The 57,671-nt window shown below is 69.5% G+C and carries 48 protein-coding genes, 1 tRNA gene and 1 pseudogene (1 of these 50 running past the window's edge); 24 read left to right on the forward strand and 26 right to left on the reverse strand.

From position 1 onward, the window contains the following. The first annotated feature begins 67 nt into the window (after nucleotides 1-67). Entirely contained in the window at nucleotides 68-877 is an 810-nt protein-coding gene (locus tag ACWDUD_RS04380; RefSeq protein WP_450108448.1) for an SDR family oxidoreductase, read from the forward strand. Here ACWDUD_RS04380 and ACWDUD_RS04385 read toward each other — a convergent pair. Genes ACWDUD_RS04385 through ACWDUD_RS04395 form a run of 3 tightly spaced genes read right to left on the reverse strand, consistent with a single transcriptional unit; the run spans nucleotide 870 to nucleotide 2,720 of the window. After that, nucleotides 870-1,406, reverse strand: a complete 537-nt coding sequence (locus ACWDUD_RS04385) for a hypothetical protein (RefSeq protein ID WP_450108449.1) — start codon at nucleotides 1,404-1,406, stop codon at nucleotides 870-872. The two genes, ACWDUD_RS04380 and ACWDUD_RS04385, sit on opposite strands and share 8 nt — an antisense overlap. Beyond that, nucleotides 1,403-1,984 (reverse strand): hypothetical protein, encoded by a 582-nt coding sequence (locus ACWDUD_RS04390; RefSeq protein WP_197252276.1) that lies wholly within the window; start codon nucleotides 1,982-1,984, stop codon nucleotides 1,403-1,405. Before ACWDUD_RS04390 ends, ACWDUD_RS04385 begins: the two co-directional genes overlap by 4 nt. 31 nt (nucleotides 1,985-2,015) lie before the next feature. Then, nucleotides 2,016-2,720 carry a TVP38/TMEM64 family protein gene (locus tag ACWDUD_RS04395; protein ID WP_248674845.1) on the reverse strand — a complete coding sequence of 235 codons (705 nt, stop codon included), beginning with the start codon at nucleotides 2,718-2,720 and terminating at the stop codon, nucleotides 2,016-2,018. A gap of 252 nt (nucleotides 2,721-2,972) precedes the next feature. Here ACWDUD_RS04395 and mutA point away from each other — a divergent pair, with 252 nt between their 5' ends. Genes mutA through ACWDUD_RS04415 form a run of 4 tightly spaced genes read left to right on the forward strand, consistent with a single transcriptional unit; the run spans nucleotide 2,973 to nucleotide 8,800 of the window. Next, entirely contained in the window at nucleotides 2,973-4,835 is a 1,863-nt protein-coding gene (gene mutA / locus ACWDUD_RS04400; protein WP_197252277.1) for a methylmalonyl-CoA mutase small subunit, read from the forward strand. Beyond that, nucleotides 4,836-7,082 (forward strand): methylmalonyl-CoA mutase, encoded by a 2,247-nt coding sequence (gene scpA / locus ACWDUD_RS04405; RefSeq protein ID WP_450108450.1) that lies wholly within the window; start codon nucleotides 4,836-4,838, stop codon nucleotides 7,080-7,082. A 6-nt stretch (nucleotides 7,083-7,088) separates the two neighbouring features. Then, entirely contained in the window at nucleotides 7,089-8,117 is a 1,029-nt protein-coding gene (meaB, locus tag ACWDUD_RS04410) for a methylmalonyl Co-A mutase-associated GTPase MeaB (protein WP_450108451.1), read from the forward strand. Further along, the gene (locus tag ACWDUD_RS04415) at nucleotides 8,114-8,800 is read left to right on the forward strand and encodes a lysoplasmalogenase family protein (protein ID WP_450108452.1); all 687 of its coding nucleotides are present in this window, start codon (nucleotides 8,114-8,116) and stop codon (nucleotides 8,798-8,800) included. The genes meaB and ACWDUD_RS04415 overlap by 4 nt, the downstream gene beginning before the upstream one ends. 29 nt (nucleotides 8,801-8,829) lie before the next feature. Here the strand turns inward: ACWDUD_RS04415 and ACWDUD_RS04420 are convergent, their stop codons facing one another. The 8 genes from ACWDUD_RS04420 to ACWDUD_RS04455 all read right to left on the reverse strand — a co-directional run bounded on the left by ACWDUD_RS04420 (nucleotide 8,830) and on the right by ACWDUD_RS04455 (nucleotide 17,173). Continuing rightward, nucleotides 8,830-9,411, reverse strand: coding sequence for a hypothetical protein (locus ACWDUD_RS04420; RefSeq protein ID WP_450108453.1), 582 nt, complete (start codon nucleotides 9,409-9,411; stop codon nucleotides 8,830-8,832). Nucleotides 9,412-9,487: 76 nt separating this feature from the next. Next, the gene (locus ACWDUD_RS04425; RefSeq protein ID WP_450108570.1) at nucleotides 9,488-10,852 is read right to left on the reverse strand and encodes a CoA transferase; all 1,365 of its coding nucleotides are present in this window, start codon (nucleotides 10,850-10,852) and stop codon (nucleotides 9,488-9,490) included. A 23-nt stretch (nucleotides 10,853-10,875) separates the two neighbouring features. Continuing rightward, nucleotides 10,876-12,189 carry a glutaminase gene (locus tag ACWDUD_RS04430; protein WP_450108454.1) on the reverse strand — a complete coding sequence of 438 codons (1,314 nt, stop codon included), beginning with the start codon at nucleotides 12,187-12,189 and terminating at the stop codon, nucleotides 10,876-10,878. An 89-nt stretch (nucleotides 12,190-12,278) separates the two neighbouring features. After that, nucleotides 12,279-13,211 carry a sulfite exporter TauE/SafE family protein gene (locus ACWDUD_RS04435; protein ID WP_197252283.1) on the reverse strand — a complete coding sequence of 311 codons (933 nt, stop codon included), beginning with the start codon at nucleotides 13,209-13,211 and terminating at the stop codon, nucleotides 12,279-12,281. A gap of 289 nt (nucleotides 13,212-13,500) precedes the next feature. Then, the gene (locus ACWDUD_RS04440; RefSeq protein WP_450108455.1) at nucleotides 13,501-14,748 is read right to left on the reverse strand and encodes a saccharopine dehydrogenase family protein; all 1,248 of its coding nucleotides are present in this window, start codon (nucleotides 14,746-14,748) and stop codon (nucleotides 13,501-13,503) included. Between the two features lie 25 nt (nucleotides 14,749-14,773). Further along, entirely contained in the window at nucleotides 14,774-15,145 is a 372-nt protein-coding gene (locus tag ACWDUD_RS04445; protein ID WP_248674842.1) for a DUF2784 domain-containing protein, read from the reverse strand. 18 nt (nucleotides 15,146-15,163) lie between these two features. Then, nucleotides 15,164-15,556, reverse strand: coding sequence for a universal stress protein (locus ACWDUD_RS04450; RefSeq protein ID WP_450108456.1), 393 nt, complete (start codon nucleotides 15,554-15,556; stop codon nucleotides 15,164-15,166). 129 nt (nucleotides 15,557-15,685) lie between these two features. Then, complete coding sequence (locus ACWDUD_RS04455) at nucleotides 15,686-17,173, reverse strand: SDR family NAD(P)-dependent oxidoreductase (RefSeq protein WP_450108457.1); 1,488 nt, start codon at nucleotides 17,171-17,173, stop codon at nucleotides 15,686-15,688. An 86-nt stretch (nucleotides 17,174-17,259) separates the two neighbouring features. On the opposite strand from ACWDUD_RS04455, the gene ACWDUD_RS04460 reads away from it, so the two are divergent. The 3 genes from ACWDUD_RS04460 to yidC all read left to right on the forward strand — a co-directional run bounded on the left by ACWDUD_RS04460 (nucleotide 17,260) and on the right by yidC (nucleotide 19,188). Then, nucleotides 17,260-17,481, forward strand: coding sequence for a hypothetical protein (locus tag ACWDUD_RS04460; protein ID WP_197252288.1), 222 nt, complete (start codon nucleotides 17,260-17,262; stop codon nucleotides 17,479-17,481). Nucleotides 17,482-17,739: 258 nt separating this feature from the next. After that, nucleotides 17,740-18,060 (forward strand): DUF6412 domain-containing protein, encoded by a 321-nt coding sequence (locus tag ACWDUD_RS04465; protein ID WP_197252289.1) that lies wholly within the window; start codon nucleotides 17,740-17,742, stop codon nucleotides 18,058-18,060. A gap of 114 nt (nucleotides 18,061-18,174) precedes the next feature. Then, nucleotides 18,175-19,188: a membrane protein insertase YidC gene (yidC, locus tag ACWDUD_RS04470; RefSeq protein ID WP_450108458.1), complete on the forward strand. Its 1,014-nt coding sequence runs from the start codon at nucleotides 18,175-18,177 to the stop codon at nucleotides 19,186-19,188. On the opposite strand, the gene ACWDUD_RS04475 is transcribed toward yidC, so the two are convergent. Together ACWDUD_RS04475 and ACWDUD_RS04480 are read right to left on the reverse strand one after the other, a co-directional pair. Beyond that, the gene (locus ACWDUD_RS04475) at nucleotides 19,176-19,358 is read right to left on the reverse strand and encodes a hypothetical protein (protein ID WP_450108459.1); all 183 of its coding nucleotides are present in this window, start codon (nucleotides 19,356-19,358) and stop codon (nucleotides 19,176-19,178) included. The genes yidC and ACWDUD_RS04475 overlap by 13 nt on opposite strands. A 164-nt stretch (nucleotides 19,359-19,522) precedes the next feature. Then, nucleotides 19,523-19,608: transfer RNA gene (locus tag ACWDUD_RS04480), tRNA-Leu, on the reverse strand. A 119-nt stretch (nucleotides 19,609-19,727) separates the two neighbouring features. Between ACWDUD_RS04480 and ACWDUD_RS04485 the strand changes: the two genes are divergently transcribed. After that, nucleotides 19,728-21,080: a M20/M25/M40 family metallo-hydrolase gene (locus tag ACWDUD_RS04485; RefSeq protein ID WP_197252291.1), complete on the forward strand. Its 1,353-nt coding sequence runs from the start codon at nucleotides 19,728-19,730 to the stop codon at nucleotides 21,078-21,080. A 31-nt stretch (nucleotides 21,081-21,111) separates the two neighbouring features. After that, a complete protein-coding gene (locus ACWDUD_RS04490; protein WP_248674837.1) occupies nucleotides 21,112-21,654 on the forward strand; it encodes a YbhB/YbcL family Raf kinase inhibitor-like protein in 543 nt (180 codons plus the stop codon). A 75-nt stretch (nucleotides 21,655-21,729) separates the two neighbouring features. Here ACWDUD_RS04490 and ACWDUD_RS04495 read toward each other — a convergent pair whose 3' ends face one another. The 9 genes from ACWDUD_RS04495 to ACWDUD_RS04535 all read right to left on the reverse strand — a co-directional run bounded on the left by ACWDUD_RS04495 (nucleotide 21,730) and on the right by ACWDUD_RS04535 (nucleotide 30,087). Beyond that, the gene (locus tag ACWDUD_RS04495; protein WP_450108460.1) at nucleotides 21,730-22,692 is read right to left on the reverse strand and encodes a DUF389 domain-containing protein; all 963 of its coding nucleotides are present in this window, start codon (nucleotides 22,690-22,692) and stop codon (nucleotides 21,730-21,732) included. A gap of 109 nt (nucleotides 22,693-22,801) precedes the next feature. After that, entirely contained in the window at nucleotides 22,802-23,866 is a 1,065-nt protein-coding gene (locus tag ACWDUD_RS04500) for a quinone-dependent dihydroorotate dehydrogenase (protein WP_450108461.1), read from the reverse strand. A 43-nt stretch (nucleotides 23,867-23,909) separates the two neighbouring features. Next, complete coding sequence (locus tag ACWDUD_RS04505) at nucleotides 23,910-24,155, reverse strand: DUF5703 family protein (protein ID WP_197255914.1); 246 nt, start codon at nucleotides 24,153-24,155, stop codon at nucleotides 23,910-23,912. Beyond that, nucleotides 24,155-25,165 carry an NHL repeat-containing protein gene (locus tag ACWDUD_RS04510; protein WP_197255916.1) on the reverse strand — a complete coding sequence of 337 codons (1,011 nt, stop codon included), beginning with the start codon at nucleotides 25,163-25,165 and terminating at the stop codon, nucleotides 24,155-24,157. The genes ACWDUD_RS04505 and ACWDUD_RS04510 overlap by 1 nt, the downstream gene beginning before the upstream one ends. A gap of 203 nt (nucleotides 25,166-25,368) precedes the next feature. Then, nucleotides 25,369-26,265: a heme ABC transporter ATP-binding protein gene (locus ACWDUD_RS04515; protein WP_450108462.1), complete on the reverse strand. Its 897-nt coding sequence runs from the start codon at nucleotides 26,263-26,265 to the stop codon at nucleotides 25,369-25,371. Next, entirely contained in the window at nucleotides 26,262-27,347 is a 1,086-nt protein-coding gene (locus tag ACWDUD_RS04520; RefSeq protein ID WP_450108463.1) for a FecCD family ABC transporter permease, read from the reverse strand. Before ACWDUD_RS04520 ends, ACWDUD_RS04515 begins: the two co-directional genes overlap by 4 nt. Beyond that, the gene (locus ACWDUD_RS04525) at nucleotides 27,344-28,363 is read right to left on the reverse strand and encodes a heme/hemin ABC transporter substrate-binding protein (protein ID WP_450108464.1); all 1,020 of its coding nucleotides are present in this window, start codon (nucleotides 28,361-28,363) and stop codon (nucleotides 27,344-27,346) included. Before ACWDUD_RS04525 ends, ACWDUD_RS04520 begins: the two co-directional genes overlap by 4 nt. Continuing rightward, nucleotides 28,360-29,034 carry a biliverdin-producing heme oxygenase gene (locus ACWDUD_RS04530; protein WP_197251050.1) on the reverse strand — a complete coding sequence of 225 codons (675 nt, stop codon included), beginning with the start codon at nucleotides 29,032-29,034 and terminating at the stop codon, nucleotides 28,360-28,362. Before ACWDUD_RS04530 ends, ACWDUD_RS04525 begins: the two co-directional genes overlap by 4 nt. Before the next feature lie 114 nt (nucleotides 29,035-29,148). Beyond that, entirely contained in the window at nucleotides 29,149-30,087 is a 939-nt protein-coding gene (locus tag ACWDUD_RS04535) for an aldo/keto reductase (RefSeq protein ID WP_450108465.1), read from the reverse strand. A 186-nt stretch (nucleotides 30,088-30,273) separates the two neighbouring features. Here ACWDUD_RS04535 and ACWDUD_RS04540 point away from each other — a divergent pair, with 186 nt between their 5' ends. The 5 genes from ACWDUD_RS04540 (at nucleotide 30,274) to mshC (ending at nucleotide 34,628) form a co-directional block, all read left to right on the forward strand. Beyond that, entirely contained in the window at nucleotides 30,274-31,119 is an 846-nt protein-coding gene (locus ACWDUD_RS04540; RefSeq protein WP_248674847.1) for an undecaprenyl-diphosphate phosphatase, read from the forward strand. Nucleotides 31,120-31,187: 68 nt separating this feature from the next. Continuing rightward, a complete protein-coding gene (locus tag ACWDUD_RS04545) occupies nucleotides 31,188-31,889 on the forward strand; it encodes a histidine phosphatase family protein (RefSeq protein WP_450108466.1) in 702 nt (233 codons plus the stop codon). A 45-nt stretch (nucleotides 31,890-31,934) separates the two neighbouring features. Beyond that, nucleotides 31,935-32,522, forward strand: coding sequence for a DUF3090 domain-containing protein (locus ACWDUD_RS04550; RefSeq protein ID WP_420751988.1), 588 nt, complete (start codon nucleotides 31,935-31,937; stop codon nucleotides 32,520-32,522). 4 nt (nucleotides 32,523-32,526) lie between these two features. Continuing rightward, a complete protein-coding gene (locus ACWDUD_RS04555; RefSeq protein WP_450108467.1) occupies nucleotides 32,527-33,333 on the forward strand; it encodes an SCO1664 family protein in 807 nt (268 codons plus the stop codon). Nucleotides 33,334-33,386: 53 nt separating this feature from the next. Beyond that, a complete protein-coding gene (gene mshC, locus ACWDUD_RS04560; RefSeq protein WP_450108468.1) occupies nucleotides 33,387-34,628 on the forward strand; it encodes a cysteine--1-D-myo-inosityl 2-amino-2-deoxy-alpha-D-glucopyranoside ligase in 1,242 nt (413 codons plus the stop codon). A gap of 54 nt (nucleotides 34,629-34,682) precedes the next feature. Here mshC and ACWDUD_RS04565 read toward each other — a convergent pair whose 3' ends face one another. The 3 genes from ACWDUD_RS04565 to ACWDUD_RS04575 form a co-directional block, all read right to left on the reverse strand. Beyond that, a complete protein-coding gene (locus ACWDUD_RS04565; RefSeq protein WP_450108469.1) occupies nucleotides 34,683-37,904 on the reverse strand; it encodes a DEAD/DEAH box helicase in 3,222 nt (1,073 codons plus the stop codon). A gap of 418 nt (nucleotides 37,905-38,322) precedes the next feature. Continuing rightward, nucleotides 38,323-38,658, reverse strand: a complete 336-nt coding sequence (locus ACWDUD_RS04570) for a type II toxin-antitoxin system HicB family antitoxin (protein WP_450108470.1) — start codon at nucleotides 38,656-38,658, stop codon at nucleotides 38,323-38,325. Next, the gene (locus tag ACWDUD_RS04575) at nucleotides 38,655-38,906 is read right to left on the reverse strand and encodes a toxin HicA (protein WP_450108471.1); all 252 of its coding nucleotides are present in this window, start codon (nucleotides 38,904-38,906) and stop codon (nucleotides 38,655-38,657) included. Before ACWDUD_RS04575 ends, ACWDUD_RS04570 begins: the two co-directional genes overlap by 4 nt. Nucleotides 38,907-39,019: 113 nt before the next feature. Here ACWDUD_RS04575 and ACWDUD_RS04580 point away from each other — a divergent pair. Beyond that, nucleotides 39,020-39,310: pseudogene (locus ACWDUD_RS04580) on the forward strand (DEAD/DEAH box helicase); the annotation flags it as partial. Between the two features lie 61 nt (nucleotides 39,311-39,371). Here the strand turns inward: ACWDUD_RS04580 and ACWDUD_RS04585 are convergent. After that, complete coding sequence (locus tag ACWDUD_RS04585; RefSeq protein WP_450108472.1) at nucleotides 39,372-39,767, reverse strand: VOC family protein; 396 nt, start codon at nucleotides 39,765-39,767, stop codon at nucleotides 39,372-39,374. A gap of 375 nt (nucleotides 39,768-40,142) precedes the next feature. On the opposite strand from ACWDUD_RS04585, the gene pglW reads away from it, so the two are divergent. From pglW to ACWDUD_RS04625, 8 genes are all read left to right on the forward strand, one after another. After that, entirely contained in the window at nucleotides 40,143-44,351 is a 4,209-nt protein-coding gene (pglW, locus tag ACWDUD_RS04590; RefSeq protein ID WP_450108473.1) for a BREX system serine/threonine kinase PglW, read from the forward strand. Continuing rightward, nucleotides 44,351-47,947 carry a BREX-2 system adenine-specific DNA-methyltransferase PglX gene (gene pglX / locus ACWDUD_RS04595; protein WP_450108474.1) on the forward strand — a complete coding sequence of 1,199 codons (3,597 nt, stop codon included), beginning with the start codon at nucleotides 44,351-44,353 and terminating at the stop codon, nucleotides 47,945-47,947. The genes pglW and pglX overlap by 1 nt, the downstream gene beginning before the upstream one ends. Nucleotides 47,948-48,869: 922 nt before the next feature. Further along, on the forward strand, nucleotides 48,870-49,346 hold the full coding sequence (locus ACWDUD_RS04600; protein ID WP_450108475.1) for a hypothetical protein: 477 nt from the start codon (nucleotides 48,870-48,872) through the stop codon (nucleotides 49,344-49,346). After that, nucleotides 49,343-49,705, forward strand: coding sequence for a hypothetical protein (locus ACWDUD_RS04605; protein WP_450108476.1), 363 nt, complete (start codon nucleotides 49,343-49,345; stop codon nucleotides 49,703-49,705). The genes ACWDUD_RS04600 and ACWDUD_RS04605 overlap by 4 nt, the downstream gene beginning before the upstream one ends. A 123-nt stretch (nucleotides 49,706-49,828) precedes the next feature. Then, the gene (locus ACWDUD_RS04610) at nucleotides 49,829-53,527 is read left to right on the forward strand and encodes a DUF6079 family protein (RefSeq protein ID WP_450108477.1); all 3,699 of its coding nucleotides are present in this window, start codon (nucleotides 49,829-49,831) and stop codon (nucleotides 53,525-53,527) included. Beyond that, nucleotides 53,524-56,181, forward strand: coding sequence for a BREX-2 system phosphatase PglZ (pglZ, locus tag ACWDUD_RS04615; protein ID WP_450108478.1), 2,658 nt, complete (start codon nucleotides 53,524-53,526; stop codon nucleotides 56,179-56,181). The genes ACWDUD_RS04610 and pglZ overlap by 4 nt, the downstream gene beginning before the upstream one ends. Then, entirely contained in the window at nucleotides 56,178-57,458 is a 1,281-nt protein-coding gene (brxD, locus tag ACWDUD_RS04620) for a BREX system ATP-binding protein BrxD (protein WP_450108479.1), read from the forward strand. The genes pglZ and brxD overlap by 4 nt, the downstream gene beginning before the upstream one ends. Before the next feature lie 191 nt (nucleotides 57,459-57,649). Continuing rightward, a protein-coding gene (locus ACWDUD_RS04625; protein WP_450108480.1) for a hypothetical protein crosses the window boundary here: on the forward strand, nucleotides 57,650-57,671 show its start. 614 nt of this gene lie beyond the right edge of the window; 22 of the gene's 636 nt are visible here — the first part of the coding sequence; its start codon is at nucleotides 57,650-57,652; its stop codon lies beyond the right edge, outside the window.

A 57,671-nucleotide genomic window follows, 5' to 3' on the forward strand; every position in this document is an offset into this window, starting at 1 on the left:
CGTGGTTTCGGTAGTCCCCACTACCGAAACCACGCACGGGGCGGCGAACGGACGAGAAAGGAAGCTGGTGGAGACGATCGAGTACCCGGACTGGCTGCGCGACGCAGGCGTTGTCGTGACCGGCGCCGGCAACGGGATCGGTCGCGCCCTCGCGCACCGACTGGCCGAGGCCGGCGCGCGGGTCGTCGTGAACGACCGCGACGCCGACGCCTGTGCCGCCGTGGCACGGGAGATCGGCGGCATCGCCGCCCCCGGTGATGCCGCCGGGGAAGCGGGCGTGGCCGCGCTCGTCGCGAGGGCTGTCGCCGAACTCGGGGAGGTCGACGCGTGGTTCGCGAACGCAGGCGTGGTCGCCGACGGCCCCGACGCCGAGGCCGCGTGGGAGATGTCCTGGAACGTCAACGTCATGGGGCACGTGCGCGCCGCGCGGGCGCTGCTCCCGGGCTGGCTCGACCGTGGCCGCGGCCGCTTCGTCGTCACCGCCTCGGCGGCGGGTCTGCTCACCATGCTGGGGTCGGCGCCGTACTCGGTGTCGAAGCACGCCGCGGTCGCCCACGCGGAGTGGCTCTCCGCGACCTACGGGGACAGGGGAGTGATCGTGCAGTGCCTGTGCCCCCAGGGGGTCGCGACGGACCTGCTGCCGACCGACGCCGCGGGACGGGTGGTCTTCGAAACCGGTGTGCTCACGCCAGGGCAGGTTGCCGATTCGGTGATGGCCGCCCTGTCCGGGGAGCGGTTCCTGATCCTCCCGCATCCCGAGGTCGCCGAGTACTACGCGGGACGCGCCGCCGACACCGACCGCTGGTTGCGCGGGATGCGCCGGATCCAGCGCCAGATCGACGACGCGGTGCGGGACGAGGCTGCGGCGCTCAGGTGATCAGCGCCCATCCGACCCCGCACACCGCGAGCGCCCACAGCACGCTGGTGCCGGTGCCGATGATGAACTGCTCGGAGGCCTGGGGTTCACGCAGCTCCGGATAGCGGGCCAGGCCCTTGACGGCCAGGACGATCGCCATGCCCTCGGGCCACCCGGCGAGCACCGCGCCCGCGACCGCGGCGCGTTCGAGGATGCCGATGACGCGACCGCCGCGCAGCGGGCCGGGGATCGGTGCGCCGTCGGGGGCGGGGGCGGCCGGTTCGGGGCCGGCGTCGGGCTGGCGGCGGGCGATGCGGAACGCGGCGAGGACGGCCGGGCCGCCGCCGGTGATCGCCGCGAGCATCGTCAGCACGAGGGTGGCGGCGTAGGCGAAGCCGTGGACCGCCGTCGTCGCCGACGCGGCCAGGGCCGCCCCGATCAACGCGGCCGTCGAGAGCGCCGGCGCGAGCCACGGCGGCAGGTTCGAGCGCAGGCTCAGAACCGGGGCGAGCGCGACGACGGCGAGTAACACCAGCGAGACGACGGTCAACGGTCGGCCCTTTCGAGGAGGCGGCGGGCGAGGGTTCGGCCAGCCTGTTCGGCCTGCCATCCGGCGGTGTGCAGGCGCTGCGACACCGCCTGCTTGCTGATGCCCAGGCGCTGTGCCACCTGGGCCTGGGGGAGTCCGGCGCGGGCGAGTTCGACCGCTTCCCGGCCCTGATCGGTGCGGCGCAGCACCAGCGTCGCGAGCAGGGTGAGGGCGGCGTCGGCGTCGGCCGCGGCGTCGGGATCGGTGCCGTCGACGGCGAGGTTGCCGGGTGCGTTCTTGGCGCGTTCGACGGCGGTCCGCGCGTGTTCGAAGGCGGGGCCGCGTCCGGCGCGGGTCTGCTCGGGCAGCGGCGTCTCCACCGCGCCGACGCCGATCCCGACACTCCAGTGGCCGCGCTGCACCAGGTCCAGGGCGAGATCCACGACGGTCTCGGCGTCGTCCGCGACCGCCTGCACCTCGTCGCCGGCGGTGCGCTCGAACGGGCGCAGCAGGTCGGCGTCGCGGAATTCCTCGAGCAGCGCCGCGACCCGGTCGATGTCACGTCGGCTGCCGCGTTGATCCACCGTCAACACGAACATTGGTCAAGAATGAAGCCTTGACTTCAGTAAATCAAGGTCTGAGACTTGTCGACTTCTCGTCGTCGGGATCGACGATCGCATCGAGCGCGGAACCGGCCGGCACCGGCAACCGCGCCTCGAGCCACAGTCCCACGACCCCGACGAGCAGGCACACCACCGTCACCACCATCAGGGCGGGGTTCGTGCGTCCGGTCAGCGCGTCGCCGAGCAGCACCACCCCGATCGTGCCCGGCAGGATGCCCACGATCGTGGCGAGCGTGTACGGCACGAGCCGTACCGACGAGATCGCACAGCAGTAGTTCACCACCGAGAACGGGGCCGCCGCGATCAGGCGCAGCGATCCGACCGCGAGCCAGCCGCGCCGCGCCAGCCGCAGATCCACGGCCTTGGCCGCGGGATGTGTCAGATACGACGAGACCGCCCCGCGGCCGATCCACCGCACCAACAGCAACGCGAGCACCGCGCTGACCGTGGTCGCAGCCACCGAGACGGCGATGCCGGTGGCGGCGCCGAACAACAGGCCGGCGCTGAGGGTGAACACGGTGCGCGGCACCGGGGCGATGGTCACGACGGTGTGAACCAGGAAGAAGACGAGGACGAACGACGGGCCCACGGTGTCCGCCCACCCGCGGATCTCCGCGACCGTGGGATGAGGGATCAGCATTGCCGCGGCGGCCAGCGCGACGAGAAGGGCAAGTATGCCGAGGATTCTGCGGTCGGTCAGGAGCCTCGTCACGACCGACCACGATACCCGGACCCGGCAATCGACCGGTGCCTGCGGGCGGCGCGGAGGCGGAAGGTAGATTTCCCTGCGCAAGTCCGTTAACGATCGCTAGGGAATCTGTGGTGATCCCCACAATAGCCGCGGCGTGTATGCGGCTAGCATCACACGAGAACCCACCTAAGGTATCCACGGCCCACCATGGCCCGAGAACCAGCATCACACCGAGCCTGCACCACATCCCGCAGCGTAGGAGAGGAACCGCACGTGTCATTAGCTGCAGAAGCCGAGGACGCCGCACGCGCGTATGCGCAGTGGCAGAACGCGGTGGCCGGCGTGCTCGCGAAGTCCCGCCGCGTCGAGCCCGCCGAACTCGGACCGGAGCCGCAGCGACTGCTCGAGACCACCACGTACGACGACATCACCGTCAACCCGCTCTACGGGGTCCGCGACGAGCGCCCCGAGGCGCCGCTGCCCGGTGAGTTCCCGTACGTGCGCGGAGCCTCGGCCACCCGCGACGTCAACGCCGGCTGGCTCGTGTCCGCACAGTTCGGCGGCAGCGACGCCGCCGCCGCCAACGAGCGGATCCTCGCGGCCCTCGAGAACGGCGTCAGCGCACTCTGGCTGCAGGTCGGCGCGGCGGGCCTGCCCGTCGACGCCCTGCCCGCGGTCCTGGACAAGGTGCTGCTCGACCTCGCGCCGGTCACCCTCGACGCCGGTGCCGACACCGCCGCGGCCGCCGAGGCGCTGTACGCGCTGCTCGACGCCCGCACCGACGTCGCCGACCGCGGCGCCGTGCGGATCGGCCTCGGCGCCGCGCCGCTGACCAGCGCATTCTCCGGCCGTGCCGACGTCACCGTCGCCGACGCGATCGCCCTGGCGACGGCCGCCGCCGATCGCGCCGAGACCGTCCGGGCCGTGACCGTCGACGGCACCGCGTTCCACAACGCCGGCGCCTCCGACGCCGAGGAGCTCGGCGCCGCGATCGCCGCCGGCCTGGAGTACCTGCGCGAACTGGTCGCCGCCGGTCGGACCGCCGCCAACGCGCTCGGTCAGATCGAGTTCCGCCTCGCGGCCACCGACGACCAGTTCCAGACCATCGCCAAGTTCCGCGCCGGCCGTCAGGTCTGGGCCCGCATCGCCCAGGTCGTCGGGGCCGCCGACGCGGGCAACGCCCCGCAGCACGCCGTCACCTCCGCCGCGATGATGACCCAGCGCGACCCGTGGGTGAACATGCTGCGCACCACCCTGGCCGCGTTCGGTGCCGGTGTCGGTGGCGCGGATTCGGTCACGGTCCTGCCGTTCGACGTCGCCCTGCCCGCCGGTGCGCTCGACGTGTCCGAGGCGTTCTCCGAGCGCATCGCCCGTAACACCCAGCTGCTGCTGCTCGAGGAGTCCAACCTGGGCAGGGTGCTCGATCCGGGCGCCGGCTCCTGGTACATCGAGGAGCTCACCGCCCAGGTCGCAGGCAAGGCGTGGGAGTTCTTCCAGCAGATCGAGGCGGCCGGTGGATACCGCGCGGCGCTCGACGCGGGAGTGATCTCCGAGCGCATCGCCGCGACCCGCGCCCGCCGCGAGTCCGACATCGCGCACCGCCGCACCTCGGTGACCGGCGTCAACGAGTTCCCGAACCTGGGCGAGACGCCGCTGCCCGCCGACGTCGCCGAGGCCGGTGCGTTCGCGGCCCGCTACGCCGCACCGTTCGAGGCCCTGCGCGACCGCTCGGACGCGTACCTGGCCGCACACGGTGCCCGTCCGAAGGTACTGCTCGCACCGCTCGGACCGATCGCCGAGCACAACATCCGCTCGACGTTCGCGACGAACCTGCTGGCCGCCGGCGGCATCGAGGCCGTCAACCCCGGCACCCTCGCGCTCGACACGATCGCGCACACCGTGGCCGAATCGGGTGCGACCGTCGCCGTCCTGTGCGGCACCGACAAGCGGTACGACGCGGACGCCGGTCCTGCGACCGCCGCGTTGCGCGCCGCCGGCATCTCCACCGTCCTGCTCGCCGGGCCGGAGAAGGCCGTCGGTGACGTGGAGGGTGAGGCGCGTCCGGACGGGTTCCTCACCGCCAAGATCGACGCGATCGCCGCGCTGACCGACCTGCTGAACACTCTGGGAGCGTAAGTGAGCATCGAACACAAGATCGGCAGCTTCGCCGATGTCCCGCTGACGGATCCGGCGTCGCCGGCGCCGTCCGCGCCGACTCCGGAGCAGGCCGCCGCGCTCGTCGAATCCGTGGCGACCGCGAACAACTACACCGTCGACGACGTGGTGTGGTCGACGCCCGAGGGCATCGACGTCAAGCCCGTCTACACCAAGGCCGACCGTGACGCGGTCGAGGCCGCGGGCTACCCGCTGGGCAGCTACCCCGGCATCGAGCCGTTCGTGCGCGGCCCGTACCCGACGATGTACGTCAACCAGCCGTGGACCATCCGCCAGTACGCCGGGTTCTCCACCGCCGCCGAATCCAACGCCTTCTACCGCCGCAACCTCGCGGCCGGCCAGAAGGGCCTGTCGGTGGCGTTCGACCTGGCCACCCACCGTGGCTACGACTCGGACCACCCGCGCGTGCAGGGTGACGTCGGCATGGCCGGTGTCGCGATCGACTCGATCCTCGACATGCGGCAGCTCTTCGACGGCATCGACCTGTCGCAGGTGTCGGTGTCGATGACCATGAACGGCGCGGTGCTGCCGATCCTCGCGCTGTACGTCGTGGCGGCCGAGGAGCAGGGCGTCGCGCCCGAGCAGCTGGCCGGAACCATTCAGAACGACATTCTGAAGGAGTTCATGGTCCGCAACACGTACATCTACCCGCCGAAGCCGTCGATGCGGATCATCTCCGACATCTTCGCGTACACGTCGGCGAAGATGCCGCGGTTCAACTCCATCTCGATCTCCGGCTACCACATCCAGGAAGCCGGCGCGACCGCCGACCTCGAGCTGGCCTACACGCTCGCCGACGGCATCGAGTACATCCGCGCCGGTCTCGACGCGGGCATGGACATCGACAAGTTCGCGCCGCGTCTGTCGTTCTTCTGGGCGATCGGCATGAACTTCTACATGGAGATCGCGAAGATGCGGGCCGGGCGCCTGCTGTGGAGCGAACTCGTCGAGAAGTTCTCCCCGAAGTCCGCGAAGTCGAAGTCGCTGCGCACCCACTCGCAGACCTCCGGCTGGTCGCTGACCGCGCAGGACGTGTTCAACAACGTCGCGCGCACCTGCGTCGAGGCGATGGCCGCGACCCAGGGCCACACCCAGTCGCTGCACACCAACGCGCTCGACGAGGCCCTCGCGCTGCCGACGGACTTCTCCGCGCGCATCGCCCGCAACACCCAGCTGCTGCTGCAGCAGGAGTCGGGCACCACCCGCCCGATCGACCCGTGGGGCGGCTCGTACTACGTCGAGTGGCTCACCCACGAACTCGCGAACCGGGCCCGCGCCCACATCGCCGAGGTCGAGGAGGCCGGCGGCATGGCGCAGGCCATCTCCGAGGGCATCCCGAAGCTGCGCATCGAGGAGGCCGCGGCCCGCACGCAGGCGCGCATCGACTCCGGCCGCCAGCCGGTGATCGGCGTGAACAAGTACCAGGTCGCCGAGGACCAGCAGATCGAGGTCCTCAAGGTCGAGAACTCGAAGGTCCGCGCCGAGCAGATCGCCAAGCTCGAGCGGCTGCGCGCCGAACGCGACGAGGACGCCACCCGCGCCGCGCTGGCCGCGCTCACCCGCGCCGCCGCCTCCACCGAGGGTGGCATGGAGAACAACCTGCTCGCCCTCGCGATCGACGCGGCCCGCGCCAAGGCGACCGTCGGCGAGATTTCCGACGCGCTCGAAGAGGTCTACGGACGTCACCAGGCCGAGATCCGCACCATCAGCGGTGTGTACCGGGACGAGGCCGGAAAGGCGGGCAACATCAGCACGGCAACCGAACTCGTCGAGAAGTTCGAGAAGGCCGAGGGACGTCGTCCCCGCATCCTGGTCGCGAAGATGGGCCAGGACGGTCACGACCGCGGACAGAAGGTGATCTCCACCGCCTTCGCCGACCTCGGCTTCGACGTCGACGTGGGACCGCTGTTCCAGACCCCCGAAGAGGTCGCCAACCAGGCGGCCGACAACGACGTGCACGTCATCGGCGTGTCGTCGTTGGCCGCGGGACACCTCACGCTGGTGCCCGCGCTTCGGGAGGCGCTCGCGGAGGTGGGCCGCCCCGACATCATGATCGTGGTCGGCGGCGTCATCCCTCCGGGCGACTTCGACGAGCTGTACGAGGCCGGCGCCGCGGCGATCTTCCCGCCCGGCACGGTCATCGCCGACGCGGCCGTGGGTCTGCTCGGCAAGCTCTCCGAGCAGCTCGGCCACGACTCGGAGGACTGATCCCAGATGGGCCGACCTCCGGTCGATCTCGATCGGCTCGAACAGGACGTGCTCGCCAACCGGCGGGCCGGCCTGGCCAAGGCGATCACGTTGGTCGAGTCCACCCGCGACGACCATCGGGAGCAGGCGCAGCAGCTGCTGTTGCGCCTGCTCCCGAAGGCGGGCAACGCGATCCGGGTGGGCATCACGGGTGTTCCCGGTGTCGGGAAGTCGACGTTCATCGACTCGCTCGGCATGTATCTGCTCGAGAAGGGCCACCGGGTGGCGGTGCTCGCCGTCGACCCGTCGTCGACGCGCACCGGCGGGTCGATCCTCGGGGACAAGACCCGCATGGCCCGCCTGTCCGTCGAACGGAACGCCTACATCCGCCCGTCCCCGACGGCCGGGACGCTCGGCGGTGTCGCCAAGGCGACCCGCGAGACCATGGTGCTGCTCGAGGCCGCCGGCTTCGATGTGATCCTCGTCGAAACCGTGGGCGTCGGTCAGTCCGAGGTGACGGTCGCGAACATGGTGGACTGCTTCACGTTCCTGACCCTGGCCCGCACCGGTGATCAGCTGCAGGGCATCAAGAAGGGTGTGCTCGAACTCGCCGATCTCGTCGCGGTGAACAAGGCGGACGGCAACTTCGAGCGCGACGCGCGGGTCGCCGCCCGGGAACTGGCCGGTGCGATGCGCCTGGTGCATCCACACGACGCGATCTGGAAACCGCCGGTCATCACGATGAGCGGTCTCGAGGGCAACGGCCTGGACACGTTCTGGGACACCGTCCTGAATCACCGCGAGGTGCTCACCGCGGCGGGGTTGTTCGAGGAGAACCGCCGCCGCCAGCAGGTGGACTGGACCTGGACGATGGTGCACGACCAGCTGCTGCGCCGCCTCGAAACGAACCCGCGGGTCGGCAAGATCCGCGGCGAGGTCGAGCAGGGTGTGCGCGACGGGTCGCTCACCGCGGCGCTGGCCGCGCAGCGACTGCTCGCCGCGTTCGACGGCACCGAACCGCTCGACGGCACCGAATCGCTCGACGGCACCGAATGACGACACGGCCGGCCGCGACCGCTGCTTCGGCGGCGTTCGCGGCCGTCGCCGTCGCGCATCTCCTCGCGCAACCGGTGGCACCGGAATCGGTGTTCACCGACATCTCCCAGTGGTTCCTGATGCCGCTGCTCGCGGCCGCGCTGGCCGCATCCACCCCGGCGCCGCGCACCCGGCTGGTGAATCTCGTGCTCGTCGCACTCGGCCTGTCGTGGCTGGGGGACAGCGCACCCGACCTGTTCGATGGGGACGCCGCGTTCCTGGTGATGGTCGGGTTCTTCCTGTGCGCGCAGGTCGTATACATCGCGGCGTTCGCGCCGTACCGGGCGGCGAGCATCCTGCACACCCGCCGCTGGGCACTGGCGATCCCGGTGGTCGCCGTTCTCGCGCTGATCGGGGTGTGCGCGGCCGGCGCGGGCGCCCTGCTCGTCCCGGTCGTGGTGTACGGGCTGCTGCTCGCCACGATGGCGGTGCTCGCCACCGGCGTGTCCGCGGTGGTGGCGACCGGCGCGGTGCTGTTCGTCGTCTCGGACGCGCTGATCGCGCTCGGGGCGTTCACCGACCTGTCCGTCTCCGGCTTCGCGGTCATGTCCACCTACATCGCGGCGCAGGTGCTCATCGCGGTCGGAGCCCGCGCGGTCGCCGACCGCGTGGTGTCGAGCCCCGGCCGGGCCGCGACCGCCTGACCTGGTCACGATCCGGCCGGGACGGGGGATCAGATTCCGATCAGTTCCTTCGCTAGGGCGACCGAGGCGGGTCCGTCGAGGGCCGGGTGATCGCCCCATTTGCCGCCGGTGATCGTCACCGACACCTCGGGCAGCGTCACCGTCGTCACGGCGACGGAGGCGACGGCGATCTCCTGCTCGAGGGTGTAGGCGATGCCGCCGGCGCTCTCGATGTCGGCGTCGGAGATCACGGTCAGCCCGGAGCCACCCATCTGGTCGGCGCTGTAGACGGTGCCGGTGCCGGGTTCGAGGATGACGCCGACGGTGCGGATCTCGCCGGGCTCGGTCGCGGGGCTCTCCCACTGGCAGTAGGCGCCGTTCTCGCCGGCCTCGCTCGCGGCGCCGGCCTGCAGTCCGTCGATGTAGTCGGCGACATAGGGTTCGATGTCCGCGCAGCTCGAGAAGCGGGCGAGGATGTCCTCGTCGAGGGTGCCGGGGGTGAACTCCGACCCCGAATCCGAGGACGCCGAATCCGGGGACGTGGCGTCGGACGAGGAGTCCTCGGAGGAGCAGGCGGGCAGCAGCGCGCAGACGAGTGCGACGGGGACGGCGAGAAGTCGAGTTCGATTCACCGCTGCATGGTATAGGCCGCGGGCCCGCTCGTTGATCTTGGTCCCGGTTGCCCGATTTCAGGGGTATCGTCGCAGGTCAGCGTGTTTCCGGGGGTATCGGCCAAGACGGGGGATCCCCACCCCATGGGCGCGCCGGGAACGGATGCTCGGGGTAGTCGGCGACGGCGGGCCGGGCCGCGGTGACCGCACCGTGGGTCGCGACGGTCGCCGCACCCGGGGTGGCCGGCCGCGGCGCGTCGGTCCGGCGTTCCGGCGCATCGAGCAACCACGTTCCCGTGCGGGCCAGCGACACCGTCACGTCCCGGCCGACGCCGTCGCCGCGAGCGAAGGCGTCCAGGACGCCGGCGGCGAGCAGGTACCCGGAGGCGTGGTCGAGCGCCTGGGCGGGCAGCGCGCCGGGTGCGTCGCCGCCGGACTCGACGACCGCGATCCCGGAGGCGGCCTGCACGATCGAATCGAACCCGCGGCGCCCCGCCCACGGTCCCGTCGTGCCCCACGCGCACACCCGGCCCCGGAGCAGGCCGGGGCGGATCGCGCCGATGTCGCCGATCAGCGCCTCGAGCGCACCGGGGCGATACCCAGTGAGCAGGATGTCGGCGTCGGCGAGCAACGCGCGGTACGTCGCAGCCCCGCCGGGGTCGCGCAGATCCAGCAGCGCGCTGCGTTTCCCCTGGCCGTTCTCGAGGTGCTGCCATTCGATCTCGGGGAGGTGCGGCGGATCGATGCGCAGCACCGTCGCACCGAGCAGCGCCAGCGCCCGGGAGACGACCGGGCCGGCGATGACCCGGGTCGTGTCGAGCACGCGTACCCCCGCGAGCGGCGCCGCCTCCGTCGGTGCCGGCGCGGCCACGCGCCCAAAGTCGGCCCGGCGGGTCACCGCGACGAGGGGTTCCGCGGCCACCGCGCGTCCCGGCTCGGACGAGCGCCACTGCGCCTCGTCGCGCACCCGCACCGCGATCGCGTCGTGCGCCACCGCCGCGGCCTCGACCGTGGCGGCGCCCAGGCCGCGAATCCGGTCGGCCACCTGCTCGCGGCCCGCATCGGCGGGCACATCCAGGGCACGCAGCAGGCGTGCGCGGTGGTGCGGATAGTTCGCATGCGTGCGCACCCATCCGTCGCGGGCCCGGAAGAAGCCGGACAGGTCGGCGAATCCGTCGATCGGGGTCCCCGACAACCGGAGCATCCGATCCCCGGAGAAGGACGCGGCGATCCGCTCCGGATCGAGCCGCACCGGGCGTGGACGCACGCCGGCCGCCGCGCGCACCCGGTTCGCGGCCTGCGTGAATGCGGCGACCGCGCCCGCGGCGAGCGCGAACACTGGCAGCCGTGCCGCCAGCAGCGCCCCCGGATCCTGGTACGCCACGTCACCGCTGGGTGTGGCGTCGAGTCCCGCCTCGGCGAGCGCCTTCGCGTAGTCGTACGGCAGTCGCAGGTCGGGCATCGGCAGCAGCAGGTCGGACACGGTCACACCCTCTCGAAGTCGTCGAACGACGCGAGGTCCGGCGCGAATTCGTCGGCGATGTCTCCGTCGCGGGCGGGTCGGCGGGTGTGCGCGTGCGTGTCGAGGACCCGTTCCGGGTCGACGACCGTGACGCGCAGGCCGTCCAGGCGCAGCCGCCGCAGCGCCTCGCGGAGCATCCGCTCGGCGACGTCGTCGACCGAGTGGACCCGCCGCAGATCGAGGACCACGCCGTCGAGCCGCTCCACGTCCTCCGCCGATGCCAGGGCGCGCAGCACGAGTTCGGCGCCGCTGAACTGCAGGGTGCCCTGCAGGCTGCACACCCGGACGGTGTGGCCGTCCGGTCCCCGCAACCGGCGGTCGCGCCGGATGGCCGATCGGGCCGGTTCCGGCCCGTCCATGATGTGCAGGCCCATGTCGTCCGACAGCCGACGGCACATCCGGACGCCGCGCACGCTGGAGCCGTGGGCGTCCAGGCGCGGGGAGAACGCGCCGATCCCGACCTGACCGGGCAGGGCGCCGAGCACCCCACCGGAGACCCCGCTTTTGGCGGGAATCCCCACCGTCGACATCCAGTCGCCGGCCGCGTCGTACATGCCGCAGGTCATCATCACGCTGAGCACCTGCCGCACCACCGTCCGGGACACGACACGCTGACCGGTGAGTGGCTGGACGCCGCCGTTCGCGAGGGTCGCCGCCATCACCGCGAGGTCGCGCACGGTGACGGTGATCGCGCACTGCCGGGTGTATCCGCGCACCACCTCCGCCGGGTCGCCGTCGATCACCGAGTAGCTGCGCAGCATGTTCGCGATCGCCGAATTGCGGTAGGCGGTGCCCAGCTCCGAGTCGAACACCGACTCGTCGACGGCGAGATCGCGCCCGGCGAACGCGGACAGGCCCCGCAGCACCCGCTCGAACCGTCCCTCCGTCGTCGCGGTCGCGGGACCGACGAGCGCGTGGGCGGTGAGGGCGCCGGCGTTGATCATCGGATTGAGCGGCCGCCCGGACCCGCTCTCGAGCGACAACTCGTTGAACGCCTCACCGCTCGGTTCGACCCCGACCCGAGCGAGCACCGCGTCGACGCCGTGATCGGCGAGGGCCAGCGCATACACGAACGGTTTCGAGATCGACTGGATCGAGAACTCGGCATCCGCGTCCCCGGCGGTGTACACGACCCCGTCGATTGTCGACAGGCACACCGCGATCCGGTCCGGATCGGCCTGGGCGAGTTCGGGAATGTAGTCGGCGGTCGCCCCGGGATTGTCCGTCCCGCACGCCTCCACGACCTCGAGCAGATAGTCGGGGATCGGCGATTTCATCGTCGGATCCTAACCCGCGTGCGCCTCCGCCGCCCGTGTGCCTTTGTGGCGGTCCCAGCCGCCATTTGTGCACACCGGCGCGAAGCGCCTCAGACCTCTTCGCGCAGGACGGGGGCGACCGGGGTCTGCAGCTTCTCGAGCGACCCGGCGGACTCGGCGCGGGTGAGCCGCGAACGCCGCCACGAGACGCTGAGCAGCGCGATCCAGCCGGCCGCGATCAGCAGATACAGCAGCATCGCGACGGTGCCGGTCACCTCGAACGACTTGAACAACTTCTGGGCGTTGGTGATGACGATGATGCCGCCGACCGCGGTGCCGAGCAGCGTCGCCGGCACCCGGCTGACCAGCCACGCGGCCGCCGGTGCGGCGATCGCGCCGCCGATCGCCAGGCCGGCGACGACGAGCAGGTTGCCGACAGATTCGCGCCCCAGGCCGAACAGGAACCCGAGGCTGGCCGCGACCGCGACCATGAACTCCGATGCGCTGACCGAGCCGATCACGGTGCGCGGCGCGGTCTTCCCGCGCGAGAGCAGGGTGCTGGTGGTGATCGGTCCCCATCCGCCGCCGCCGCTGGCGTCGACGAACCCGCCGAAGAAGCCGAGGGGCGACAGGAACTTCGCGGTGTGCGGGGAGGTGCGGGCGTGCGCGACCGCCGGCGGTCGCACCGAGAACCGCAGCGCCACGTACACGCCGATCGCCAGCAGGATTCCCGCGGTGACCGGGGCCGCGGCCTCGGTGGACAGGCTCGACAGGACGGTCGCGCCGAGGAAGGCGCCGATCGCGCCGGGCACGCCGAGCTTGGCGACGACCTTCCAGTCGATGTTGCGGAACTTCCAGTGGGAGATGCCCGAGACCAGGGTGGTGCCGACCTCTGCCAGGTGCACGGCCGCGCTGGCGTGCGCCGCCCCGACACCGCTGAAGATCAACAGGGTGGTGGCGGTGACGCCGAAGGCCATGCCGAGTGCGCCGTCGACGAGCTGTGCGCCGACACCGACGAGAGTGAAGATCAGCAGATTGAACAAGGCATGCTCCGACCGCGAACGTGGTTACCGAAGGGGATTGGGGAGCGGGAAGACCGCTCAGCAACACACCTGGCAACAACACGCGCCGTCGAAGCACGCGCCACGACGAGTCGGCCAGAACGGCATCAACGCGAGCACGGTGGCCGGGGCGGCCTCGATGCTCGTCGTCTGCACGGCTGTCGTCCTTCGTCGTCGGGTCGCCGAGGAGACGGCGACCGGTCGAGCATAGCGTGATCCCGTGCGGGACGGCACCTCCGGGCCCACGGGAGGTGTCGTCCCGCACGGACCGTCAGGGAAGCCGACGCGTCTCGATCTCGAATCCCGCCGCGCGGAGCCGTTCGGTCAGCACGTCGCCGAACGCGACCGCGGGGGTGAGCACCCCGCCGCCGGCGTGCAGCGCGGAACCACCCACCGCCAGCGAGAGCGCGGACTCGGCGAGCATCACCGCCGTCGCCTTGTAGCCGGGATCGCCCTGCGCGGCGAACCGGGTGGTGTAGCGGGCGCCGGCCGTGGTCGTCGTGTACAGGTCGATCGTGAAGAACCCGCGCTCGCGAGTGGCTTCGGACGGCCCTTCGCCCGGCTTCGGCAGCACCTTGTCGAGCAGGAAACGCGTCGGAGGGAACGACAGGCCCAGCACCAGCGCGCCGAGACCCGCCGCGACCCCGCCGGCCAGCACCGGCGACAGCGGGGACGATCCGACGTTCATGACCTCGCGGTACCGGAACGACTTGCCGTACGTCCACCCGGTCAGGGCGTTGGTGCGACGCACGATCCGCGTGTTGTACGACGCCATCGCGAACGGCGCCTTCCATCCGGACAGTTCCGGGGCGATGGTCTTGCCGTCGACGAACGCGAGGTCGTTCTCTCGGCCCAACCGAGGTTCCTGCGCCGGATCGGGGCTGAGGGAATACGGTTGCGCCGCGACCTTCCGCAACGCGCGGTCCTTGCGCACGACGTCGAGCTGGGTGCGCAGCGAATCGATGGTGCCGCCGCTGGGGGCGCCACGGAACGCGGTGAGGATCAGCGTGGTGTCGGTGAGTTCCCCCGCGTCGTCGGCCTGCGCCGCCCGGTACAACGCGTGCACGCCGAGGTCGGACGGGATCGAGTCGAAGCCGCACGAATGGACGATCCGGGCGCCGGTGCGGCGGGCGGTGTCCTCGAACCGGTCGATGCTCTCGCGGTGGAACAGCACCTCGCCGGTCAGGTCGACGTAGTCGGTGCCCGCCTCGGCGCACGCCTGCACCAGCGGCATGCCGTACCTGGCGTAGGGCCCGACGGTGGTGATCACGACCCGGGTCGCGGCGGCCAGCGCGGCCAGCGACTCCGGATCCCCGGCGTCCGCCTCGAGGATCGGCCAGTCCGCGGCCGTGCCGCCGAGGTCCGCGCGGACCTTCTCGAGGCGGCTGCGCGACCGCCCGGCCAGGCCGGCCTTCAACCCGGACGGCAGATGTTCGGCCAGGTAGGCGGCGGTGAGCCGGCCGACGAACCCGGTGGCTCCGTAGACGACGATGTCGAGTTCGCGTGAGGCAGCGTTCATGGCGCACACCCTACTGCCGGGTAAATCACCGTGCGACGAAACTCACACGACGCGACCGCCGCCACAGGCCCACCCACGACACGAGGATGCAGGCCGCGACGAGCGCGCGGACCAGGCCGAGCGCGGAATCCGGGTAGATCACCCCGGTCAGGTAGTGGTCGATGAATCCGGACGGCGGCAGCCCCGCCTCGCCGGCGCGGTGACGCGCCCAGTTCTCGGCGTGGGTAAGCGGGCAGTCGAACCCCACCAGCACCGAGGCGAGCCCCCACACGACGGCGACCGCATGCAGCACAATCGTGCGCGGCCAGCGCCACGCCACGAACCCGCCGAACGTGACGTACAGCAGGAACGCCAGATGCGTGAGCGCGATGCCGTCGGCCAGAACCCGATAGGGCATGGTTCCAGCCTAGGTCGGTTACTCCTCGTCGGGTTCCTTGACGACGAGAACCGGCACCGGAACCTCGATCACCAGCCGCTGCAGCGGCCGCTCGAGCAGGAACTTGCCGAGCGCGTTGCGACCGCGGCTGCCGATCACGATGCGGTCCGCGCCGCTGTCGGTGGCCAGCTCGACGAGGGTGCCGACGGCGTCGCCGTCGTGCACGGCCGTGCGTACCTCCCAGCCGCTGTCCCCGGCGACCTGTCGCACCGCGGTGCGCACCGATTCGACCTCGGCCTCGGCTGCGGCCCCGTCGTCGTCGAGCACGTGCAGCACCAGCAGCTCGTCTTCCCGGCGGGAGGCCTCGTCGACGGCGGCCGCGAGCGCGGCGCGGCCCTCGGGTGTCTCGGCGTGAACGACTGCGACGGTCATGATGCTGCTCCTGGGCGGCTCGACGGAACTGCCTCCAGTATCCCGGCACCGACCCGGCCAGGCACGGCAGAGCGGGTGTGGAACCCGTCTCGACCAGGCCTTTTCTGTCGTGTGCGTCTCAATACCGGTTCACCAGGGTGCGGGCTTGTAATCCTTGAGGAAACATCCGTATAGGTCCACCCCGGCCTCGCCCTGCACGATCGGGTCGTACACCCGCGCGGCACCGTCGACGAGGTCGAGCGGTGCGTGGAAGCCCTCCTCGGCCAGACGCATCTTGGTGTGATGCGGCCGCTCGTCGGTGATCCATCCGGTGTCCACCGCGGTCATGAGGATGCCGTCGGTGAGCATCTCCTCCGCGCTGGTGCGGGTGAGCATGTTCAGCGCGGCCTTGGCCATGTTGGTGTGCGGGTGGCCCGCCCCCTTGTAGCGGCGGCCGGCGAACTGCCCCTCCATCGCCGAGACGTTCACCACGTACTTGCGCCGCGCGGCGGCCGCGGCCATCGCCGGACGCAGCCGGTTGACCAGGATGAACGGCGCGACCGAGTTGCACAGCTGCACCTCGAGCAGTTCGAGGGGTTCGATCTCGCCGACGGTCTGCACCCAGCTGTTGGTGTGCACGAGGTCCGGCAGCAACCCGCCCGCGTCGACCGCGACCCCCGCGGCGATCCGTTCCGGGGTCGCGGAGCCGGCGACCATCGCCAGCGCCGTCACCGACTCCGGGGTCAGCGCGTGCGCGGCGAGGTCGCTCGGCAGCGACCCGGCCAGCGCCGCCGGGTGGGCGTCCGACGGCTTGCCGAAGGTGATCATCTCCGGGAGCGGTCCCGACGGCAGCGGTCCCGATTCGGCCTCGGCCAGCGCCGAATAGGCACCGGGGGAGCGGCGCACCGTCTGCGCGGCGTTGTTGATCAGGATGTCCAGCGGTCCCTGCGCCGCGACATCGTCGGCGAGGGCGACCACCTGGGCGGGATCGCGCAGGTCGATCCCGACGATGCGCAGCCGGTGAATCCAGTCGGCGCTGTCCTCCATCGCCGAGAACCGGCGGATCGCGTCGTTCGGGAACCGGGTGGTGACGGTCGTGTGGGCGCCGTCGCGCAGCAGCCGCAACGCGATGTACATGCCGATCTTCGCGCGGCCACCGGTGAGCAGGGCCCGCCTACCCGTCAGATCGGTACGGGCGTCCCGTTTCGCGTGGTTCTCGGCCGCGCAGGTCGGGCACAGCTGGTGGTAGAACGCGTCGACCCGGGTGTACTTGTCCTTGCACACATAGCAGTGCCGGGGTCGCAGCAGGGTGCCCGCGGACGCGCCGCGCGTCGTCGACGTCAGCGTCAGCCCGGCGGTTTCGTCGTCGATGCGGGTCGGCGACCCGGTCGCGGTCGCGGACAGCACCTCACGGTCGGCCTGGACCTTGCGGCTGCGGGCCTCGTTGCGGCGCAGCCGCTTGAACTTCTTGAACATGTGGCCGACGGCCCGCTGCACCGCGATCGCGTCGGGATGGTCGGCGTCCAGACCGGCCGCAAGGTCGAGAACCTTCAGGCAGGTTTCGAGGTCGGCCGGGTCGATCGCGCGCGGCGGGACGGCGCCGGCATCCGCGGCCGGAGTGTCGCAGTGGGTGTTCATGAACCTTTTCCGATGTCGTGCGGTAGCAATGAATGGTATCGGGCGCAGCCGGTGCGTCCGTCCACACACCCGAGGAGACACCACCCATGAGCGCTGCCAAGAAGAAGTTCGCCGACCTCGCGCCGTGGCAGAAGGCCGCGGTCCTCACGCTCGCGAGCGTGCAGCTGTCGCTGGCGGCGACGGCCTGGGCGGACCTGGCCACCCGGCCCGCCGAGAAGGTCAACGGCAGCAAGGGCAAATGGGCGCTGATCACCCTGATCAACTTCGTGGGCCCGATCTGGTACTTCCGCAAGGGACGCCGCGCCTGATTCAGCTCCCGTCGAGCGGGTTCCGTGTCGATTCGTCCACGCCGCGCGAATCCACACGGAACCGAGCGAGGGTCGGTGCCCACCGCGCGCGGAACCCCGACCGCAGGCGAAGTCGCCGTGCCCGTGACGAGCGTCGACGGTCGCATCATGCGGGTTGACGACCGGCCCGCGAGTTGTCGCCGGCAGCCGCGCGGCTGCACGCCCACTTCACCGCGCACACCGACCGGTTCCGCGACCGAGCCCGGTACGCTGGCCGTCGTGACACGTTTCGGGGAGGAACTCGCGCAGCTGGCCGTCGTTCGGCTCGCGTGGCTGTCCGTGCTCACGATCCTGGTCACGATCACCGTCGCGATCGATGCCCCGACTGCGCTTGCCGTGGGCGCGGTCGCCATCGTGGCGATCGTCGCGATCGCCACGTGCAGCGTGCTCCCCGCGTTGTGCCCGCCGCCGATCTCGTCTTCCGGGCCTCCTGGCGAGGAGCGTCGCCTGCGCGGTGCGTTCCGTCGCCAGAGCGCCCCGAACACTCCCGGCAGGCCACGTCGCCCCCGAGCACCCGGGCGGGTACTGCTCGCCGCATAACGCTCTCACGAGCGCGCGGCCCGCAGTTGTCCGCCGCACCGTCGACTCCGGGTCCGGTGCCCCCATTCACCCGCACGATGCCGGCTGTCGCCGCATCGTGCCGGAAGGTGTTCGATGCTCGATTTCGTCTACTATCCCGTGTCCGCGATCCTGTGGTTCTGGCACAATGCGTTCGGCGCGGTGCTCGGCCCCGACAACGGCGTCGCGTGGGCGCTCGCCGTGATTTTCCTGGTGTTCACTCTGCGCCTGGTCCTGCTGAAACCTGGAATCGGGCAGATCCGGACCGCCCGGCAGATGCAGAAACTCCGGCCCCGGATCAAGGCCCTGCAGCACGCGTACTCCGACGATCGCCCCCGCCTGGTGTCGGAAATGCAGAAGCTCCGAAAGGAACACGGCTTCAACCCCTTGATGGGCTGCTTGCCCGCGCTGCTCCAGGTTCCGGTGTTCCTGGGTATGTGCCACGTGCTGGCTTCGTTCAACCGCACCGGCACCGGGATCGGCAAGCTCGGCATGACCCCCGAGGAGAACGCCCACACCGCCAACTACGTGTTCAACGCCACCGACGTGCAGTCCTTCCTCGGCGCCCGCCTCTTCGGTGCGCCGATCTCCGCCGCGATCACCACGCCGGAGAGCACGCTCGCGTCGTTCGTCCACTTCGGCGGCATTCCGACGGCCGGCGCGATCGCGACCGTCGCACTTCCGCTGATGGTGATCGCGAGCCTCGCGACGCATTTCAACGCGCGGGCATCGGTGGCACGCCAGGACCCGGTGGTCGCGGCGAGCGCGCAAACCGCCGTGATCAACAAGATCACGCTGTGGGTGTTCCCGCTCGGGGCCCTCGTCGGCGGCCCGGTCCTGATGATCGCGATCCTGCTGTACTGGGTGAGCAACAACATCTGGACCTACGTCCAGCAGCGCATCGTCTACGCCCGCCTCGAGCGGGAGGACGCCGCCGCACAGCGGCGCCCCGACGAGCAGCGGCGGGTGGATGCCACTGCACGCGATGCGCGCCCGGAGGCGGGGCAGGTCCCGGAGGTGATCGACCCGCCGCTGAGCCGGACAGATCTCCATCGTCGCTCCTCGAGCTCACCGCCGGCGGAGAAAGCGGAACTGCGTCACCAGGATTGAGCGGCGGCACGGCGCTGCTGCCGTCGACCGCCCTTCCCGTCGTGGCGGCGACGCGACGGAATGCGCTGCGCGCGGCGACGCAGCGCCAGCTCGTGCTGCAGGCGCTCGTCCGACAGCTTGCCCGGCCCGTAGATGCCGGTGCCGTCGGCGCGCCGAATCGTTGCGGCCATCTTCTTTCCCCCTCGTGCTTCGAAACGAACGCCACAGTAGAGCGCAGCTACGACACAGGGGGCAACGGATTTTCGGCATCCGGAGTCGGGGAAGTCCGGCAAGCAGATGTCCGGGAAACGAAAGCGAGGTCACGATCCCTGTCGGGTTCGTGACCTCGTTGGAGTGTCCGAGGGGGGACTTGAACCCCCACGTCCGTTAATAGGACACTAGCACCTCAAGCTAGCGCGTCTGCCATTCCGCCACTCGGACTCAGTTGTCTCGCACCCGCTCTCCGTGGGTGCTGTGAAAGAGTAACCCACTGCGTCCACGCGCCCAAATCGCCCCCTTCACCTGCACAGATGCGGACCAGCGGTGGTAGACATGCAGGCATGGCCGAACACGTGAGCGCCCACACCCCGTCCCGAGCCGAGAACGAGGTCGTCGACCTGGTCTCCCAGCTCATCCGGTTCGACACCTCGAACACCGGCGACCCGGCGACCACCCGCGGTGAACGTGCCTGTGCCGAGTGGGTCGCGGCGCAGCTCGAGGAAGTGGGATACGAAACCGAATACGTCGAGTCCGGTCAGCCGGGCCGCGGCAACGTGTTCGCGCGGCTGCCCGGTGCGGACCGCAGCCGCGGCGCCCTCATGCTGCACGGTCACCTCGACGTCGTGCCCGCCGAACCCGCCGACTGGAGCGTGCACCCGTTCTCCGGCGCGGTCGAGGACGGCTACGTGTGGGGTCGCGGCGCCGTCGACATGAAGGACATGGTCGGCATGATGCTGGCCGTGGCCCGCCGCTTCAAGGCCGAGAACATCGTCCCGCCCCGCGACCTGGTGTTCGCGTTCGTCGCCGACGAGGAAGCCGGCGGCCTCTGGGGCTGCCAATGGCTGGTCAAGCATCGCCCCGACCTGTTCGAGGGCGTCACCGAGGCCGTCGGAGAGGTCGGCGGCTTCTCGCTGACCGTGCCCCGCCGCGACGGGGGAGAGCGCCGCTTCTACCTCGTCGAGACCGCCGAGAAGGGCCTGGGCTGGATGCGGCTGACCGCCAAGGGCCGGGCCGGGCACGGCTCGTTCCTGCACGAGGAGAACGCGGTGACGATCCTGTCGCAGGCCGTCGCGCGGCTCGGCAGCCACACCTTCCCGCTCGTGATCTCCGATTCGGTGGCCGAGTTCCTCGCCGCGGCGTCCGAGGAAACCGGTATCGATTTCGACCCGGCCTCCCCGGACATCGAGGGCACCCTCGCCAAGCTCGGGTCCATCGCCCGCATCATCGGTGCGACCTTCCGCGACACCGCCAACCCCACGATGCTGCAGGCCGGCTACAAGGCCAACGTCATCCCGCAGACCGCGCAGGCCGTCGTCGACTGCCGCATCCTGCCCGGCCGGCTCGCCGAGTTCGAACGCACCGTCGACGAACTGATCGGCCCGGACGTGACCCGCGAATGGATCACGAGCCTCGACTCCTACGAGACCAGCTTCGACGGCGACCTCGTCGACGCGATGAACGCGGCGATCCTCGCGCACGATCCGCTGGGCCGGACCGTGCCGTACATGCTGTCCGCGGGCACCGACGCCAAGTCGTTCGCGAAACTCGGCATCCGGTGCTTCGGGTTCGCGCCGCTGCAGCTGCCGCCGGAACTCGACTTCGCGGCGCTGTTCCACGGAGTCGACGAGCGTGTCCCGGTCGAGGCTCTGCGATTCGGGACCCGTGTCATGGAACACTTCCTGTTGCATTCCTGAAGATCCGTCCCCCACGAGGAAAGGACCCCCGATGGCGTTCGACTACGACCCGTACGAGTTTCTCCCGACGCTGCCCACGTTCCAGGTGACCAGCGAGGACTTCGCCGAGGGTGAGGAGTGGAAACTCGCGCAGGCCAGCGGCGCGTTCGGGATCCCGGGCGGCGGCGACGTGTCCCCACAGCTGTCGTGGTCCGGGTTCCCCGCAGAGACGAAGAGCTTCGTGGTGACCGTGTTCGACCCCGACGCCCCGACCGCGTCCGGCTTCTGGCACTGGGCCGTCGCGAACATCCCCGCGACCGTTACCGAGCTGCCCGCCGGCGCCGGCAGTGCCGGTGGTGAGGGCCTGCCCGCCGAGGCGGTCACCCTGCGCCACGACGGCGGCGCCCCCGGCTTCATCGGTGCCGCCCCGCCGGCCGGTCACGGCTACCACCGCTACATCGTCGCCGTCCACGCGCTGGACGTCGAGACGATCGACGGGCTCACCGCCGACTCCACCCCGGCGTTCCTCGGTTTCAACGTGTTCGGGCACGCCATCGCCCGCGCCTTGCTGACGGGCACCTACGAGGTGAAGTGACACTCGCTCGACGACCCACCACCCGGTGCGTGCCCGGCGTCGAACCACGCCGGGCCCGCACCGGGCCGGGTGCGGTCACAGCATCCGGCGGCGGCGATCGAGGGCGCGGAAGCGACGCACCGACACCCGGGACCACGCCACCTGTTGCACGGCCAGTGTCGCCCAGCCCGCCAGCGCCATTCCGGACAGGTTGAGGGCGAGTTGCAGTGTGCTGCCCCAGATTTCTTCGGCAGCGCCGAATGCGAGACCGACGCCGACGTTGCCCGCAGCGGGGACCGTCGTCACCGAGATGAACACCCCGGACAATCCGCCCAGCTTGGACGACGTCAGGGACAGTACCCCTGCCGCCGCTGCGATCACGGCCACGAGGAACGACCACTTGTCGGGTGTGTAGATGAAATCGGTCTCCGGTCGCGGACCGGTGATGTCGTCGAGGGTTATCCAGCCCAGCAGCCGAGCGGAGAGCGCGGCCACCGCGGTGACCGCGATCGCCACCACGAACCCGGCCACCAGGGTGCGGGCCGCCGTCGCGAGCAGCACGAAGCGCCGCTTGACCAGGGCGACGCCGAGCGCGGCGATCGCACCGAACTCGGGCCCGAGCACCATCGCGCCGATGACCAGGACCTGGGAGTCGGTGACGATCGCGATGCCGGCCAGCAGCGTGGCCATCGTCATGAAGCTGAGGTAGGTCCAGTTCAGTTCGACGTCCTCGTAGGAACGCTGCGCGACTTCCGCCCACACGACGGCGTCGGCGCTGCTCCCCGGGGTGCGCAACTCCGCGTCGAACCCGCTGCGCGAGAGCCAGGCATGTACCGGTTCGATCTCGATCGTGCCTCTGCGGTGCAACCCGATCGCCCGGAGCTGCTCGATCAGGTCGTTGGTCACCTCCCGCGCCACGTCCGCATGCACGATGTCGCCGACCGGGCGCAGCGCGGCACCGTGTATCACCGCGAGTCCGCTGACTCCGGGTTCGTCGCGGAGGATGCGGACGGTGTCCTCGGTCAGCTCGCTCGGCGACAGGATGCGCAGGTGCAGCATGGGGCCAGTGTCCCCGTTCCCGGCGTCGTCGCCCGCCCTTTCGGCTCAGCTCCCGGCGTCGTGGCGGCCACGCACGGACGAGGCCGCCACCCGCATGCGCGCGGCGCGATCAGTTGGCGGCGCCGACCGCGTCGGCGATCGACGCGTAGCCGGAGGCCCGGAGCTTGCGGGCCAGACCCTTGTGGATGCGGCGCATCCAGAACGGGCCGCCGTAGATGAACCCGGTGTAGCCCTGGATGAGCGAGGCTCCGGCGAGGATCCGCTCCCACGCCTGCTCGACCGTTTCGATGCCGCCCACCGACACCAGCACCAGCCGGTCCCCGACTCGCTTGTGCAGGCGCCGCAGCACCTCGAGGGAGCGATCGGCGACGGGCGCACCCGACAGGCCGCCGGCGCCGATCTCCTCGACTCGCGCGGGGTCGGTGCGCAGACCGTCGCGCCGGATGGTGGTGTTGGTCGCGACGATGCCCGCCAGACCCAGCTCGACCGCCAGATCCGCGACCGCGTCGACGTCCTGGTCCGACAGATCCGGCGCGATCTTCACCAGCACCGGCACGGTCACCGTGTCGAGCACCGCCGCGAGCAGCGGACGCAGCGACTCGACGGCCTGCAGGTCCCGCAGACCGGGGGTGTTGGGCGAGGAGACGTTGACGACGACGAAGTCCGCGAGCGGACCGAGCAGGCGGGCGCTTTCGGTGTAGTCCGCGGCGGCCTCCTCCGCGGGCACGATCTTCGTCTTGCCGATGTTCGCGCCGATCGGCACGGTGCGCAGCCGCTGCCGCAGCTGGTTGGCGGCCTCGCCGGCGCCGTGGTTGTTGAAACCCATCCGGTTGATCAGCGCGCGGTCCTCGGGCAGCCGGAACAGCCGCGGCGCGGGATTGCCCGGCTGGGCCTGCGCGGTCACGGTGCCGATCTCGGCGAAGCCGAACCCGAGCGGGCCCCACACGTCGGCGCCGGTGGCGTCCTTGTCGAACCCTGCGGCCAGCCCCAGCGGCGCCCGGAACGGCACCCCGAACACGGTGTTGTGCAGCACCGGGTCGTCCACCACGAGGATCTTCGACACCAGCACCCGCAGCGGCGCGAAACGCGTCACCAGTTGCATCGCGAGGAACGCGAGGTGGTGAATGCGTTCCGGCGGCAGCAGGAACATCAGTTTCAGGACATAGCGATACACGAAAACTCCCTGCAAACCCGGCCGAGGCGGTCCGGGGTCGGTGTCAACGAACGGTCGGTTCGGGCACGTGGTGATCGGTCTTGCGGCGGCGCAGCAGCACGCGGCGGCTCCCGTCCGGGTACAGCCGCACCCGGCTCAGCTCCCAGCCGTGGAACTCGGCGGAGATCGCCAACCGCATCGACGCACTGACCCGTGACACGTCCGGCGGCAACCGCAGCGGCACGTATTCGTAGGCGTCGTTGCTGGTGTCCCAGTCGACGGGCAGTCGCGTGAACCGGCTTCCTGCCATCACTCACCCCCGATCGGGATCCGCTGCAAGCCGTCACCGGTCGCCGAGCCGATCACCAACACCGCATCGTCCGAATCGACGGACACCGAGTCGGGTTGCCGCACCGTCGCAAAGCGCTGCTTCTCTCTCGGGATCCCGGTCGACAGATCGTAGCCCACAACCTCGTTGCTTCCGGTCAATGTCACCCACACCAGATCCCGCGCTTCGTCGTACGCGACCCCGTACAGGCCCGGCCCGCTCGGGTATCGCTGCCGCAACACGAGCGTATCGAGCGTGTAGACCAGCAGTTCGTCGTCCTGCGTGTCGGTGACCACGACCCGGCCGTACGGATCGGAGATCATCTGGGCGGCACCCTCACCGGCCCGCAGCGCCATCCGCAGCCGTTCGTCGCTCAGGTTCAGTTCGGTGATCGAGGTCTGGCGCCGATCGAGCGCGGCCACGTCGTCGCCGGCCGCGACGAGCACATCCACCGACACCAGACCGGTGATAGTGGACTCGACCGCCCCGGAGGCCGGATCGAGAACGTAGGTGGTGCCGGTGGCGGTCCCGACCGCCCAGCGACCGTCCGGCAGCACCGCGACCGCGGTGGCATCCCCGTCCACCGGGACCTCGGCGACCTCACCGGAGTCGACGTCGACGCGCAGGACCGCGCCGGCGGCGGGCGCCAGGACCTGACCGTCCGGTCCGGGAAGGACCGTCACCGCGTCCCGCGGCAGCTGCACCGGGCGCGGCTCGCTGTCGGTGGCGGAGCCGGTGAGCAGCAGTCGGGTGCCGTCGTCGACGAGCGCGGCGAGCACATCGGTGCCGGGCGCCTGCGCGAGCGCCTCGACGCCGGTCCCGACCTGCTGCACCGTCCCGGCCGGGGGCGTCGTGGTCTCGGGGGCGGCCATCGGGGTCGCGGGTTCGCGGGTCGGCACCTTCTCCGCATCGGTATCGGAGGAACAGCCGGCGACCAGAGCGACCGCAAGTCCCACCACCACCGCGGTCGCACGTACTGCCGGTCTACCCATCTCGCTGCTCCTCGCTGTCACCCGTCGACCCCACGCGCGCGCCCCGATCGGAGACGCGCCTCGCTCCAGTCTTCCTGATCCGGGCGGCGGCACCGCAGCCGCCTCGGCACGGCACCCGCCGAATGTGACCGAGGCGACGCGAACCGAGCCCAGCCGGCGGTGCCGCCTCTGCCGGCTCAGCCGGCGGTGCCGCCTCTGCCGGCTCAGCCGGCGGTGCCGCCTTTGCCGGCTCGGCCGGCGGCCGCCACCGAGGGACCCGGCCGGTCCCGCCGCGGCAGCACCAGGGGAGTACCGGTCGTCGGGTCGCTGCCCACCTGCACCGGATACGCGTAGACGCGGCTGAGCAACTTCTCGGTGAGCACCTCACCGGCCGGCCCGTCCGCGACGACCCGGCCGCGTTCGAGCACGCACACCCGGTCGGCGTAGGCCGCGGCCAGCCCCAGATCGTGCAGCACCACCACCACGGCGTGCCCGTGATCGGCGCGGGCCCGCACCACCTGCATCACCGCTTCCTGATGCCCCAGATCCAGGGCCGCGGTCGGTTCGTCGAGCAGCAGCGTCTCGGTGTCCTGCGCGAGCACCCGCGCCAACGCGACCCGGGCACGTTCACCCCCGGACAGCGCCGGGAACGGACGATCCTGCAGGTGCGCGACGTCGCATTCGGCGAGCGCCGCGGCGACCAGGGCGTCGTCGTCACCCTGCCGTGCGGTGCGCGCCCACGCCGACCGGCCCATCCGCACCACCTCGACGGCGGTGAACGGGAACCCGACCGTGTGCTGCTGGGGGAGCACCGCCCGGCGCCGCGCCAACGCGACCGGCGCCCACTCCTCGAGGGGGCGCCCGTCGACCTCGACGCGGCCGCCCGAGATCGGATGATCACCGGTGAGCGCGGCCAGCAGCGTCGACTTGCCCGCGCCGTTCGGCCCGACGAGCGCGAGCACCTCCCCGGCCCGGACCTCGACGTCGACGTCGTGCAGGATCTGCCGGTCGCCGCGGTGCAGCCGCACCCCGGTCGCGCGCATCGTCACCGCTCCGGGCCCGGAGCGTTCCGGGACCTGCCGGTCGTCGCGCCACCGGCCGAACACGCGGGAACGGCTCATGCCCACCCTCCCTGGCTCGCGCGGGTGCGGCGCAGCATCCAGAAGAACACCGGCCCGCCGATCAGCGAGGTGAGCATGCCCAACGGCAGATCGGCGTTCGCGACCAGGGTGCGGGCGCCGAGGTCGGCCGCGAGCAGCGTCACCGCCCCGCACACGGCACTCGCGCAGATCAGCCGCCGATGCGCGGGACCGAGCGCCATCCGCATCAGGTGCGGCACCACCAGGCCCACGAACAGGATGATGCCGGTGAACGCGACCGCCGCGGACACCAGCACCGCGACGATGACGATCGCGACCTGCCGCACGCGTTCGACGTCGACCCCCAGGTGCCGGGCCACGGACTCGCCGAGCGAGAGCAGATCGAGCTTCGGGGCCAGCACGACGGCCGCGGCGATCCCGGCGAACGTCAGCGGCGCCACCACCGACACGATTTCCCAGGTGGCGCCGCCGAGGCTGCCGAGCTGCCAGAACACGATCTGGTCGCGGGCGGCGGGGTTCGCGACGAACGTGAACAGCGCGATCAGCCCGCCCGCGACGGCGTTGACGGCCACACCGGTGAGGATGACCGTGACGACCTCGGTGCGCCCGTTCGACCGCGACAGCGCGTACACCAGGGCGGTGGTGAGCAGGCCGGCGACGAACGCGGCCCCGGCCAACGCCCAGCCGGCGGTGAACGCGCCGCCCAGCACGATCACCAGCGAGGCCCCGACGGCCGCGCCGGAGGAGACACCGATGACGCCGGGTTCGGCGAGCGGATTGGCGAACACCCCCTGCAGCAGCGCGCCGGCGCAGCCGAGAGCGGCGCCGACGAGCATCGCCAGCACCACCCGCGGGAACCGCACCTGCCACAACGCGACGTCGCCGGCCGGGTGCGCGGGCATCGGCCCGACATCCAGCCCGACGCGGTGCAGCAGGCTGCCGACCACCTCGGCCGGCGACGTCGGCACCTGCCCGAGGCACGCGGACACCAGCGCCAGCACCACCAGCGCGACGGTCAACCCGGCGAACACCAGGGTGCTGCGCCGGGCGCCGGCTTCCTTCGTGCTTCCGGGCGTCGCGGTGCTGTCGGTGACCGTGGTCATCCCTGGGCCTGCGGATACAGCGCGTCGGAGAGCGCGGCCAGCACCTTGCCGGTGTCGGGACCGAAGCTGAGCAGCACCGAATCGTCCATGTCGATGATGTTGCGGTTCTTCCCGGCGGGGGTCTGCTCGACACCGGGCAACGCCGCGAGGCCGTCGGGACCGCCGACCGATTCCAGACTGTGTGTCATGATCAGGATCACGTCCGGTGCGGAGGCGATCATCGCCTCGCTGGTGATCGGGGTGAACTCGGCGGTGAGCCCGGCGACCGTGCCGGCGTCCTTGCCGCCGAGCGCGCCGATCAGCGCGTCGGCCCCGGAGCCCGGGCCGCCGAGCATCTTGATCGCCGAGCCCCGCAGATACAGGAACGCCACGGTCGGTTCGGGATGGTCCGCCGGGATCGACGCGCTCGCCGCAGCGATCTCCTCCTCGGTGCGCTGCACCAGCGCGGCACCCTGCTCGGGCACCCCCAGCGCCGCCGCGACCGTCTCGATGCCCGAGGCGACCGTGTCGAGGGTGCGGGTCGGGTCCACGAAGATCACCGGGATTCCGCTGGCCCGCAACTGCTCCTGCACGGCCGGCGGCCCGATCGACGAGTCGGTGAGCACCACCGTCGGATTCAGCGCCAGGATCGCCTCGGCGTTCAGGCCGTGCCCGCCCGGGGTGACATTGGGCAGATGCTCCGACGCCGGGAAACTCGCCGTCGACCGTCCCACCAGGTTGGCGCCGAGACCGAGGGAGAACACGGTCTGGGCGAGGGTGCCGGAGCGGTCCGCGGTGACGATGCGCGAGACGTCGGTGACGGTGACGTCGACCCCGTCGAAGCTGCGGACCGTCACGGGCAGCGTCGGGACCGGGTTCTCCGCGATCGGCCGCGGATCCCGGTCGGCGATCACCGCGGTGCGCGCCCCGGTGGCCGGCGCCGAACCGGACTCTCCGGTGGCACCGCATCCGGCGACGGCCAGCACCGTCACCAGCGGAAGGAGAAGGGACAGAAGGTTACGACGGAGGCTGGTCATGACTGCGGGGTCGCCACCCGGTAGCTGTCGAGATCGGCGCCGAGATCGGCGAACAGATCGCGGTTGAGACCGAACACCAGGTTCGCCTCGTCGATCACGGCCTGCTGTTGCGCGCTGTCCAAGGGGGCGGCGTCGAGCTTCGCGCGGTACGCGTCCTTGAACGGCTTCGTCTTCGGGATCTCGTCGAAGGTGTAGAAGCGCAGGCCGTCGCGTTCGTAGCCGTAGGCACGCTCGAGCATGCGGCGGATGATCTGGCCGCCGGACAGATCACCGAGATACCGCAGGTAATGGTGTGCCAGGTATGCCTCCGGGGAGGTCGCGGCGACCTCCTCGAGCCGCTGCACGTACCGCACGGTGGCCGGCAACGGCGTCACCGTGGCCCGCCAGTCGTCGCCGAGCAGGAACTGCAGATCCGCCTCCAGCGCGGCGGTGCGCAGCAGCTCGTCGGCGAGGAACGGGCCGACGATCGGATCGTCGGCATAGCTCGCGCCGATCCGTTCGAGGGCCTCGTAGATGAACCAGGACTGGGCCAGCAGGGCGGCATAGCCGGCCGTGTTGAGCTGCCCGCCGAGCAGCTCGGTGACGAACGCCGAATTCTCGGTCTCGCTGTGTTCCGCGGCAGTTCCGGATTTGATGCGCTCGGCGAATCCGGCAACCTCGGTGGCGGTCATATGCTCTCCCTGTTGTAGCCAACCCGAACCTACGGAGCAGGGTAGCCTAACTTTCGGAGAGTGCGCGAACGCGGGTTTCCCCTCCGCCCCAGTGGATTCAGGCCCGCAGCGGATTCAGGCGCTCACATCGTCGAGCGCGGACGCGATCGCCGCCGGCAACTCCAGCTCCTCCGCCACCAGCACCCCGGTCAGCTGCGCCAGATCCCGGGCGCCGACCAGCGCCGATGCCACCCCGGGCCGGTCCCGCACCCACGCCAGCGCCACCGCCAGGGGAGAGGTGCCCAGCCCGTCCGCGGCGGTGACCACCGCGTCGACCACCCGCACCGCCGAATCGGTCAAATAGTGACGAACCTCCTCCGCGTGCACCTCGTCGGCGCCGCGCGAATCGGCCGGAATCCCGCTGCGGTACTTGCCGGTGAGGACACCCCCGGCCAGCGGCACCGCCGCGAACACCCCGGCGCCGTGATAGGTCGCGGCCGGGATCAGCTCCTCCTCGACGCCCCGCGCCAGCAGCGAGTACTCGACCTGGGTGCTCACCAGACGCGCACCCCGCGGCGCCGCGGAAGCGGCGGTCGCGAGCTGCCAGCCCAGATAGCCGCGCACCCCGACGTAGCGCACGCGGCCGCTGGTGATCGCGTACTCCAGCGTCGCCGCCACCTCGTCCACGGGTGTCTGCGGATCCCACGTGGCGACCTGCCACATATCCAGATGATCGGTCCCGAGTTCCCGCAGCGTCGCATCGAGCTGCGTGAGCAGTCCACCGCGGGAACAGTCGACGCGTCCCTCACGGAGCTTGGAGGTGTCGATCCCCGAGCTACCCGACAACACCAGCCGATCGCGCGGCACCACGTCGTCGAGCAGCTCGGCGAGGATCCGCTGCGACATGCCGTCGCCGTATGCCGGCGAGGTGTCGACGAGGGTGCCGCCGGCGTCGACGAACGCCGACAGCTGCGCCGCGGCTTCGTCACCGTCGGTGCCGCGACCCCAGGTCAGAGTGCCCAAACCGAGCCGCGAGACGCGCAGCCCGCTCGCTCCCACCGTTCTCTGTTCCATAACCGCCCGCGTTTCGTGACCGTCAGATCGGGTCGCCGGGCCGCAACCGCGACTCCTCGCCCTGGCACGCACCCTAGTGCCGCGAGGGTCCCGAAGTCGGCCAGGCGCGCCGCGTACTGTGCCCCGAGTGAGATTCGATCGCCCCCTGTGCCGCTGCCCCCACTCCCGTGCGGAGATCGTCGCATGATCGGCGAGTCCATGACCTGGATTCAGGCGATCGTGCTCGGCATCGTCCAGGGGCTGACCGAATTCCTGCCGGTGTCCTCCTCGGGACACCTGCGCATCGTCTCCGAGGTGTTCTTCGGATCCGACGCGGGCGCCTCCTTCACCGCCGTCACCCAGCTCGGCACCGAAGCCGCCGTGCTGGTGTTCTTCGCCCGCGACATCTGGCGCATCCTCCTCGCCTGGTTCCGTGGCCTGCTCCACAAGGAACTGCGCGCCGACCACGACTACAAGATGGGCTGGTACGTGCTGCTCGGCACCATCCCCATCGGCATTCTCGGATTCGTCCTCAAGGACGAGGTCCGCACCGTCGCCCGCAACCTGTGGCTGGTCGCGACGATGCTCATCGTGTTCTCCGCCGTCATCGCCGCCGCCGAGTACTACGGCCCCAAGAAGCGCGGCATCGAGCAGCTGACCCTGCGCGACGGCCTGGTCATGGGCACGGCGCAGGCCATGGCCCTCATCCCCGGCGTGTCCCGCTCCGGCGGCACCATCTCCGCCGGCCTGTTCCTCGGCCTCAACCGCGAGGCCGCCGCCCGCTACTCGTTCCTGCTCGCCATCCCCGCCGTCGTCGCCTCCGGGCTGTTCAGCCTGCCGGACGCGTTCGAACCCGCAGGGGAGGGCCTCAACGCGTCCGGGCCGCAGCTGCTGGTCGCCACCGTCATCGCTTTCGGCGTCGGTTACGCCGCGATCGCCTGGCTGCTCAGGTTCGTCACCAACCACTCGATGTACTGGTTCGTCGGCTACCGCATCCTGCTCGGCGTCCTCGTGCTCGCCCTGCTGGGCACCGGGGTGATCTCCGCGACCTGACCGCGCGGCGCGCCCCCGCGCGGCGCCGTGACCTGCCCGGGTGCGGGTGGCCCATTAGGCTGGATTCCATGACGGTGATCCTGCTGCGGCACGGACGTTCGACGGCCAACACCTCGCGGGTGCTGGCCGGTCGCTCTCCGGGTGTCGAACTCGACGAACTCGGACACATCCAGGCCAAGGGTCTGATCGCCCGGTTCGCCGGCCTGGAGATCACCGAGATCGTGCACTCGCCGCTGCTGCGCTGCCAACAGACGGTCGCTCCGCTCGCCACCGACCGCGGCCTGACCCCGCTCGTCGACGACCGGCTCGCCGAGGTCGACTACGGCCAGTGGACCGGCCGGGAACTATCCGAACTGGTCCGCGAACCGCTGTGGAAGGTGGTGCAGCAGCACGCCTCCGCGGCCGTGTTCCCCGGCGGGGAAGGGCTGGCGCAGGTGCAGGCCCGCGCGGTCGCCGCGGTCCGCGAACACGACGCCCGGCTCACCGACCAGCACGGCCGCGACGTCGTGTGGATCGCATGCAGTCACGGCGACGTCATCAAGTCCGTCCTTGCCGACGCGCTCGCCACGCACCTGGACGGGTTCCAGCGGATCGTCGCGGAACCGGCCTCGCTCAGCGTCGTCCGCTACACCGAGACGCGTCCGTTCGTGCTCCGCATCAACGACACCGGCCCGGATCTGACCGGGCTCGCCGTCCCCCCGAAATCGGTGCCCGGCGGCGAGGTGAACCCGGCCGCGGACCCCCCGACGACGGTGGCGTCCGGCGGATAATGGCAGTGTTCGGCTCATTCGAAACATACGACTCGAGGAGGTGCGATGGCCCGCGCGATACACGTGTTCCGGACCCCGGACAGGTTCGTCGCCGGCACGGTCGGTGAACCCGGCGACCGGGTGTTCTACCTGCAGGCCGTGCACGAGTCCCGCGTGGTGAGCGTCCTGCTCGAGAAACAGCAGGTGAAGATCCTCGCCGATCGCATGGGCCTGCTCCTCGAAGAGGTGCACCGGCGGTTCGGCACCGACCTGCCCGACGATCCCGACATCGACATCAGCCCGCTGATCACCCCCATCGACGCCGAATTTCGGGTCGGCACCATGGGACTGGGCTGGGACGCCGACACCAGCGCCGTCGTCGTCGAACTCCTCGCCGTCACCGAGGCCGAACTCGACGAGTCCGTCGTGCTCGACGACACCGAGGAAGGACCCGACGCGGTCCGTGTGTTCCTCACCCCCGAGCAGGCCCTCGAGTTCGCGGCCCGCTCGGAGATGGTCGTCTCGGCCGGCCGCACCCCGTGCCCGCTGTGCGGCGAACCGATCGGCGGCGGCGGCCACGTGTGCATCCGCACCAACGGCTACCTGCGCACCCCCGGGTTCGATCCGGCATCCTGGTTCGGTGAGGAGTCCTGACCAGGTGAGCACCCCGGACACCCGAGATGTGCTCGAGCGCGGTGAACTCACCGTCGTCGGCCGTGTCGTGCACGCGAGCAACGCGACCCTCGTGTGCGACGCGACCCTCGACGGCACCGTGGTGCGCTGCGTCTACAAACCCGTCCGCGGCGAGCGGCCGCTGTGGGATTTCCCCGACGGCACCCTCGCCGGCCGGGAGGTCGCGTCGTACCTGATCTCCGAGGCGCTCGGCTGGGGCGTCATCCCGGTGACCGTGCTGCGCGACGGGCCGTTCGGCACCGGCATGGTGCAGCAGTGGATCGACACCCCCGACCCCGACGACGCCCCCGAGGGCCGCATCGACCTGGTCGACCTGTGCCCGGCCGGGGCCGTCCCCGCCGGCTGGCTGCCGGTGCTGCGGGCCCGCGACTACGACGGTGCCGAGGTCGTGCTCGTGCACGCCGACGACCCGCGCCTGCACCGCATGGCCGTGCTCGACGTGATCCTCAACAACGCCGACCGCAAGGGCGGGCACGCCCTCGAAGGACTCGACGGCGGTGTCTACGGCGTCGACCACGGCATCTGCCTGCACCAGGAGAACAAGCTGCGCACCGTGCTGTGGGGCTGGGCGGGCCGATCCGTCGACCCGGAGCTGCTCACCGACCTCGAGAAACTCGCCCAGCGACTCGACGGCGAATTCGGCAACGAGCTGCGCGCCTACATCACCGGCGCCGAGGTCGCGGCGCTGCGCGCCCGCATCACCACGCTGCTCGCGCGGCCTGTGATGCCGAAGCCGCTCGGGGACCGCCGCATTCCGTGGCCCGCGTTCTGACCTACGACCGGCCTCGATCCGGGTCACAGGTCGGCCTCCATTAGGCTCGTGCCATGCAGTCTTGGTCCGATATCGCGCTCCCGTCCGTCCCTGGTCAGGGACCGCCGTTGCGGCTGTACGACACCGCCGACCGGGCGGTCCGTCCCGTCACCCCGGGCGCCACGGCCACCATGTACGTCTGCGGGATCACCCCCTACGACGCGACCCACCTCGGGCACGCCGCCACCTACCTCGCCTTCGACCTCGTGAACCGCATCTGGCGCGACGCCGGACACGACGTGCACTACGTCCAGAACGTCACCGACGTCGACGACCCGCTGTTCGAACGCGCGAACCGGGACGGCGAGGACTGGGTGGTCCTCGGCATGCGCGAGACCGCGCTGTTCCGCGAGGACATGGAGGCGCTGCGGGTGCTGCCGCCCCGCGACTACATCGGCGCCGTCGAGTCGATCAACGAGGTCGTCGAACTCGTCGAGAAGCTCGTCGCGTCCGGCGCCGCCTACGTCGCCGACGACGCGCAGTACCCCGACGTGTACTTCCGGGTCGACGCCACCGAACAGTTCGGCTACGAGTCCGGCTACGACCACGACACGATGATGCGGTTCTTCGCCGAACGCGGCGGCGACCCCGAACGGCCGGGCAAGCGCAACCCCCTCGACGCGCTGCTGTGGCGCGCGCAGCGGCCCGGGGAACCGGCGTGGCCGTCACCGTTCGGCGACGGCCGGCCCGGCTGGCACATCGAATGCGCCGCGATCGCCCTCAACCGCATCGGCACCGGCTTCGACGTGCAGGGCGGCGGCAGCGACCTGATCTTCCCGCACCACGAATTCTCCGCGGCGCACGCCGAAGCCGTCACCGGCGACCGGCGCTTCGCGCGGCACTACGTGCACACCGGCATGATCGGCCTCGACGGCGAGAAGATGTCCAAGTCCCGCGGCAACCTCGTGTTCGTCTCCAAGCTGCGCGGTGAGGGCGTCGACCCGGCCGCGATCCGTCTGGGCCTGCTCTCCGGGCACTACCGGCAGGACCGTGCGTGGACGGCCGACGTGCTCACCACCGCCGAGGCGCGCCTGGCGCTGTGGCGCCGCGCCGCGGCACTGGAGTCGGCCGCCTCCGCCGAGGACGTGGTCGCGCGGCTGCGCCAGCACCTCGCCGACGACCTCGACACCCCCAAGGCCCTCGACGCCCTCGACGGCTGGGCGACGTTCGCGGTCGAGCGCGGCGGCGACGACGCCTCGGCCCCGGGCCTGTTCGCGGACGCGGTGGACGCGCTGCTCGGCATCGCCCTGCGCTGACGCGCCCGTGCGTGGTTCTGGTAGCTCCCGCTACCAGAACCACGCACGAGGCGGTCACGCCAACAGCGCGCGGATGTCGTCGGCCGTGAGGGCCGAGGAGAACATCTCGCCGTCGTCGACGACGGACGAGAACAACTCCGACTTGCGGAGCTGCAGCGCCCGCACCTTCTCTTCGATGGTGTCGCGGGCGATCAACCGGTACACCATCACGTTGCGGGTCTGCCCGATCCGGTGGGTGCGGTCGATCGCCTGGGCCTCGGCCGCGGGATTCCACCACGGGTCGAGCAGGAAGCAGTAGTCGGCCTCCACCAGGTTCAGACCGAATCCGCCGGCCTTCAGGCTGATGAGGAACACCGGTGCCGTGCCGGATTTGAACTCGCCGAGCAGATTTCCGCGCTGCTTGGTCTTGCCGTCGAGATACAAGTACTCGATGCCGGCGGCGTCGAGCCGGGCACGGACCCGGTCGAGGAACCCGGTGAACTGGCTGAACACCAACGCGCGGTGCCCACCGGCGATCACGTCGTCGAGCTGCTCGAGCAGCGCGTCGATCTTCGCGGACCCGATCTTCGCGTGCGCGTCGTCGCACAGGGCCGCGTCCAGACTCATCTGCCGCAGCACCGTCAGCGACCTCAAGATCGTGATGCGGTTGCGGTCCAGGTCGTCGACGAGTCCGAGGATCTTCTGCCTCTCGCGTTGCAGCTGCCGGTCGTAGAGGGTGCGGTGTTTGGGCGAGAGCTCCACCTCGAGCACCTGTTCCTGCTTGGCCGGAAGATCGGTGGCGACCTGCTCCTTGGTGCGACGCAGCATCAGCGGCCGGATCCGCTGCCGCAGCTGCGCAAGCAGTTCGGGGCTGGTGCCGCTCTCGATGGGTTTGCGGTAGTAGTCCTGGAACTTCGTCGGGTTCGGGAACAATCCGGGCGCGGTGATCGACAGCAGCGACCACAGTTCCATCAGGTTGTTCTCCATCGGGGTGCCGGTGATCGCGACCTTCAGCGGCGCCTCGACCTGTCGCACACACTGATATGCCTTGGCCCGATGGTTCTTGACGAACTGTGCTTCGTCGAGCAGTAGCATCGACCAGTCGCGCTCGAGGTAGTCGTCGATATCCAGGCGCAGCAGCGTATAGGACGTGACGACCACGTCGATGCCGTCGAGCAGCTCACCCAGTCCCACACCGCGTTTGCCGGACGTCTCGGTGATCGCGACGACGTTCAGATGAGGCGTGAAGCGCCGTGCCTCGGCCGCCCAGTTCGACACCACCGAGGTGGGCGCGACGATGAGCGCCGGCGCATCTGTGGGGCGATTCGTCCGGGCGTGGCAGATCAACGCGAGCGACTGCAGGGTCTTGCCGAGACCCATGTCGTCGGCGAGAATCCCGCCGAGGTTGTGCGTCCACAGGAACGCCAGCCAGCGGAATCCGTCCAGCTGATACGGCCGCAGCGTCGCCAGAAGTTCCTTCGGCGCACGGGTCTTCGTGGTCGCCCTCACGTCGAGCAGGCCCTGAACCTGCTTCCTCCAAGCGGCGGCCTGCCGATCGACGACGCCGAGTGCCGCCAGCTCCTCCCAGATACCCGCCTGGAACCTGCTCAGCCGCAACCGATCCGGGTCGGCGTCGTGCAGTGCGCGAGCCTCGTCGACGAGTCGGCGTAGCTGCTGCAACTCGGGTTTGTCCAACGCCAAATAGGCACCGTCGGGTAACAGCAGGTGCGTGGCGCCGTCGTTCAGCGCGGTGAACAGGTCCCGGAACGGGACCGTCCGGTCGTCGATCGTCACGGTGATGTCGAGGTCGAACCAGTCTGCGTCCCCGGTTGCCTTGGTGGACAGTCCGATCCGCAGATCGTCGCTCACGTCGCGATAGGCGGCGGGGGTGCCGTCGACCCGCACCTCGACGTCGTCGCGGCCGGACAGCAGCGGCAGCAATTCGGTGGCGAAACGGGCGGTGTCGAACCCGCTGAGGGTCGCGTGCGACAGCAACCGGCCGTCGAGGTGATTGTCCAGCCCGAACGGTGAGACCACCGGACGGATCTCGGCCAGGAGCAGGTCCTCGGCCTCGCCGTCGCGGACCGCATCGCCGTGCCCGTCGTACAACTCCACGGCGTGCTCGGCGTCGCCGATCGTGTAGAGGACCTGCCAGCGCAGGTCGGCGCGGTGCCCGGCGCGATAGGCCACGTGCAGGACGAGTCGGGGGCCGCTCACCGTTGGGGCGGTGAACGAGCCGTCCGCGGAGGTGACCGACGCGGCCCGCTGCAACCGCGGATAGTAGGTCGCCGCGAAGCGGGGCATCTGATCGGCGGGTACCGTCACCGCCGCGTTGTCCAGCAGCAACCGCTGTATCCCGGCGGGGGCGCTGCCGCGCAGCCGCGCGATCCGGAACGGCCATTCGGCCGGCCCGGACCCGGCGCGGTCGCCGGGCCGCAGGAAGATCACGCCGTGCGCCGGTTCGCCGAGGAACCCCACTACCGTGGCGGGCAGGTCGTCGCCGTCGACCCGTACCGTGGGGGTTACGGAGAGGCCGGCGCCGGTGTCCGCCAGGTCGACGCATACCTCCGCCGCAGTCGGTGGCGGCACCGCGCCGAGCGATTTGCGGGCGTACCGCAGTTCGATCCCGAGAGCGAGCGCATCGTCGAGCAGCGACCACAGTCGCGGCGACATGCCGGACAGGTCGAGGGTGGCGGTGGCGTTGGGGATGTAATAGGTCTGCGACGACGACTGCGCCAGCGCCGCCAGCTCGAGCAGCAACCGCTGGTGCCGGCGGTTCACGTCATGGGTGTAGCGCAGGGTCGACCACGACAGGTTCCCGGCTACCCACCCGGTGCGGCCCGGCCGTTGCAGCCGGGCGGTCAGCGTGGGCGGCGCGGAGCCGGCCGGTGTCGACAACCCCAACTGCAACGCCAACGGCACACCGCTGTCGGTGTCGTCGGCACCGACGATCGTGTCGAGCGCGTGCTCCCACGCCGGTTTGGCCGGGGTGACGACCGTCGACGTCGCGACGAACGCGAGCACCAGCGCCACCGTGTGTTTGCAGTTGAACCCGACGGGGCAGCTGCACTCGCCGTACTCGAACTCGGGGCCCCGCGGGCCGGTCCGGAAGACCGCTTCGGTCTCGTAGACCTCGTTGCCCGCGACCTCACCCACCACACACAGTTCGTCGTCGAGAAAGTTGCAGCTCAGCACGGCGCCGTCGTGGGCGTATCGCGCACCGCGCTGGTAGGTGGCCGCCCCGACCGTCGCTGCCATCGACTGGACGAGGAGATCGAATCGGCGCAGCGAGGACATGAGTGGACAGTGTATGGCCACGGCTCCGCATCAGCCGATCTGCGGCCGGGAATGTGCGGCCGGGAAAGTTGTGACGGACGAGGTGCCGTTCGAAGTTGAGCAACCCGTCTACGCGGTTAGGTGAGGTGAGGGCTTTCACGGCGTGTGTGTGCAGGTCGGTCGATTCGGCAAACATCGTCGAGTCGGTCCGCGCGTGCTGCCGTGCATGGCTTCGACAGGCCCGTTGCGCCAGACGTCTGCGACGAGTCCCACGGCCATGGCTGCGATGACGTCGGCGGGCTCGGTGAGACCGGCTTCTTGACAGAGTTGTCGGTGTTGGCCGGCAAGGAGGGTAAGGCGTTCGCAGTTTCCGGCATTGCCGGTGCACTTCGACGTCATGCAGACGGGTCTTTCGTTCTCATTCGAGCGGTCCGACACGCTACGCGCTGGTTAGACGCTGCACCGCAAGTTGGTTGAGGGACACGTGCCGTTCCGCAGCCTCCATCGCGAGCCGTCGATGCAGTTCGGCCGAGGTGCGGACATAGATCGTGCCACTGTAGGAACGTTCCGAGAACGGCTCGGGCACATTCTCCCCGCTGGCGATCAGGTCGTCGATGACGCCGTCGACGAGCTGAACGAGACCTTCCAACGCTCGGCCCTGATCTTCGTCGAGCCAGGACAGGCTCGGGAATTCCAGGACGGTCGCGACGTGTTCGCCGTCATCCGGTGACCACTGCACCCGGTAGCTGTAGTGACGTGCATCCGGTCGATTCATGAGTCCTCCTTCATCTTCTCGATCGCGGCAAGGACCTGCTTGACCTGGTACGGCTTTGCTTCCCCGTGCTTCCCGCGCTGGATGTTCACCCGCGGGTCGCCAGGCCACGGCGTTCGAAACACAGCGTGGCTGGTCCCGTCCTGCCGCGGCTGACCGAAGACCTCGACACACAGTCGATACAAGTCGTCGTAGCGCACCCCCTGCGGATTGCGTGCGATCGCCGCGCGAATCTTGTCGGCCTTGGTCACTCCTTAATGCTAGCGCATGCGCTAGCATTCCCGGGTCGGGAATTTGCTCTGCTCTTTTGGCAGCGAATGATCGACGGAGTACCCGACCAGTACGTGACCGAGTGGCTCGATTCGTGACCGACGACGCCTTCGCCCTTCTACATCCGGGAGTCCGGTACCACCTCGCGAACACGTTGTGCTGGAACGGGCTCCGGCCCACGCAGGCTGCCGCGGACGTGCCGATCCTTGCCGGCGATGACGCGCTCGTGCTCGCCCCCACCGCTGGCGGCAAGACCGAGGTCGCCGCATTCCCGCTGCTGTCTGCGATGGTCGACCAGGACTGGCAGGGCGTGTCCGTCCTGTACGTGTGTCCGCTGTGCGCGCTGTTGAACAATCTGCAGCCACGCCTGCACGACTACGCCCAGTGACTCGGCCGCACCGCCGCGGTGTGGCACGGCGACGGGACTCGCCGCCGGAAGCTCGCGATCAATTCGGGGGCGCGAAGAATTCGAGCGCGATGTTGTCGGGATCACGGAAGGAGAGCCCCGAACCGTATCGGGCGTTCTTGATGTCTCCGTGCGCGATTCCCAAACTGTCGAGCCGATCACGCCATTTCACCAGATCGCTCGCCGTACATCCGAAGGCGATGTGGTCGAGGCCGACGTTCCGTTCGTCGAATGTGTTCTGCGGCGGCGAACCGGGGTGGGTGTGCAGCCCGAACAGTGTGCCACCGTCGACTGCGAAGACCACGTGATGGAAAGTGCCGGATTCGTCGTCCTCGTCGAGCACGGGTTCGGCATCGAAGAGGCGGGAGTACCACGCGGTACTGGCAGCAAGATCGGACACTGTCACGGCGACGTGGGTGAGTGCAGGAAAAGGCACGGCAGGTACCTCCGTCTCTAGGCTCTTGGTCATCGTAGGACTCGAGACTCAGAGTTCGAGCGCTCATCAGGTGAAGTGGGCTCGGACGTCCTCGCTGGGCTCGAAGACCTGTTCCTGCTTGTCCAATAGATCGACCGCGACCTGGCTCTTGGCGCACTGCAACATCAACGGGTCGATCCGCTGCCGGGCTACGCGAGCAATTCCGGGACCGGTGTCGACCTCGATGGACCTGCGGTAGTAATCCCGGAACGTCGTCGGCTTGTGGAGCAGACCGAATCCACCGCGGCCGTCCGGTATGGCGAGGCGCCCCGCCGGGGTGCGGCCGGGTAAGTTGTGACGGACGTAAACGATCGGACGGATAGGGGTGGGAGCGCGGTGCAGAGCGACCGCTGGGTCGAGATCAGCCCCTCGCAGTTCGAGCATGAAAAGCTCGGCCTCGACTTCGTCAAGAATCTGCTGCCGGACGCCCCGCCGTTCCGGGCGTGGTCCAACTTCGAGTTCCGCGACAACCGTGGTCGCTGGCACGAGGTGGACCTGCTCGTCCTGAGCCGCGACACCCTCTACCTGATCGAGCTCAAGTACTACAGCGGCACGCTGCGCGGCAACGACCACGTGTGGAGCCGTGGTGGATACCGGTCCGAGGATTCGCCGCTGCTGCTCACCCGCAAGAAGGCCCAGTACTTCTCATCGCTGCTCAAGGACCGCTTGGCGGAGAAGACAGGGAAGAAGAACCTCAAGGGCGTCATCCCGTTCGTGCAGGAACTGGTGTTCCTGCACCACCCCGACCTTCAGTGCGCGCTGCCGGCAAGTTCCGCGATCAACCTGTACGGCCTCGACGGCAACGAACGCCGCAGCGGCCTGCCCGGAATCGGCGAGCGCTTGCTCGCGCCGTCGAAGCACGAGCCGGTCAGCGAGGAGAAATCCCTGCTGATCCGCGATCTGATGACCGCGATCGGCCTCGCCCCGCGCCGGCAGCGGGAACTCGGCTCCTGGGTGATCGACGAACAACCCCTCGGCGACGGCGAAGGCTGGCAGGACTGGCCCGCGTTCCACCACGTCGACATGGAGCGGCAGGCGCGTATCCGCTTCTACCTGCCCAAACCCGGCGCGACCTCCGCCGAGGAACATGCCCGGGCGCGCGGCGTCGAACACGAATACAAGCTGCTCTCGCGGCTCAAACACGACGGCCTGCAGGTGCCCGTCGACGTAGTCAAGGACAAGGAACTCGGCATCGGCCTGGTGTTCCTGCAGTCCAAGGACGAACTGCGGCTGGACCTGTGGCTCGCCGACCACCGGACCGCACTCACCCTCGAGCAGCAGCTCGAACTCATCGCCGAGATCGCCGAGATCGTCCACTACGCGCACCGGCATCGGGTGGTGCACCGCACCCTGAATCCACGCGCGGTCGTCGTGCGCGACCGCGCCGCCGGGCCCCAGCCGCAGGTCACCGACTGGGACACCGCCGGGGTGCTGCCCGCCAACGCCGAAACCGGCGTCACCCGGCTGTCCGCCGGTCCGCTGAGCTTGATGGCGGGGGCACTGAGCGACCAGGCCCGCCTGTTCGCCGCCCCGGAAGGCGCCAGCCCCGCCGACCCCGCGCGCATGGACGTCTTCGGGCTCGGCGCGCTGGCCTTCTATCTGCTCAGCGGCGGGGTGTCCCCGGCCACCGAACGCGGCGAGCTGCTCGACCGGCTGCGTCGCGACGGCGGTCTCGATCTGGCCGTGGAACTGCCGCAGGTGCCGTCGGTGCTGCGACAACTCGTCCTCGACGCCACCGACCCCAGCCCCGCGGAGCGCATCGCCACCGTCGCCGAGTTGCTCGAACGTCTCGAACAGGTCCGTGGCGACCTGTTCCGCGCGGAAGGCGAAACCGACCCGCTCGAAGCGAAACCCGGCGACGAACTGGGCGACGGCCGATTCGTCTACAAGCGCCGCCTCGGTGCCGGCTCCACCGCGGTGGGCATCCTCGTGGTCGACCGCAAGGCCGGCGACCACGAGCGGGTTCTCAAGGTCGCCCGCGACGACGAGGCTGCCGCCCGGCTGCACGCCGAAGCGCAGGTGCTCGCCAAACTCGACGATCCGCGCATCGTCCAGCTCGCCTCCGAAGAGAACGTCGGCGGACGCACCGCCCTGGTGGTGCACGATGCGGGCCGCACCACCCTCGCCGAGGAACTGGCGGCCAAGGGTGGTCGGCTGTCGATCGACCTGCTCGAACGCTGGGGCACCGACCTGCTGCAGGCGCTGATCGCCCTCGAACGCGCCGGCGTCACCCACCGCGACCTCAAGCCGTCGAATCTCGGTGTGCACCAGTCGAGTTCGCGTGCCGACACACACCTGCGGCTGTTCGACTTCTCGATGGCCGGGGTCGACCCGCGCAACATCGAGGCGGGCACCCCGCCCTATCTGGACCCGTTCCTCGGCACCGGCGGACGCCGCCAGTACGACACGGCCGCCGAACGCTACGGCGCCGCGGTGGTGCTGTTCGAGATGGCCACCGGCATCGCCCCGCAGTACGGACCCGACCCGCAGGCCAACCCGGCCACCGTCGACGACGACGTCACCGTCGACCCGACCATGTTCGAGACGCCGGTCGCCGCCGCGCTCACCGCGTTCTTCACCTCGGCGCTGTCCCGCGACGCCGCCGCCCGCCCCGACACCGCCGAAGACATGCTGCGCGCGTGGCGTCGAGCGTTCACCGACCTCGACGCCGCTCCCGAACCGGTCCAGAAGGTCGAGGCCGCAACGGCTCTCGCCGCGGCCGGTCTGAGCGCTCGCGCGGTGTCGGCGCTCGCGGCCGTGCAGGTGACCACCGTCGGGGAACTGGTGGCGCTCGATTCCACCCGACTCAACCGTCTCGTCGCGAAGGAAGCGAAGGCCACCCGCACCGAGATCCGCGACCGGCACCGCGCCTGGGTCAAGGACCTCGGTCGGTCGACGACGAAACCCGCGAGCACCCAGGGGCTGCTCGGTCTCGACGACGCGGTCGCGCTGCTGCTGTCCGCCGTCGCGACCGGCCGCACCAGCACCCGACGTCAGGCAGCGGAACTGCTGCTCGGCACCACCGGCACCCTCGACGCGTTCGCGTCGGGCAACGAACTGGCGTCCGCACTGAGGAAGACCAGCCCGCGCGGCAACCAGCTCCTGAAGGAGCTGCAGGCCGACTGGGCCGAGAACCCCGCCACCCGTGAACTGCTCGACGAACTGATCGCCCTCGCCGAACAGGTGCTGCACGACTCCGGCGGGGTGGTGGCCGTGTCCACCCTCACCGCCGAGATCCGTGGGCGACTGCCACAACCCCCGGCATCGGCGTCCGATGCCGCGGCACCGCGCCTCGCCGAGCGCGCCGCCGCGGGTCTGCTGCGCGCGGCCTTCGATCGACTCACCGAACACGAAACCGCGGAAGGCACCCGTCGCTGGGTGCGGCGCCGTCACGCCGGACGTCTCGCCCTCGTCGCCGAGGACGAGTTGCTGCTCGCTGGGGCCGAAGCGGCCGGGCGCCGCGCCGACGACCTGATGGCATCCACTCCCGCATCCGAGGTGGTTCGCGTCAGCACCGCCGCACGGGACCTGCGCGCGGCGTTCACCCGCGCCTACAAGGGCGCTGCGGGACCGGATGCGCAGGTGCCGCTTCCGTCGGATGTGCGCCTGATCCGCCTGGCCGCAGCCATCTCCCGGTACGCCGCTGTGTCGGGGCGCGGTGAGCTGCACCGCCGCAATCTCGGTCCGTCCGACGCGCTGCGCATCGCCTTGGCCGGTCTCGCGCAGACCGAGGCGCTCTCGCCCACCGAGGTACGGGCTCGTGTCGCGGCCCGGTTCCCGGAACTCGATCGGCTGCCCGGCCGTCCTGCCCTCGATGCGCACATCGAGCGCGCTGGAATCGGGTTGACATGGGACGGCACCGGCTACCGCTATGAGCAGGCCACGCCGCCCAGCGAAACCAGCCTGAAGACCCGAACCGCCACCTACACCGGCCCCGCCGGCGACACCGGATCCACTCCAGCCTCGGTGGGCGCGGCGCGCGGCTCGCTGGTCGCGACGTCGTTGCGGGAGAACGGTTTCCTCGCATTCGGTGTGACGGTGCATCGCCCCGGCGACCACCTGAAGGTCGCGGCGGAACTGGTAACCACCCACAACGCCGACCTGGTGGATGTGACCGGCGAGATCGTCGAGGCGATGCGCGCCTTCGCCACCGAAAAGGGCGTGTCGTGGGATCTGATCCGCAGCGCCGACGCCGCTGAGGCCGGCACTCGCGATGCGCGGGGCCTGCGCGCGGTGCTCGATCAGGTGATGCCGCGGGTGTGTGCCCGCATCGAGGCGCAGGCGTTCGGCGACGAGGTGCCCGCGACGCCGTTGGTCCTCACCGAGTTGTCGCCACTGGCCCGCTACGGCTACCTCGACCTGGTGGCGCGACTGGCCGACCTGTCGGCTCCGCGTCGGCGTCCGGTGTGGGTGGTGTTGCCGCAGATGCGTGGGCAGCGTGGCGCGATGATCGACGGTGAGCCGATCCAGTTGGGTTCGCCGGGTGGGCAGTTCGTGACGTACTCGGTCGGGAAGACCGAGGCTGTGGAGAGCGAGAAGGTGTGATGGCGGACTTTTCCGCGACCGAGTTGGTGAAGGCGCTGCGCAAGCAGGTCACCGTCCTCGAGGACGATCTGCGGGCCCGCGTCGACGGCGCGGATGTCGATACCCGGCAGCCGGGTGTGGGGGAGCGGTGGCGCGCCGAGCACACCGCGGCGCTCACGGCGCAGCGCACCGCGGCGTCGTGGCAGGCGTGGCGCGACGAACGCGTCACACAGGCCGCGGTGGCGTGGGTGCTGCTCACCGTGTTCGCCCGCTACTGCGAGGACCATGCACTGGTGTCGAAGGCGTGGATCGGCGGGCCGAACGCCGACGCCCGTCAGCAGGCCCTCGACGCGCGCCGCGCCTACTTCACCGAATTCCCGGAGAACACCGACCGTGAGTGGCTCGAAACGATCATCGAGCATTTCGCGAAGATGGAAGCCACCCGCGGCCTCGTCGACGACTATTCGCCGCTGCACCAGGTGGCCCCCTCGGGTGACGCGGCACGCGGGCTGCTCGAATTCTGGTGGGACAAGGACGCTTCCGGTGAGCCGTTGTGGAGCTTCGTCGGCGTGGACACCCGATTCCTCGGTGACGTCTATCAGGATCTGTCGGAGTTCGCGAAGAAGACCTACGCGCTGCTACAGACCCCGGAGTTCGTGGAGGAGTTCATCCTCGACCAGACCCTGGAGCCGGCGCTCGCCGAACGGCCGCTCGAGGGTTTCACGGTGATCGACCCGACCTGCGGGTCGGGGCACTTCCTCCTCGGGGCGTTCCGCCGCTTGCTGGACAGGTGGCAGCGCGAGGCGCCGGCCCTGGGACCACGGGTGCTGGTGCAGAAGGCACTCGGTTCGGTGTATGGGGTGGACATCAACCCGTTCGCAGTCGCGATCGCGCGGTTCCGGCTGATGGTCGCGGCGTTGGACGCGAGTGGGGACAAGTCGATCGAGAAGATGATCGACATCGAGTTGAATCTCGCCGCGGGTGATTCGTTGCTGTGGGGTGCGCGGCAGCAGGCGATCAGCGACGACCTGTGGTCGACAGGCACCGAGCAGATGGCGTACGCGACGGAGAACGCGGGCGCGTTGAAGGCGATCTTGCAGCGGGAACACGATGTGGTGGTGGGTAATCCGCCGTACATTACGGTCAAAGATGCGGCGTTGAACGCGACCTATCGCCAGCTATATTCGACCTGTCATCGGCAGTACGCGCTGACGGTGCCGTTCATGGAACTTTTCTTCGACCTTGCGAAGAGCGACGCGGCAGGCAAGCCCGGTTGGGTCGGGCAAATCACATCGAATTCGTTCATGAAGCGGGAGTTCGGGTCCAAGCTAATCGAGGAGTTTCTCAGTGCGCGCGACTTGAAGCGGGTGATCGACACCTCGGGTGCCTACATTCCCGGTCACGGGACGCCGACGGTGATCCTCGTTGGGCGTAACCGCCCGCCGCTCGGGGACACCGTGCGTGCGGTGCTTGGAGTTCGTGGTGAGCCCGGCCGACCCGACGAACCAGCGAAAGGGATCGTCTGGTCGACTATCGTCGAACACATCGACGAGCCTGGCTCCGAGAATGGGTGGATCAGTGTGGCGGACCTGGACAGGCGACTCTTAACGAGACATCCGTGGAGTTTGTCCGGTGGCGGTGCTGTCGAATTGGTCCAGTCGGTGGAGAGCGCTGGGGCGTCCGTTCTCGACAGTCAGGTGAGCAGCATCGGCCGCACCACCGTCGTGGGCGAGGATGATGCGTGGATATACGACGCACACAGCTCGAAGCGATTCACCGAAACGCTGCCCTTCCGGCAGTTCGTTGTAGGTGAGGATGTTCGTGATTTTGAGATCATTCCCTCGACGCTCGTTGTCAATCCCTACGTCGACAGCGCAAATGAAACTCCTGTCGGGGAGACCTCACCAGTTATAGCGCACTTGTGGCCACAGCGAACTCTGCTGCGCGGCAGGACGGTCTTCCAGAAGACACTTACGGAGCGAGGGTTGCCGTGGTGGGTTCATCTTGAGAGCTACTCGTCAAAGCTCCGCACGCCCCTTTCCATCACCTTCGCCGAAGTAGCCACCCACAACCATTTCGTCCTGGATCGTGGTGGCAAGGTGTTCAAGCAAACCGCACCGGTGATCAAGTTGCCGGAGGGCGCAACCGAGGACGACCACCTGCGGTTGCTCGGGGTGCTGAATAGCTCAGTGGCGTCCTTCTGGCTCAAGCAGAACTGTCATAACAAGGGTCGTCCGGGCGCTGAACAGGCTGGCGCGGACGAACCATGGGAGCACCGATTTCAGTTCAACGGCACCACTGTGAAGGATTTTCCACTACCAGACGCCTATCCGCTCGCGCGCGCTCGCGCGCTCGACATGCTTGCGCAGGAACTGGCGGTCCACAACCCGCATAAGGCCGTTGCCAACAAAGTTCCGTCGGCCGAGGCTATTGAATTGTCGTGCAAAGAGTCCGAGCGCATTCGCGCGTTGATGATCGCGCATCAGGAGGAACTCGATTGGGAGTGTTACCGCCTCTACGGTGTTATCGACGAGGATCTCTCCTACTCAGGCGAGCTCCCCGGAATCTTGCCGGGTGAGCGTGCCTTTGCCATCGATCTGGCGCGCGCGGTCGAAAAGGGCAATGACACATCGTGGTTCCGGCACCACAACCACAGGTTCACTCCGACCGCCGAGATCCCCGCCCGTCTGCCTGCCGACTACCGGGACCTGATCCAGCGCCGTCTCGACGTCATCACATCGAACCCGAATATCCGCTTGTTGGAGAGGCCCGAGCACAAGCGACGTTGGGCGAGTGAGCCGCGGGACAAGCGCGTCGCCGAAGCTCTGCGCGACTGGCTATTGGATCGCGTCGAGAACCGCGACCTATGGTTCGAAGACGGGCATCCCACCCCGCGCAGCGTCGCGCAGTTGGCCGACAAGCTGGACCGCGATGAGGATTTCCGTCGGGTGCTGCGGTTGTGGGCCCGTAATGCCGAGGTATCCACGGGGACCGCGCTCGCGAAGCTCCTCGACGAGGAGGGCGTGCCCTACCTGGCCGCGCTGCGCTACAAGCCGTCGGGTCTCATCAAACGCGAAGCCTGGGAACACACCTGGGATCTGCAGCGTCGCGAGGATGCGGGGGAGAAGCTGGATAGCCCGATTCCGGTTCCGCCGAAATACAAGCCTGCCGATTTCGTGAAGAGTTCGTACTGGTCGCGGCGCGGCAAGCTCGATGTGCCGAAGGAACGGTTCATCTCGTACCCCGACGCGAACCGCGACACCGACCCGACGATGCTCTTGGGCTGGGCCGGCTGGGACCACGCCGAACAGGCTTTGGCTTTGGCGGGTCTGGTGGACGAGCGTGTCACCGTCGATGGCTGGGACCAGACAAGCCCGGAGAAGCTGATCCCGATGCTGGCGGGCCTGGCGGAACTGTTTCCGTGGGTGCGGCAGTGGCACGGCGAAATCGATCCGGAGTACGGCGAATCCGTCGCCGACACCATCGAGGAAGTACTGCGCTCCCACAGTGCCGAACTGGGTGTCACCGTCGACGACCTCGCCGCATGGCGGCCCCCGGCCCCCACCCGCGGACGTCGCACCGCCAAGAAGCCCACGAAGGAGTCCGATCCGGCCTGAGGTGGCTGTCGGCCCGCGCCCGATGTGCGGAGGGCGCGGGCCGACACGCTCGCACATCGTGGCCGCGCGCGTTCGCTCGGTCGGCGCGGCGATGTGTGCTGTGCTGGTGGTGGGGACGGACTCGATTCGCCCACCGCGGCTTTCGACGTGGTCGGGGAAGAGCCTAGGGAAGAGGGCGCCCTGCGGGCGGCTGCACTTGACCGATCGGAGACCCTACGGGTCCCTGAGTCTTCGGCCCCTTCCCCAACGCTGCCCGGTCGCCATGCCCCGATAGACCATCTCGGCCAGCACTTCTGGCCCCACGTCGCCGAGGACGTGCGGCTTGTACTGGACCCGACCGTTCGTGTCGACCCGTTCGATCAGGTGCTCCACCACCAGCTGTGGAGACGAAGGTTACTGGTGCCCAGTCGGTTTCGAGCCGTGGGAATGGCACCCCGGTTCGCAGCGTCGATGCGCTGACGTCGGACTCTGGGAGACGAGCGACGACGCCCGTCGTCGGTGTGCCGCGGTTACCGGAACGGCCCGCGCGCACGCCGAGACAGGCGAGGAACACCTCGAGCCCCTCGATCGGACCGCTGGTCGCGGGATCGAGGGGCTGGAAGGTCAGGGCGTCGGTTGTGAACCCGGTGGCCAGGTGAGGTGGCGGCCGGCGCGGAACGCGCTCGCGACTCGTCGCTGATGCACGCCTCTGCGGGGCGTGTGGATAGAATCCACCGTACGGTGCATGACAGTCCTGTTCTGTCGTGTGCCCAGACCCCGGTTGGTGTTCCAGCACCTTCCGGGGTCGACCTGTATTCAGGCCGGTGGAGGGATGGTCCCACGGGCGGCGGCGAGGGTCAACTCGAACACGCGTTCGTGTTGCGAGTGTGCAGTGCGCACCGGGCCGCGGAATATCTGAACAAGTTCTGATGTAATGGTAGGTATGAGCAAGTCGACTGCCACCGCCACGTTCTCCGAGTTCCTTCGGGCGCCGAAGGAAGTCCTGGGCGTCCTTGAGGACGCCGGCGAAGTGGTGCTCACGCGACGCAATGCGCCCGCTCTGCGGTTGACCGAGGAATCTGCGAGCCGGACGGAGTTGGACACCCTCGGCGTGGTCGGGCAACTCTTCGCGGCGTCCCTCGACGAGGCGGCGCTCGATCGGGTTGCCACTCGGCTCTCCGTCGTGTTGCCGTGGGTCGGCCTGCTGCCGAGGGCACTGCATGCGGAGTTCGTCGCCGAGTTCCAGGACACGGCGCGAGCGTGCATCGCAGTGGCCCGCTTCGACCGGCTCGCGATCCTGCTCGAAGCGTGGAAGGCGACCGCAGAGGCATACGCGGATCCCAGCCTCACCGCAGATGGTTCGGACCTGGAATACCTCGATGTTGCAGAGGTGGTCGCACGTCCGGATCATTCCGCGTGAGCAAGAAGGGGGAAGCGGTCCCTCGCCCGATCAAGCGCGTGGAGTGGCAACTGGTGTTTGCCACGCGTGATGCGCAGAAGGGCTGGACCGATCTGTTGGCGACGGCCCGCAACGCGACCGTCGATGCGTGGGACACGCTCACACGGGAGCCGACGGTGCAGACACCGCGGCTGTACCAGCTGAAGGGGGAGTATGCCTACGGCACGTACGCCGGACGGAACTTTGCCCGTTACCAATACAAGGTGACCGATGGTGGGCGCATCTGGTTCTTCCTCGATCCGGCTCCCAAGGGTGACAAGATCGCCGGCCGAGTACTGCTCGAACGGTGCGAGCCGGGACATCCGAAGGAAACGGACTGAGGACACGGCACGCCGAGGTGGGTGAGGCTCGGGCTGTCGCTGTTCTTTGGCAGGATGAACTCCGCAGCGACCCCGCTTCGGGGCCGCTGCGTCACGAGGACCACGAAGGAGGGCAGGGAAAGCGTGAGCATCCTGCTGCGGGACGTCATTGACATCCCCGAACGTATCGGCGCCGACGACTACGTGCTGCGGCTGACCGACAGCACCGATGACGATGCGCACATCCGCGACACCCTCGACGCCTACGTCCTCACCGACTCGCTCAAGGACAACTTCGCCTCCGCGATCGCCCTCATCGCCGACGCGATCAAGAAGAACACCTCCCGTGGCGCGTACCTCGCCGGCTCGTTCGGTTCCGGTAAGTCGCACTTCATGGCCGTGCTCTACGCGCTGCTCGGCAACCATCCGGCGCTGCGCGTCGATCGGTTCCGCGACCTCACCGGCCGCTACGACGGCGAACTCGCCGGCAAGAAGATCCTGCGCCTCACGTACCACCTCATCGGTGCGAAATCCCTCGAACAGGCCATCTTCCAGGGGTACGTGCGTCAGATCGCCCGGCTGCACCCGGAAGCGCCGTTGCCGGCCCTGCACGTCTCGGATTCCCTGCTCGCCGACGCCGAGAACCTGCGCGAACGCATCGGCGACGAGCAGTTCCTCGCCGGCCTCGGCGGCGACTCGGACACCGCGGCCGACGACGGCTGGGGAGGGGTGCTCAGCGACGGCTGGACTGTCGACCGCTACCAGAGTGCCCTGGCCGCACCGGCCGAGAGCGAACTGCGGAAGGAACTGGTCTCCGCGCTGGTGCGCAGCTACTTCTCGTCCTTCGTCGAACAGGCTGACTACATCGACATCGACCGCGGCCTTGCCGTGTTGTCCGAGCACGCCAAGTCCCTCGGCTACGACGCGGTGGTGCTGTTCCTCGACGAGCTGATCCTGTGGCTGATCTTCTCGGTCCGCAGCAACGAGTTCTTCGGCCGCGAATCGCAGAAGATCACCAAACTCGTCGAGGCCGCTGGCAACCCGCGACCCATCCCGCTGATCTCGTTCATCTCCCGCCAGATGGACCTGCGCAAATGGCTCGCCGATGCCGGCGCATCCGGCTCCGAACAGGAAGCGACCGACCGTGCCCTGCAGTACCAGCAGGGCCGGTTCCGCACCATCGAACTCGGCAACGACAACCTCGCCGAGGTCGCGAACGTTCGATTGCTGCAGCCCAAGGACGACCAGGCGCGGCAGGTCCTCGACGACGCGTTCCGTGCGGTCACCCGCAGCCCCGAGGTGTGGGACGTGCTGCGCGACTCGATGAACACCACCGAGGACTATCGCGGCGCCTCCGAACATGAATTCCGGCTCACCTACCCGTTCTCGCCGGCGCTCGTGGCGACCCTGCGGGAACTGGCATCGGTGATGCAGCGCGACCGCACCGCCCTGAAGGTCATGCAGCGCATGCTCGTCGAACGGCGCGACACACTCACCACCGCCGACCTCATTCCCGTCGGCGACGCCTTCGGCCCCATCGTCGACGGTGAAGACCCCATCGACGGCGTCGCCGGCACCCTGTTCACCGCCGCCGCCAACCTCTACAAGGACAAGCTGCTGCCGTTGCTGCTCGCCCGCCATCAGGTGACCGCTGAGCAGCTCGAAACGGACCCCGAGTCGGTGCCTGCTGGGTTCCGCGCACACGACCGCATCGCCAAGACGCTCTTGCTCTCGGCGATCGCCCCCAAGGTTCCGGCGCTGCGCGACCTCACCGCATCCCGCCTCGCCGCCCTCAACCACGGCTCGATCAAGACCCGCATGAAGGGCGGCGAAGCCCGCGTCGTCCTCGGCGTCGTCCGGGAATGGGCCAAGGACGTCCCCGAGATCACCGTCTCCGAGGGCACCAACCCGATCATCCGGGTGCAGCTCGCCAACGTCGACTACAACTCGGTGCTCGAACGCATCCGCGGAGAAGACAACCTCGGCAAACGCAAGGTGCTCATCCGCACCCTCGTGCACAAGGCGCTCGGCGTCGACAGCAAGCAGGACGACCTCGCCGGTGGCGCCACCCGCACAGTGATCTGGCGCGGATCCCGCCGCGAGGTCGACGTCGTGTTCGGCAACGTCCGCGACGCCTCATCGGTGCCCGAACAGAACTTCGACAACCGTCCCGGCACGTGGCGGCTCGTCGTCGACTACCCGTTCGACGAACAGAACTTCTCCGCCGCCGACGACATCGCCCGCATCGACAGGCTCCTCGCCGACGGCGACCGCCACACCATCGTGTGGCTGCCGAAATTCTTCTCCGATGAAGCACTGCAGGACCTTGCACTACTGGTCAAGCTCGACTGGTTGTTCACCGGCACCGGCGACCGCTGGCAGGAGAACACCGATCACCTGTCCCCGTCGGATCGCGCGCAGGCCCGAGGCATCCTCGAAAACCTGTACCGCGGCACGCTCCACTCGTTCGAGCGGCTCCTCGAACAGGCCTACGGCATCGAGGCGCCGGACCCGAAGCGATTCATCGACGACCCGGGCCACACCGAGATCCTCGTCTCGCTCAGCAAGGATTTCAGCCCCAAGCTTCCGACCGCGCTGAACCTTGAGGATGCGTTCGACAAGGTCGTCGACCAGGCATTCGCCGCGCTGTATCCGAACCACCCGCAGTACCCGAGCCCGAGCGAGGAGATCACCGCCCGCCACTACGAGGTCGTCCGCGGTTTCGTCGAGCAGGCCGTGGCCGACCGGCAGGGCCGGGTCCCGACTGCAGGTCCCGAACGTAAGGTCGCGCAGCGTGTCGCCGGTCCGCTGAAGGTCGGCAAGGCCACCGAGGACCACTTCCTCTTCGGGGAGGACACCTTCGCGTTCTGGGCCGGGGAACTCGACCGTGCCGCGGCCGACACCGATCGCGTCACCGTCGGCGTGCTGCAACGCCGTATCGACGCGGTCAGCCCGGCGTGGGGGCTGCGGCCCGAGGCCCGCGACCTGATCGTCGCGGCCTGGGCGCTGCTCCGCAAACGAGCCTGGTTCGAAGCCGGATCCCCGGTCCCGGCACCGACACTGGGGCGGATGCGCGAGAGCATCGAACTGCGCGCCGAGGAACTGCCCGAGCAGAAGGCCTGGGACGCCGCTCGACTCGCCGCCACCCAGCTGTTCGGCTACACCATCCCGCGCACCTATCTCACCGGCGCGAACGTCGCCGACTTCGCCCAGCAGGTGCGGATCAAGGCGGGGGAGCGGACTTCGGAGCTGCGGCAACTGGTGGAACGGCTCGCAGATGCACACCGCGTGCTGGGCCTGGATACCACGACGACCGACCGACTCGGCGCCGCTCGTGCTCTCCTCGAATTCCTCGAAAAGATGGCAGTGACATCCGGAAACGTCGCGCTCATCGATTTGCTGGCTACGGTTGAGCTACCGGTGGAACTACCGACCGCAGGGAATCTGCGTTCCGAAGCCGGACAGGACGCAGCGGCGCTGCGTACCTTCCAGTGGAAGCTGGTCGGGAGTCTCCTCGACGGTGCCGAAACCGGTGGCGAGCGAGGCGAATCCGCGCGCGTCATTCTGAAGAAGCTGCGCGAGCTGGTCGCGACCCCTGGTACATCGCTATCGGCGGAACTCAACGATTCGGAAACCCGCCTGGTGGAGTGGGTGGTCGGGAACAATCCGCCTCCGCCTCCGCCTCCGCCGCCGCCACTTCCGCCGGGCAAGAAAGTGAACACCGATCCGGACACCGTGATCCTCCTCGATGAGGAGCGCGCAGTCGCTGCTGTCACAGAAAGGCTGCGCAAGGAATTCGCCAAACACGGGCCGGGTCTGCGCGTGAAGTGGTGGGTCGAGTGAGCACCCTCACCGCGACCCGCCCCATCATCGCAGCCAAGCTCGCGAAAGCCGTCGAGAAGCGGTACCGGAACGGAGTCCTCGGGCTGCGCGCCACCCCGAAATGGGACGGTGGCACGTTCGTACACGACGGCGTGCCCGTCACGGTCGTGCCGTGCCCGTCGACTTTCGCGGTGTGGGAGGCGCTCGAACAGCGCAACCACGATGAGTGGCTCGTCGTGCTCACTCCCATCGAGGAATCGGACCTCGGCGTCGGGGTGCTCGCGCATTTCCTCGACGGCCGCCTCATCAGCCCCGACCCGTGGGATGCGTTGCGGTCCATGTTCTCGGCGACCACCGTCGAACCCGCCCTCTACCGGGTGGCCAACGATCGTGCTCTCGCGATGGGGTTGCTCGCCGCGATCCCCACGGCCGCGGTCACTCCCGCGCCGGGCGGGGTCCTCACCCGCGCGCACGCGATGTCAGCCGTTGCGCGTGGCGCGCTGGCGATGACCGACGACCCCGCTACCGAGGTCGACACCCTCGTCGTCCTCGAATGGAGTCGCCGGCCCGGCGTCACCGCCGAATTCGACCGGCTGCGCACCGACGGCGGCGCCGAACTCGTCGCCGCGACCACCGCGTGGATCGCTGAACGCGCCGGACGTCTCGCCAAACCTGTTGCCGCACTGCTCAAAGGCCAGCGCATCGCCGACCTGGTCCCGCTCGGGTTGCTCGCCGGCCTGTTCACCGATCCCGGCAGCGACCTCGCCCGCGGTCTGTTTCTCGGTCGTTACGGGCTGACCGGTCTTTCGAACGAGGACCTGGCCGCCTGGCACGACGACTCGTCCGGCCTCGTGATCGGCACTCTCACCGACAGCGAAAGACGCGCCGTACTCGATTCCGCGGCCACGCATGCGCGTGAACTCGGAATCGACGGTCTCGCGGGCCGCTCCGAACTGCTCCCACAGGGCCTTACCGCCCGACTCGACGCGCTTGCCAACGCCATCGAGGTGGCTCTTCCCGGTGACCCCGAGTTCGGACCGAAACAAGGCGGACTCGACAGCGTCGAGTCGGCGTGGCAGCAGACGCTCCGGCACCTGTCCGCGCGTACCTCGTCGTCCTACCGGGCCGCCGAAGCCGCCGTGCGGTTGCTGCGCTGGCTCGCCGTCGACACCCCTTCCACCGGCGGCCTGGACGCTCACGCCCGGCGATACGTCGACGGGGACGGCTGGGTCGACGCCGCCCTGGCCGCCGCGCACCGCGGTACCGACCATCGCGCGCTCGCCGACGCCATCACCCGTGTCATCGACCTCGTCACGGCGCGTCGTCGCGGACACGACCGCCGGTTCGCCGCGGTGCTCGCCGATACGCCGCAGCCCACCGGGCCGGTCGTCGAACAGCTGCTGCGCACCGTCGTGCTGCCACTGGCGAAAGCCCGACCCACGTTGCTGGTCGTCGTCGACGCACTGTCGATCGCTGCGTCCACCGATATCGCCGCCGCCGCAGCCGAAACCGGATGGAGCGAAGCCGCGGTGCTCGGCAACTCCCGTCGAACCGCCGCGCTGGCGGTGCTGCCCACACTCACGCAACGAAGCCGCTGCTCGCTGCTGACCGGTGACCTGCGCGAAGGCAACGACGCAGCCGAACGTGCCGGATTTCTCGACGCGCTGCGCGCGGCGGGACTCGAAGCAGCACCCGGCCGTGTCGACCCGATCTTCCACAAGAAGGCGCTCGACACCGTGCCCGCGGGCGCGGACCTGGCCACCGAAGTCGCCAACGCGATCGCCGACACCGCCGGCCGGCCGCTCGTCGCGGCGGTGCTCAATTTCGTCGACGACACCCTTCACCACACCGATCCGGGCGGAACCGATTGGGGCCTCGGCACCATCACCCATCTGCGGGCGTTGTTGCAGGCCGCGCAGCGCGCCGGGCGCGCAGTGATCGTCACGTCCGATCACGGCCACATCATCGAACGGCGCACCAGCGCCAAACGTGACCGCGCGAACCTCTACGGCCAGCGTGCACACGGCGACCTCGCGCACGTCGAGGACGGGGAGATCGTGGTCCGCGGCCCGCGGGTGCTGACCGACAGCAACACGGTGGTGCTCGCGGTCGACGAGACCGTCCGCTACGGGCCGGTGAACGCCGGCTACCACGGCGGAGCCGCACCCGCCGAAGTGCTCGTGCCGGTACTCGCATTCCACACCGGGGAACGCCCGGCCACCCTCACCGAGCTCGATCCCGTCGAACCGCGGTGGTGGTACGCCCCCGTGCAGATCGCAGCACCCGGTGAGACGCCGGTGGCGCCTGCACCCGCGAAACAGGCGGCGCCCACCCTGTTCGACGCCGACGATCCGGCCCCCGTCACCGTGAACCTCGCCAACCAGGTGATCGCGACCGCGGTATTCGCCGACCAGAAGCGGCTTGCCGGACGAATAGTGGTGGAGCCCGAGCAGATCCGGGCGCTGCTTACCGCGCTGCTCGCGGCACCGGCCCGAGAACTGACCACCCAACAGGCCGCGAGCCTGCTCGGCATCGCCCCGGCCCGAGTCGGCGGTGCGCTGCTACAGATCAAGCGGGTGCTCGACGTCGAAGGCTACGAGGTGCTTCTGCTCGACGGCGGTGTCGTCGGGCTCGACGAAGCGGCATTGCGGGAGCAGTTCGGGATCGGCTCGTGACAGCGCCGGTTTCGCCGCGTCGACGCCGGGAGATCCTCGACGCGCTGCGCCGCGGCACCGTCCCGTCCAACGGTCTCGACCAGTTGGCCGTCGGGCTGGGACGTTTCGAAACCGAACTCGACACGGAACTGTCGGTGGTCGCCGGGGGCGGCGCCATGTTCAAGGCGGTGCGCGGCGATTACGGCTCCGGCAAGACGTTCTTCGCCCGCTGGCTCGCCGACCGCGCCATGAAGCGCGGGTTCGCGGTCGCGGAGGTGCAGATCAACGAGATCGACACGCCGCTGCACAAACTCGAAACGGTGTATCGGCGCAGCATCGAGTCGCTGCGCACCGCATCGGTCCCGCCGTCCGCGCTGCGACCGATCCTCGACGCGTGGCTGTTCACCATCGAGGACGACGCCGCGCAGCAGGGCGTGACCGTCGACGACCTGCTCGAACGCCGCCTCGCCGACGTCGCCACCCGAGCACCGGTGTTCCCCATGGCAATCCGCGCGTACCGGCGGATGCTCGCCGACGGCGACAACGATGGGGCCGACGGCCTCGTGGCGTGGCTCGGTGGGCAACCGCACGTGGCGGCGGCGGTCAAACGCCGCGCCGGCATCAAGGGCGACCTCGATCATTTCCTCGCCCTCGGCTTTCTCCGTGGACTGCTCGCGGTGCTCGCCGACGCCGGCAACGCCGGGCTGCTGCTGGTGCTCGACGAGGTCGAAACGCTGCAACGTGTCCGGTCCGATGCCCGCGCGAAGGCATTGAACGCGTTGCGGCAACTCGTCGACGAGGTACACGACGGGCACTTCCCAGGCCTGTACCTGCTCATCACCGGAACCCCCGCGTTCTTCGAGGGCCGACAGGGCATCCAGTTGCTGCCGCCGCTCGCGGACCGGTTGCACACCGACTTCTCCCGCGACCCGCGCTTCGACAACCCCCGCGCACCGCAACTGCGCCTCACCGGCTTCGATCTGGACCGGCTCGTCGAACTAGGTGGACGGGTACGCGAATTGTTCTGCAGCGGAATCGACTCTGCAGAGCGGGTCCGCGCAACCGCCGACGACGAATTCCTGCGCCGCTTCGCTGCCGCGGTCGCCGGGGGGCTCGGCGGACGGGTCGGGATCGCGCCACGACTCTTCCTGCGGAAACTCGTCGACGTGCTCGACGTCATCGAACTGCACCCGGACTTCGACCCGTACACCGACTACGACGTGAAGATTGCTGCATCGGAGATGTCCGCAGCCGAGCGGGAGGCAGTCAGCGCCGACGACGTCGAATTGGATCTGTGACCTAACCGTGTGACGATTTGCGACCGAGACTGCCGATTGCATCACCCTCGGAACTCCGTGATCCTGAACGTCCGAATCCGCCGACGAATCGTCATTGAGGTTTCACCTGAATCGACAGCGCTGCTGCGTAGCCAGGGAAAGCGGACTAGGTTAAGGATTGGCGCGAGCGATGCCGGGTAGGCTGCGACTCGATGAGTAATCCTCGATATCCAA

Source organism: Rhodococcus sp. NPDC003382, from assembly GCF_053589135.1.

Excerpts from the sequence above, each read along its gene's own strand:
- ACWDUD_RS04485 (WP_197252291.1), top strand. The coding sequence starts at position 19,728 with ATGGCCGAACACGTGAGCGCCCACACCCCGTCCCGAGCCGAGAACGAG.
- ACWDUD_RS04415 (WP_450108452.1), top strand. The coding sequence starts at position 8,114 with ATGACGACACGGCCGGCCGCGACCGCTGCTTCGGCGGCGTTCGCGGCC.
- ACWDUD_RS04550 (WP_420751988.1), top strand. The coding sequence starts at position 31,935 with ATGGCCCGCGCGATACACGTGTTCCGGACCCCGGACAGGTTCGTCGCC.
- ACWDUD_RS04525 (WP_450108464.1), bottom strand. The coding sequence starts at position 28,363 with ATGACCAGCCTCCGTCGTAACCTTCTGTCCCTTCTCCTTCCGCTGGTG.
- ACWDUD_RS04545 (WP_450108466.1), top strand. The coding sequence starts at position 31,188 with ATGACGGTGATCCTGCTGCGGCACGGACGTTCGACGGCCAACACCTCG.
- ACWDUD_RS04430 (WP_450108454.1), bottom strand. The coding sequence starts at position 12,189 with ATGAAATCGCCGATCCCCGACTATCTGCTCGAGGTCGTGGAGGCGTGC.
- ACWDUD_RS04530 (WP_197251050.1), bottom strand. The coding sequence starts at position 29,034 with ATGACCGCCACCGAGGTTGCCGGATTCGCCGAGCGCATCAAATCCGGA.
- meaB (WP_450108451.1), top strand. The coding sequence starts at position 7,089 with ATGGGCCGACCTCCGGTCGATCTCGATCGGCTCGAACAGGACGTGCTC.
- ACWDUD_RS04490 (WP_248674837.1), top strand. The coding sequence starts at position 21,112 with ATGGCGTTCGACTACGACCCGTACGAGTTTCTCCCGACGCTGCCCACG.
- ACWDUD_RS04390 (WP_197252276.1), bottom strand. The coding sequence starts at position 1,984 with ATGTTCGTGTTGACGGTGGATCAACGCGGCAGCCGACGTGACATCGAC.
- ACWDUD_RS04440 (WP_450108455.1), bottom strand. The coding sequence starts at position 14,748 with ATGAACGCTGCCTCACGCGAACTCGACATCGTCGTCTACGGAGCCACC.
- ACWDUD_RS04460 (WP_197252288.1), top strand. The coding sequence starts at position 17,260 with ATGAGCGCTGCCAAGAAGAAGTTCGCCGACCTCGCGCCGTGGCAGAAG.
- ACWDUD_RS04495 (WP_450108460.1), bottom strand. The coding sequence starts at position 22,692 with ATGCTGCACCTGCGCATCCTGTCGCCGAGCGAGCTGACCGAGGACACC.
- ACWDUD_RS04515 (WP_450108462.1), bottom strand. The coding sequence starts at position 26,265 with ATGAGCCGTTCCCGCGTGTTCGGCCGGTGGCGCGACGACCGGCAGGTC.
- ACWDUD_RS04510 (WP_197255916.1), bottom strand. The coding sequence starts at position 25,165 with ATGGGTAGACCGGCAGTACGTGCGACCGCGGTGGTGGTGGGACTTGCG.
- ACWDUD_RS04570 (WP_450108470.1), bottom strand. The coding sequence starts at position 38,658 with ATGAATCGACCGGATGCACGTCACTACAGCTACCGGGTGCAGTGGTCA.
- ACWDUD_RS04425 (WP_450108570.1), bottom strand. The coding sequence starts at position 10,852 with ATGCCCGACCTGCGACTGCCGTACGACTACGCGAAGGCGCTCGCCGAG.
- ACWDUD_RS04445 (WP_248674842.1), bottom strand. The coding sequence starts at position 15,145 with ATGCCCTATCGGGTTCTGGCCGACGGCATCGCGCTCACGCATCTGGCG.
- ACWDUD_RS04535 (WP_450108465.1), bottom strand. The coding sequence starts at position 30,087 with ATGGAACAGAGAACGGTGGGAGCGAGCGGGCTGCGCGTCTCGCGGCTC.
- ACWDUD_RS04600 (WP_450108475.1), top strand. The coding sequence starts at position 48,870 with ATGAGCAAGTCGACTGCCACCGCCACGTTCTCCGAGTTCCTTCGGGCG.
- ACWDUD_RS04505 (WP_197255914.1), bottom strand. The coding sequence starts at position 24,155 with ATGGCAGGAAGCCGGTTCACGCGACTGCCCGTCGACTGGGACACCAGC.
- ACWDUD_RS04455 (WP_450108457.1), bottom strand. The coding sequence starts at position 17,173 with ATGAACACCCACTGCGACACTCCGGCCGCGGATGCCGGCGCCGTCCCG.
- yidC (WP_450108458.1), top strand. The coding sequence starts at position 18,175 with ATGCTCGATTTCGTCTACTATCCCGTGTCCGCGATCCTGTGGTTCTGG.
- ACWDUD_RS04520 (WP_450108463.1), bottom strand. The coding sequence starts at position 27,347 with ATGACCACGGTCACCGACAGCACCGCGACGCCCGGAAGCACGAAGGAA.
- mshC (WP_450108468.1), top strand. The coding sequence starts at position 33,387 with ATGCAGTCTTGGTCCGATATCGCGCTCCCGTCCGTCCCTGGTCAGGGA.
- pglX (WP_450108474.1), top strand. The coding sequence starts at position 44,351 with ATGGCGGACTTTTCCGCGACCGAGTTGGTGAAGGCGCTGCGCAAGCAG.
- ACWDUD_RS04475 (WP_450108459.1), bottom strand. The coding sequence starts at position 19,358 with ATGGCCGCAACGATTCGGCGCGCCGACGGCACCGGCATCTACGGGCCG.
- ACWDUD_RS04450 (WP_450108456.1), bottom strand. The coding sequence starts at position 15,556 with ATGACCGTCGCAGTCGTTCACGCCGAGACACCCGAGGGCCGCGCCGCG.
- ACWDUD_RS04565 (WP_450108469.1), bottom strand. The coding sequence starts at position 37,904 with ATGTCCTCGCTGCGCCGATTCGATCTCCTCGTCCAGTCGATGGCAGCG.